This is a genomic window from Xenococcus sp. PCC 7305 (genome assembly GCF_000332055.1).
GTDB lineage: Bacteria > Cyanobacteriota > Cyanobacteriia > Cyanobacteriales > Xenococcaceae > Xenococcus.
Genome location: NZ_ALVZ01000192.1, coordinates 1 through 47,900 on the forward strand (window position 1 = coordinate 1; position 47,900 = coordinate 47,900).

General features: G+C 39.4%; 42 protein-coding genes. 22 read left to right on the forward strand and 20 right to left on the reverse strand.

Going from position 1 to position 47,900, the window contains the following annotated elements; genetic code table 11:
- From XEN7305_RS15295 to surE, 4 genes are all read left to right on the forward strand, one after another.
- A partial coding sequence (locus XEN7305_RS15295) for a transposase (RefSeq protein WP_006508142.1) occupies positions 1–187 on the forward strand: 187 nt, incomplete at its 5' end.
- A 47-nt stretch (positions 188–234) separates the two neighbouring features.
- Positions 235–1,386, forward strand: a complete 1,152-nt coding sequence (locus XEN7305_RS15300; RefSeq protein WP_006510365.1) for a tryptophan 7-halogenase — start codon at positions 235–237, stop codon at positions 1,384–1,386.
- Positions 1,387–1,534: 148 nt separating this feature from the next.
- Positions 1,535–1,846 (forward strand): hypothetical protein, encoded by a 312-nt coding sequence (locus tag XEN7305_RS15305; RefSeq protein ID WP_006510366.1) that lies wholly within the window; start codon positions 1,535–1,537, stop codon positions 1,844–1,846.
- 154 nt (positions 1,847–2,000) lie between these two features.
- Entirely contained in the window at positions 2,001–2,813 is an 813-nt protein-coding gene (gene surE / locus XEN7305_RS15310) for a 5'/3'-nucleotidase SurE (protein ID WP_040898116.1), read from the forward strand.
- A gap of 152 nt (positions 2,814–2,965) precedes the next feature.
- On the opposite strand, the gene XEN7305_RS15315 is transcribed toward surE, so the two are convergent.
- The gene (locus XEN7305_RS15315; RefSeq protein WP_006510368.1) at positions 2,966–3,292 is read right to left on the reverse strand and encodes a low molecular weight protein tyrosine phosphatase family protein; all 327 of its coding nucleotides are present in this window, start codon (positions 3,290–3,292) and stop codon (positions 2,966–2,968) included.
- A 127-nt stretch (positions 3,293–3,419) separates the two neighbouring features.
- On the opposite strand from XEN7305_RS15315, the gene XEN7305_RS15320 reads away from it, so the two are divergent.
- The 5 genes from XEN7305_RS15320 to trmB all read left to right on the forward strand — a co-directional run bounded on the left by XEN7305_RS15320 (position 3,420) and on the right by trmB (position 7,367).
- Positions 3,420–3,671, forward strand: coding sequence for an AbrB/MazE/SpoVT family DNA-binding domain-containing protein (locus XEN7305_RS15320; RefSeq protein ID WP_006510369.1), 252 nt, complete (start codon positions 3,420–3,422; stop codon positions 3,669–3,671).
- Positions 3,661–4,101 (forward strand): type II toxin-antitoxin system VapC family toxin, encoded by a 441-nt coding sequence (locus XEN7305_RS15325; RefSeq protein ID WP_006510370.1) that lies wholly within the window; start codon positions 3,661–3,663, stop codon positions 4,099–4,101. The genes XEN7305_RS15320 and XEN7305_RS15325 overlap by 11 nt, the downstream gene beginning before the upstream one ends.
- A gap of 416 nt (positions 4,102–4,517) precedes the next feature.
- Positions 4,518–5,846 (forward strand): TIGR03279 family radical SAM protein, encoded by a 1,329-nt coding sequence (locus XEN7305_RS15330; protein WP_006510371.1) that lies wholly within the window; start codon positions 4,518–4,520, stop codon positions 5,844–5,846.
- Positions 5,847–5,996: 150 nt separating this feature from the next.
- The gene (locus XEN7305_RS15335) at positions 5,997–6,599 is read left to right on the forward strand and encodes a TerD family protein (RefSeq protein ID WP_006510372.1); all 603 of its coding nucleotides are present in this window, start codon (positions 5,997–5,999) and stop codon (positions 6,597–6,599) included.
- Between the two features lie 129 nt (positions 6,600–6,728).
- Entirely contained in the window at positions 6,729–7,367 is a 639-nt protein-coding gene (gene trmB, locus XEN7305_RS15340) for a tRNA (guanosine(46)-N7)-methyltransferase TrmB (RefSeq protein ID WP_006510373.1), read from the forward strand.
- 200 nt (positions 7,368–7,567) lie between these two features.
- Here trmB and XEN7305_RS15345 read toward each other — a convergent pair whose 3' ends face one another.
- The 3 genes from XEN7305_RS15345 to XEN7305_RS15355 are packed head-to-tail and all read right to left on the reverse strand — an operon-like array spanning position 7,568 to position 9,954.
- Positions 7,568–7,918: a hypothetical protein gene (locus XEN7305_RS15345; RefSeq protein ID WP_006510374.1), complete on the reverse strand. Its 351-nt coding sequence runs from the start codon at positions 7,916–7,918 to the stop codon at positions 7,568–7,570.
- 57 nt (positions 7,919–7,975) lie between these two features.
- On the reverse strand, positions 7,976–9,583 hold the full coding sequence (locus XEN7305_RS15350; protein ID WP_006510375.1) for a glycosyltransferase family 39 protein: 1,608 nt from the start codon (positions 9,581–9,583) through the stop codon (positions 7,976–7,978).
- Positions 9,584–9,585: 2 nt separating this feature from the next.
- Entirely contained in the window at positions 9,586–9,954 is a 369-nt protein-coding gene (locus XEN7305_RS15355) for a single-stranded DNA-binding protein (RefSeq protein WP_006510376.1), read from the reverse strand.
- Positions 9,955–10,138: 184 nt separating this feature from the next.
- Between XEN7305_RS15355 and XEN7305_RS15360 the strand changes: the two genes are divergently transcribed.
- Both XEN7305_RS15360 and XEN7305_RS15365 read left to right on the forward strand, forming a co-directional pair.
- On the forward strand, positions 10,139–10,459 hold the full coding sequence (locus XEN7305_RS15360; RefSeq protein ID WP_006510377.1) for a 2Fe-2S iron-sulfur cluster-binding protein: 321 nt from the start codon (positions 10,139–10,141) through the stop codon (positions 10,457–10,459).
- A gap of 250 nt (positions 10,460–10,709) precedes the next feature.
- Positions 10,710–11,015 (forward strand): TMEM14 family protein, encoded by a 306-nt coding sequence (locus XEN7305_RS15365; RefSeq protein ID WP_052035182.1) that lies wholly within the window; start codon positions 10,710–10,712, stop codon positions 11,013–11,015.
- A 25-nt stretch (positions 11,016–11,040) separates the two neighbouring features.
- Here XEN7305_RS15365 and XEN7305_RS15370 read toward each other — a convergent pair whose 3' ends face one another.
- Both XEN7305_RS15370 and XEN7305_RS15375 read right to left on the reverse strand, forming a co-directional pair.
- Positions 11,041–11,649, reverse strand: a complete 609-nt coding sequence (locus tag XEN7305_RS15370) for a hypothetical protein (RefSeq protein ID WP_006510379.1) — start codon at positions 11,647–11,649, stop codon at positions 11,041–11,043.
- Between the two features lie 151 nt (positions 11,650–11,800).
- Complete coding sequence (locus tag XEN7305_RS15375; RefSeq protein WP_006510380.1) at positions 11,801–15,838, reverse strand: filamentous hemagglutinin N-terminal domain-containing protein; 4,038 nt, start codon at positions 15,836–15,838, stop codon at positions 11,801–11,803.
- Between the two features lie 322 nt (positions 15,839–16,160).
- On the opposite strand from XEN7305_RS15375, the gene XEN7305_RS15380 reads away from it, so the two are divergent.
- From XEN7305_RS15380 to XEN7305_RS15390, 3 genes are all read left to right on the forward strand, one after another.
- Positions 16,161–17,687, forward strand: a complete 1,527-nt coding sequence (locus tag XEN7305_RS15380) for a Gldg family protein (protein ID WP_006510381.1) — start codon at positions 16,161–16,163, stop codon at positions 17,685–17,687.
- 284 nt (positions 17,688–17,971) lie between these two features.
- Positions 17,972–18,421, forward strand: a complete 450-nt coding sequence (locus XEN7305_RS15385; RefSeq protein ID WP_006510382.1) for a YlqD family protein — start codon at positions 17,972–17,974, stop codon at positions 18,419–18,421.
- A 146-nt stretch (positions 18,422–18,567) separates the two neighbouring features.
- On the forward strand, positions 18,568–19,563 hold the full coding sequence (locus XEN7305_RS15390; protein WP_006510383.1) for a carbohydrate kinase: 996 nt from the start codon (positions 18,568–18,570) through the stop codon (positions 19,561–19,563).
- A 75-nt stretch (positions 19,564–19,638) separates the two neighbouring features.
- Here XEN7305_RS15390 and XEN7305_RS15395 read toward each other — a convergent pair whose 3' ends face one another.
- Positions 19,639–20,376 carry an amino acid ABC transporter ATP-binding protein gene (locus tag XEN7305_RS15395; RefSeq protein WP_006510384.1) on the reverse strand — a complete coding sequence of 246 codons (738 nt, stop codon included), beginning with the start codon at positions 20,374–20,376 and terminating at the stop codon, positions 19,639–19,641.
- 177 nt (positions 20,377–20,553) lie between these two features.
- Between XEN7305_RS15395 and XEN7305_RS15400 the strand changes: the two genes are divergently transcribed.
- From XEN7305_RS15400 to rph, 3 genes are all read left to right on the forward strand, one after another.
- Positions 20,554–22,032 carry a hypothetical protein gene (locus XEN7305_RS15400; protein WP_006510385.1) on the forward strand — a complete coding sequence of 493 codons (1,479 nt, stop codon included), beginning with the start codon at positions 20,554–20,556 and terminating at the stop codon, positions 22,030–22,032.
- A gap of 518 nt (positions 22,033–22,550) precedes the next feature.
- Positions 22,551–25,247 (forward strand): CHAT domain-containing protein, encoded by a 2,697-nt coding sequence (locus XEN7305_RS15405; RefSeq protein WP_006510386.1) that lies wholly within the window; start codon positions 22,551–22,553, stop codon positions 25,245–25,247.
- 147 nt (positions 25,248–25,394) lie between these two features.
- On the forward strand, positions 25,395–26,111 hold the full coding sequence (gene rph, locus XEN7305_RS15410) for a ribonuclease PH (RefSeq protein ID WP_006510387.1): 717 nt from the start codon (positions 25,395–25,397) through the stop codon (positions 26,109–26,111).
- A gap of 286 nt (positions 26,112–26,397) precedes the next feature.
- On the opposite strand, the gene XEN7305_RS15415 is transcribed toward rph, so the two are convergent.
- Complete coding sequence (locus XEN7305_RS15415; RefSeq protein WP_040898135.1) at positions 26,398–27,585, reverse strand: esterase-like activity of phytase family protein; 1,188 nt, start codon at positions 27,583–27,585, stop codon at positions 26,398–26,400.
- Positions 27,586–27,803: 218 nt separating this feature from the next.
- Positions 27,804–29,417, reverse strand: coding sequence for a DUF1565 domain-containing protein (locus tag XEN7305_RS15420; RefSeq protein ID WP_006510389.1), 1,614 nt, complete (start codon positions 29,415–29,417; stop codon positions 27,804–27,806).
- Positions 29,418–29,553: 136 nt separating this feature from the next.
- Between XEN7305_RS15420 and XEN7305_RS15425 the strand changes: the two genes are divergently transcribed.
- Positions 29,554–30,288 (forward strand): 2-phosphosulfolactate phosphatase family protein, encoded by a 735-nt coding sequence (locus XEN7305_RS15425; RefSeq protein WP_006510390.1) that lies wholly within the window; start codon positions 29,554–29,556, stop codon positions 30,286–30,288.
- Positions 30,289–30,431: 143 nt separating this feature from the next.
- On the opposite strand, the gene XEN7305_RS15430 is transcribed toward XEN7305_RS15425, so the two are convergent.
- The 4 genes from XEN7305_RS15430 to XEN7305_RS15445 form a co-directional block, all read right to left on the reverse strand.
- Complete coding sequence (locus tag XEN7305_RS15430) at positions 30,432–32,795, reverse strand: ATP-dependent Clp protease ATP-binding subunit (protein WP_006510391.1); 2,364 nt, start codon at positions 32,793–32,795, stop codon at positions 30,432–30,434.
- Between the two features lie 107 nt (positions 32,796–32,902).
- Positions 32,903–33,172, reverse strand: coding sequence for a DUF3143 domain-containing protein (locus XEN7305_RS15435; protein ID WP_006510392.1), 270 nt, complete (start codon positions 33,170–33,172; stop codon positions 32,903–32,905).
- Between the two features lie 94 nt (positions 33,173–33,266).
- Positions 33,267–34,058, reverse strand: coding sequence for a DUF2993 domain-containing protein (locus XEN7305_RS15440; protein ID WP_006510393.1), 792 nt, complete (start codon positions 34,056–34,058; stop codon positions 33,267–33,269).
- 109 nt (positions 34,059–34,167) lie between these two features.
- The gene (locus XEN7305_RS15445) at positions 34,168–35,028 is read right to left on the reverse strand and encodes a fructosamine kinase family protein (RefSeq protein WP_006510394.1); all 861 of its coding nucleotides are present in this window, start codon (positions 35,026–35,028) and stop codon (positions 34,168–34,170) included.
- A gap of 144 nt (positions 35,029–35,172) precedes the next feature.
- Between XEN7305_RS15445 and XEN7305_RS27725 the strand changes: the two genes are divergently transcribed.
- Positions 35,173–35,409, forward strand: a complete 237-nt coding sequence (locus XEN7305_RS27725; RefSeq protein WP_255325065.1) for a DUF1778 domain-containing protein — start codon at positions 35,173–35,175, stop codon at positions 35,407–35,409.
- A 383-nt stretch (positions 35,410–35,792) separates the two neighbouring features.
- Here the strand turns inward: XEN7305_RS27725 and XEN7305_RS15455 are convergent, their stop codons facing one another.
- Entirely contained in the window at positions 35,793–36,932 is a 1,140-nt protein-coding gene (locus XEN7305_RS15455; RefSeq protein ID WP_006510396.1) for a nucleotidyltransferase family protein, read from the reverse strand.
- 33 nt (positions 36,933–36,965) lie between these two features.
- Positions 36,966–37,403 (reverse strand): lasso peptide biosynthesis B2 protein, encoded by a 438-nt coding sequence (locus XEN7305_RS15460; protein WP_006510397.1) that lies wholly within the window; start codon positions 37,401–37,403, stop codon positions 36,966–36,968.
- Between the two features lie 261 nt (positions 37,404–37,664).
- On the opposite strand from XEN7305_RS15460, the gene XEN7305_RS15465 reads away from it, so the two are divergent.
- Positions 37,665–37,925 (forward strand): acyl carrier protein, encoded by a 261-nt coding sequence (locus tag XEN7305_RS15465; RefSeq protein WP_006510398.1) that lies wholly within the window; start codon positions 37,665–37,667, stop codon positions 37,923–37,925.
- 33 nt (positions 37,926–37,958) lie between these two features.
- A complete protein-coding gene (locus tag XEN7305_RS15470; protein ID WP_006510399.1) occupies positions 37,959–39,536 on the forward strand; it encodes an AMP-binding protein in 1,578 nt (525 codons plus the stop codon).
- A gap of 215 nt (positions 39,537–39,751) precedes the next feature.
- Here the strand turns inward: XEN7305_RS15470 and XEN7305_RS15475 are convergent, their stop codons facing one another.
- The 4 genes from XEN7305_RS15475 to XEN7305_RS15490 form a co-directional block, all read right to left on the reverse strand.
- Positions 39,752–41,044, reverse strand: coding sequence for an oligosaccharide flippase family protein (locus XEN7305_RS15475; RefSeq protein WP_006510400.1), 1,293 nt, complete (start codon positions 41,042–41,044; stop codon positions 39,752–39,754).
- A 48-nt stretch (positions 41,045–41,092) separates the two neighbouring features.
- Positions 41,093–42,391: an O-antigen ligase gene (locus tag XEN7305_RS15480; RefSeq protein ID WP_006510401.1), complete on the reverse strand. Its 1,299-nt coding sequence runs from the start codon at positions 42,389–42,391 to the stop codon at positions 41,093–41,095.
- Between the two features lie 202 nt (positions 42,392–42,593).
- Positions 42,594–43,793, reverse strand: a complete 1,200-nt coding sequence (locus XEN7305_RS15485) for a glycosyltransferase (RefSeq protein ID WP_006510402.1) — start codon at positions 43,791–43,793, stop codon at positions 42,594–42,596.
- 15 nt (positions 43,794–43,808) lie between these two features.
- The gene (locus tag XEN7305_RS15490) at positions 43,809–44,612 is read right to left on the reverse strand and encodes a hypothetical protein (protein ID WP_006510403.1); all 804 of its coding nucleotides are present in this window, start codon (positions 44,610–44,612) and stop codon (positions 43,809–43,811) included.
- A gap of 109 nt (positions 44,613–44,721) precedes the next feature.
- Here XEN7305_RS15490 and XEN7305_RS15495 point away from each other — a divergent pair, with 109 nt between their 5' ends.
- On the forward strand, positions 44,722–45,888 hold the full coding sequence (locus XEN7305_RS15495) for an LptF/LptG family permease (protein ID WP_006510404.1): 1,167 nt from the start codon (positions 44,722–44,724) through the stop codon (positions 45,886–45,888).
- A gap of 19 nt (positions 45,889–45,907) precedes the next feature.
- Here the strand turns inward: XEN7305_RS15495 and XEN7305_RS15500 are convergent, their stop codons facing one another.
- Positions 45,908–47,536 (reverse strand): lipopolysaccharide assembly protein LapB, encoded by a 1,629-nt coding sequence (locus tag XEN7305_RS15500; protein ID WP_006510405.1) that lies wholly within the window; start codon positions 47,534–47,536, stop codon positions 45,908–45,910.
- Positions 47,537–47,900 lie beyond the last annotated feature (364 nt).

Sequence of the window (47,900 nt, forward strand, 5' to 3'; positions counted from 1 at the left end):
TTTAATTGAAACAGTCAATGACCAACTCAAAAATATTTCTCAAATAGAGCATTCAAGACACAGGAGTATCTGGAATTTTCTGGTGAATCTTCTGGCTGGATTAGTAGCTTACTCTTATTTCCCGCAGAAACCTTCTCTTGATCTAGAGCCCAAAGCTTTATCGGCTCTCCCTCCTACTGTTTTTTAACCCTGATTCAGCAGCTAGAAGATAGAGCCTAATCCATTTTAAATCTCATGACGCACAAAGCGCCAAGCTTTGCTGAGCGCAATTTATTTTTTAGCGATCGCGTATGGTCTTGGTTTCATCTTGTCGAACTCAGGTTGGTTAGTGCTAATGTTCTTGTTTTGGGAGGAGGCCCCGCAGGGGGAGCTTCTGCCCTTGAATTAGCTCAGGCTGGATGTGATGTGGTGCTGTTAGAACGGCAGACAACCCCAGGTTGGAAAGTTGGGGAAACTCTGCCCCCAGAAGCACGTGTTCATTTGCAGCGACTAAAGCATTGGGAGAGGTTTCAGAATTCTGGACATTTGCCTTGCTATGGCATTGTCTCCTGCTGGGGAAGTTCGATCCCAGTGGAAAGAGATTTCTTGATGAATCCCTACGGCCATGGATGGCAACTAGATCGGGCAAAGTTTGAAGGGACTTTGTTGCAAGCAGCGAGGGATGCTGGTTGTCAGGTCTTTTACGGAGCCGAAGTTCAGGCTATCCATCAGTCTCACGAATGGCATCTTGAGACTTCTGTAGGGGAATTTCGGGGGTCATGGTTACTTGATTGCACGGGAAGCAAGGGAATTCTCGCGAAGAAGGGTCTGGCCGGATCGTTTGAGCCATTGCAAGACTATATTTCTCTGTATTGTGTTTTGAGCTCTGCCACCAGAACAGATCGGGATGCGCGAACTTATGTGGAATCCCATCCTATGGGCTGGGTCTATTCGGCTTTGATGCCCAGTGGGTTAAGGATTATCGCATTTCTTACAGATCGAGATTTGCTTCCTCGGAGCATCAGCACCGCAGAATGGTTACAGCAAATAATTGAGGAATGCTCACAAATCCCACGGCTTTTGCAAGATCATGCTTATCCTCAAATTGAAAAAGTCCATCAGATAAGCGCAGTGTCAGGAAGATATCAGAACTTTGCTGGTTCCCATTGGATTCTGGTTGGGGATGCGGGGATGAGGTTTGATCCGCTTTCTGGCTGGGGTTCAACCAAGGCGATCGTTTCCGCAGCGGCGGCTGTGCAGATGGTGCTCAAGGGAAGTAACTATCAAGCCAATTGTGAGAAACTTTGGAACAGTTATCTTCGGCAGTATCGAGATTATTATTTAGCAGAATTACGTTGGCCCGATTCTCCTTTCTGGTATCGTCGGCATCAAATTGTGCTTACCTGAATAAATAAGACATTATTTGAGATTATTAGGTGATTGCGATCGCTGGCAAGAATATTTCCTGATTCAAGCGATCGCATTTTGGTCACGTCTATTCTAAGCAACTCGCAAGTAATACAATGAAAAAGAAAACCTCGATCTGAGCATATCGATGTCAACTACATCCAGTACGGAAATTCAACAGCTAAAGGAATTTATCAGCGATCGCTTTAATCAACTAGATCAAAAAGTTGATGAGGTCAAACAAGATCTCAAAGATCTGTCTAATAAAGTGGAATCGATAGATAAGAGATTGGCAATTGTAGAAACTAAAGTTGATTCTATGGAAAAGAGATTGGTTACTGTTGAAAGTAAGTTGCCTGATATTTCTGAGAAGTTTGGGGAGCTCAAGAATTGGAGACAAATAGCATTAATTATTATTGCGGCTGTTTTGGGTTGGTTTGCGAGAAGCGGCAGACTTTAACCAATGATGATTATAAATCAAATAGGACTTCTATTCCCTAACCTCGCTAAATACCTCACGTTATAGGCAAGTTAGGAGTCTAACAGTGGTAGTACCAATAGATGGTGTAATTTGTTACTTTGATAGCATTATTTCAGTTGAGACAATTAACCCCATGAGCGATCGCAAACCGCTAAATATTTTAATTAGTAACGATGATGGTATTTTTGCTCTAGGGGTGCGAACTCTAGCCGATACTTTAGCCCAAGCAGGGCACCAAATTACCGTCGTCTGCCCCGATCGCCAGCGATCGGCAACGGGACATGGTCTGACAATTCATCATCCTTTGCGCGTTGAGCAAGTCTCCTCAATGTTCCATCCCCAGGTTCAAGCCTGGTCTTGTTCGGGAACCCCTGCCGATTGCGTTAAATTTGCCCTGAGTGCTGTCATGGAGAAAAGACCAGATTTTGTGCTTTCTGGCATTAACCATGGCCCCAATTTGGGTACAGATGTTTTATATTCTGGAACAGTCTCGGCGGCAATGGAAGGAACCCTCGATGGCATTCCTAGTATTGCTTTTAGTTTGGCAAATTTCACTTCTGATGAATTTCAGGTCGCAGCTGAATTTGCCTTGAAGTTAGTTGAGAAGTTCAGAGTTGAACCTTTTCCCCAAGCTCCTTTGCTTAGTGTCAATGTCCCTGCGGTATCAGAATCGGAGATTGCTGGAGTGGTGGTTACCCGCCAAGGTTTACGTCGTTATATTGAAAACTTTGAAAAACGTTACGATCCTCATGGCAAAAGCTATTACTGGTTAGTCGGCGAAATTATTGAAGATATTCCCCAACCAGAAGACTCTAATTTACCAGCTCATATTCTCACTGATGTTCAAGCGATTCGCGATCGCTATATTACGATTACACCTTTGCAATATAATCTTACCGATGCAATCACGGCAAAATACCTATATAGTCAGGACTTTTTTCAGTAAGATAAATAGAGTTTATTCCAATCCCGTTCGGTTAAGCCCCCCGACCCCCAAATTTGGGGGAGAAAGATAACTGAAAGTCCCCCAATATTGGGGGATTTAGGGGGCGAATGAAATAACTTGAGAGACTAACCGAACAGTATTAGGGTTTATTCTTAATCCAAGCGTACATATTTAGGAACTTTCGCTTTCAGCAGTGATATTAGCTCTGGTTGCATGTACTTATAATTGTCAGGTATTTCCAGGACGGCTAGTTTCTTATCTTTGAGTTGTTTTCTAAACTTCTTAGCAATTTTAGTGCGATGACTTTGTTCCATGACAAGAATAATATCAGCCCATTCGATAAGATCACCAGAAATTGGTGTAAATGCATCTTTGTTTGTCCCCGCAGCAATTGCTTCGACATTATCATATTCAGAAAATACTGTTTCTGCGGTGGGGCTTCGTAGTTTATTTTCACTACAAACAAATAACAATTTCATGAATAGCTTATTTATGTAGTTTTTAATTTGGGATATATGCGATCGCTCAATAACTTTAAAATAATAGTCTTTTTGTCTTCTATCAAGCTTGATATCATAAGAGCAAAACTATTATTAAAAATTACAAATGAAAGTTAAAGTCACAGAACAAGGTATTGTGATTCCGAAAGAGTTGTTGGCCGGTTTAGAAGAGGTTGAAATCTTTCAAGAAGAGAATCAGATAATAGTCAAACCTTCTTTAAAGAATCAAAACCCTTTAGAGCAACAAAATAAAAAAGATAAAGCTGAGTTGCATTATGATCCTTTGAATAACTTTATTGGTTCTGTTTCTGATGGAAGTTTAGCTCAAAATATTGATAGGGAACTATATGAGAGCTAAGCTGTTTGTTGATACTTGGGGATGGTTGACTTTAAACGATCAAAGAGAATCTCAGCATCAAAAAGTTGTTGAATTGTATAAATCTTTTCGTTCTCAAGCAGGAGAAATTTACACAACCGATTATGTGTTAGACGAAACCTTTACATTATTTTTCAAGCGTCTGATTTCTAAACAAGCACAGCGTTCAATGACAATTCTAATTAATGTATTTAAAGAAGAAAATTTTAACCTAATTCGGATTACACCAGAGAGATTTGCTCAAACTCAAGCTTTACGTATCAAATACATTGACAAGCCGCAAATTTCTTTCACTGATTTGACTTCAATGGTAGTAATGAAAGAGTTTGGTATTGAAGCTGTGTTAACTGGTGATTCTCATTTCACTCAAGTAGGAATGGGATTTCAAAAAACACCTGAAACTTTTGGATGATCGTACTTGTCAATTTGTCAATCCTTTATTTACCGAAAGAAATATTAAATTTTGGATGTGATTACCCTGCTTTATTAGCTCCAATTCTTCCTCTTTCAATCGTTCCTGATACCTAGTTTTTTCTTGATATGGAACAGGGTGTTCAATTCGGTCATTTTTTTCATCAGGAAGCCTTGAAGTACTTTCATTATTTTCTTTTTCTACTTGTTCTTGCTGTTTTCTCTGCTTCTCCTTCTATTTTATTCTTGTCTGATATTTAGAAGCAAGAATTGGCTGTTCAATTCTTCTTATATCTTCAGTTTTAATACGAAGAGATTGCTATAAATTGTTTATTTGAATTTTGAGTAGAAAAATTAAAAATACGACAATCTTTTAAGAGATAAGATAAATGTTCAATGATTAATGTTTAATGTTCAATGTTAAAGCCTGCCAAAATAACTAAAATACTACCAGATTCTATTGGCTTAGAAATGGGTTTTGAACCAGGAGATGCGATCGCATCGATTAATGGCACAAAACCTCGTGATCTCATTGATTATCAATTTCTTTGTGCTGACGAATATTTGGAACTCGAAGTCATCGATGCTCAAGGTGTAACCCATAACCTAGAGCTAGAAAAAGACTATGATACCGATTTGGGTCTAGAATTTGAAACCGCATTATTTGATGGTCTGATTCAATGTAACAATCGCTGTCCTTTTTGCTTTATCGATCAGCAACCCCCAGGAAAAAGAGAAAGCCTTTACTTTAAAGATGATGATTATCGCTTAAGTTTTCTATATGGCAGTTATCTGACTCTGACAAATCTGAGCGATCGCGAATGGCAAAGAATTGAACAAATGCGGCTTTCGCCTCTCTATGTTTCGGTTCATGCGACCGAACCTGAGATTAGAACTCGGTTACTCAAAAATTCTCGGGCGGGACAAATCCTGGCTCAGTTGCAATGGTTTCAAGAGCGACGCTTACAAATTCATGCTCAAGTTGTAGTCTGTCCCGGAATCAATGATGGTTCCCATTTGACTCAAACCCTCACCGATTTAGCTAAGTTCCATACAGGAGAGATTCCAGCAGTGGCCTCGATCGCAGTTGTACCTGTTGGCCTGACCCGTTTTCGCCCTACAGAAGATGAATTAATCCCCGTCAGCAAAGAAAAGGCGATCGAAGTCATTGAGCAAGTACAAACGATGCAAGCTCAATTTCAGTCGGAATTTGGCTCTAATGTGGCCTGGCTGGCTGATGAATGGTTCCTGATTGCCGAACAAGATTTGCCCCCCGAATCTCACTATGAAGATTATCCCCAGATAGGTAATGGTGTTGGCTCAATTCGTCTATTTCTCAAAGAGTTTCAGCACACTGCCGAGAGAATGTTGCCTAGCAAGATCGAAAATCCCCGCAATCTGACTTGGATCGTAGGGAATGCTGTGGCTAAAGCTTTTCAACCATTGGTTGCCCAGTTAAATGCTGTGGAAGGATTAGCTGTTAATCTGGTGGCTTTGCGCAGTGAATATTGGGGACAAGAAATTACTGTGACAGGTTTGTTAACAGGACAAGATATTTTGGCTGGTTTGTCAGGAAAGGATTTAGGAGATGGAATTTTATTACCTTCTCTGATGTTAAAACATGGCGATACCAGATTTTTGGATGATTTAACCGTAGAAGAAATTAGCAATAAATTGAATATTCCATTTTTTCCTGTAGCTAGTGTCACGGAATTAATTAATACTTGTCTCTTAGCGGATAACTAATGTTTATTGTCTTGTCTGAAGTAAATCAGAACTGGTATTGCGATCGCCATGGTCATAGTATTCCCAAATCAAAACCGGACAACGGTTACCAATTCTAGAAACTCCATGTCAATATTAGTGACACAGCATTGAATAACCGAGGTATGATTCATGGGCATCAATTTGCAGAAAGGGCAACGCATTTCTTTATCCAAAGAAGCCCCAGGCTTGAAGCAGTTACAATGCGGTTTAGGTTGGGATGTGAGAAAAAAAACTGGCGGCGGATTTTTTGGGTCTTTCAGTGGGGCTAAAAACTTTGACCTCGATGCCTCCGTGGTCTGTCTTGATGAAAATGATAAAATGAGCAACAGCAAAGATTTAGTTTATTTTGGTAACTTAACCCATCCATCTAGAGCAATTATTCATCGAGGAGATAACTTGACAGGTGCGGGAGAAGGGGATGATGAAGTGGTGATGGTCGATTTGACGAAGATTCCTGCTAATATTGCTAAGTTAGTTTTTGTGGTGAATATTTACCATGCGGCCAAACGGAAACAAGATTTTTCCCAGGTAGCAAATGCTTTTGTGCGCCTTGTTGATTCCTCGAACAACAAAGAATTAGCTCGTTACAATCTTTCTGGTAGTGACTATTTAGGCATGACCAGTATGGTTCTGGCAGAAGTTTATCGCCGTAATGATGAGTGGAAAATGGCTGCGATCGGCGAGGGATTACAACTTGATGGCCTCAAGGAAATTACTAAGAAATATAGTTAGTAACTCTACTCGGGGGTCAAGAGTCAAGAGTCAAGAGTCAAAAGTCAAAAGTCAAAAGTTTGAACTTTTTTTTAACTAACTCGGAAAGTCATTTAACTTTAAAAGTAACTCACAAGGAGAATAATTCGATTGCCTAAAGCTCGTATCCGTCAGCATGTTAATCCCTTAAGTCGCAAATTTCAAAATCACATCAAGCTTCCTGATTGGAACGAAATATATAGTAATCTAAATCTTCCTTTTCATCTTGATATTGGTTGTGCGAGGGGAGATTTCTTGTTGAAAATGGCTCAATTACAATCGGATACAAATTTTTTAGGCATCGAGATTCGCCGTACTCTTGTTGAAATAGCTAATAATGAGAAAACAGAATTAGGGTTAACTAATCTCTATTATCTTTTTGGTAGCATGAACTATTATGCAGAAACCTTGCTACCTTCTTTGCCCAAAAATAGTCTCCAGTTTGTTTCAATTCAATTTCCTGATCCCTGGTTCAAACGAAGACATAACAAACGTCGAGTAGTGCAACCAGAATTAGTCACAATATTAGTTGATTATTTAGCAGCGGGGGGCAACATTTTTCTGCAATCTGATATCGAAGAAGTTGCTCTAGAAATGCGACAACGCTTCGCCGAAAGCTCTCTACTAACTGTTCAACATCAAGACTTTTGGTTAGCCGAAAATCCCTTGCCAGTACCCACCGAAAGAGAAGCATATGTGCTTGAGGATGACAAGCCCGTTTATCGAGTCTTATTCAAGAAAGAAAGTTAATTTCAAGTCCCAATATCCATCAAAGAAACATGGGTCAAAAACATGCAGCCCCAATAGTTCTTGTTTAAAGACTGAATTTAAAACCCTAACGAGTTGGGATTTGGGGTTTTAGGGGCTTAGGGAATAATAACAGCTAGATTTCCCTAGTTCCCTGCACCTCTATTTCCCTAAACGAAAAGCATTGCATGCCGCCCAGCATCTCATTTCAATTCTTGTTGAGGGCTATCTTCCAAGAAATCAGAAATCGGGATTTCCTTCCCAGTTTCATCAACAATTTTTAGATCGACCGTATTAAACTGAAGAATATCCGTATGAGAATAACGTTCTGGACGAGTTAAAATCTCCCTTTCTCTTTCCATATTACGCCGTCCTTCTTCAAAGAAACGATCAGCTGCTGTTGGAGTAAACAAGCCATTAATATCAGATGGTCTGAAATTCGGTAAAGAACTTTGTGCTTTGGCTGTGCTAATCGCCCCCACAATCACTAAGAAAACCGCGATCGCGAAGGAAGTACCCAAAAAAGAAACAAAATGTAGAGCATTAGTTTTCATATTGTCCTCCCGCCACTATAGGGAATGACATCTCTATAACCATTGTACCAACTATATTCACTTTGCAGAACTGACATTCACTAACTGCCATTCTTTTGTGGTGCCGACCACTCGACTATTTTTGAGATCAGAAAAATTAGGATCATTTTTAGCTAATAATAAGAAAATGGATTTGCCTTCTGTCGTTATATTTTCTGGTAGTTGTTGGTTTGCTAAAGGAATAACTATCCGATCGCTGTAGAAATTAAGAGAGGGACGATAGTAAGCATAAGAAGTATAAATAATTTGTTTTTCTGGAGTTCCTCGCCGAATCATCTCGGCAACAGGTTTAACCCCATAGCTTTCTCCTAATTCCCAATTCCAATGGGTACTATTAAACAATAGTAATAGGGCTAGATATAGAGCGATCGCGATCGCCCCTATAAAATAACGATTACCAAGCTTGATTAAGATATTGGCAATAGTCATAAATAGAGCTAGAGCCCCCAAAACCCACAATAAATCTCGGTCTTTACCAGGATCAAACCAGCCATAATAAATGCTGCCAACCCAGGCAATAATTGCAACGATAATTAGTAATGTTCTAGCTATTAATCCCACTCGGAATTTACGATGAATCTGAGCTAGATTTGCCCCGACTAATAAGGCAAAAGCCGGATAAATCGGCATAACATACCAAGGTAGCTTGGTTGCCATCATAGAAATTGCAACGAGATAAATACTAAACCAAACTAAAGCCAACTTTGCCCAAATCTCTTTTCTTTGGTGAACTGCTAGTTGGATGGCTCCTGGCAAAAACACTAACCAAGGCATCGTATATTTAGCTATTTCCAGTACATAATACCAAGGGGGACTTGAGTTATCTTCTACTGTATTTACAACTCGATTAAAAGTTTGGATTCCAAGATTAATCTCAATAAAATCTCTGCCATAATGAATAATTTGTAAAACATACCATGCGATCGCAGGGATTAATCCTAGTAAAATAAAAAACCAAAAACAAAGCTTAAATCTATAATTTGTTGGCCGAACTAAATAGTAAAAAATAAACGCGATCGCGCCTAACAAGATGCCCAATGCCAGACCTTTAGTTAAACAAATCAATCCAATGCCGAAACCAGCCCCGAATAAATAAATCCCTCTGCCCTCTGCCCTCTGCCATCTGCCCTCTTTCAACAAACACCAAACAACTAAGGAAAAAAAGCAAACAACCGCGCCATCCAACATTGCCAATCGACCATGTCTAGCTACAGGAATTAAGGTGAGATAAACTGTCGTCGCATAAATTGCCTCTAGACGATGTTCAAATATTTCTCTGCCAATGCAATAGAGTAAAGGAACAGCTAAAGAAGAGATAATTGCCGTTGGTAATCTTGTGCTCCATTCGCTAACCCCAAAATAACCATAAGATAAAGCAATTAAGCCATGAATCAGCGGCGGTTTGTTCCAATAGGGAGTCCCATCAAGATTTTGAGGGTATAACCAAGCATAGCTATCAGAATTTGCTCGCCAGATTTCCCTGGCAATAGTTGCCACAATCCCCTCGTCCCAATCTCTTAAAGGAACTCCTCCTAGATTATGAGTGTACAGAAAAAGAGCTGCGAGAAAAAATCCCCACAGCCATAAGCGATCGCTTTTGAAGCGTAAATTATAAAAACTAAACACAATTAAAATTCGCTTTCACTACCATATCCACTGACAGCATTGGGATCGACATCTCTCTTGGAGCCCAGTAAATCCAATCTGTCTACTCTAATAACTGGTGATGAACGTTGCTTTCCCGAGTTACGATCTTCCCAAGTTTCAATCACGAGAGAACCTTTAATCCCGATGAGACTTCCCTTATGCACATAGTTACCAGCTATTTCTGCGGTTTTGCCCCAGATTTTTAACTTAAACCAATCTGGCTTGTCGCTTCTGCTGGTTGGCCGATTCACTGCTAGGGGTAATTCACAAAGAACATTGCCCGAATCAAAATACCTAATTTCTGGCTCAGAGCCAGCTCTACCAACCAAATTAACTATATTAAGATCCATAATTTAGTATTCTTACACTGATTATGATAGTTTAACCAAAGGCTTTCAGCCGTAAGCTACAAGCTATAAGCCCAGAGCTAACTTACTTTAACAGATCTTAATTCCAGCCTGTACAAATTTCGAGTAATTGATGAGAAGATAAGAGACTCAGAACAATAAATCGCAATTCTACTTCTGTATCTAAATGTCTAAAACTTATAATGTTGAAATTAACCATCAGGGAACAACTCAGACAATTCAAGTTGCTGAAGACAAAAATATCTTAGAAGCTGCTGTAGAAGCAGGTATTGATTTACCCTTTTCTTGTAGTGCAGGAGTTTGTACAACTTGTGCTGCGCAAATTTCTGAGGGTGAAGTCTCCCAATCAGAAGGGATGGGACTTTCCCCTGACCTGCAAGCAGAAGGCTATGCTTTATTGTGCGTTTCCTATCCTCGTTCGGATATTAAACTAGAGTCAAATAAAGAAGAAGAAGTCTATAGTAGACAATTTGGACAACCATCTTAGAAGAAAAGGTTTTAGGTATTGGGTGTTAGGTGTTAGGTGTTAAATAAATCCCGAAACAAAGTAAATTTAGACCTTATGGTCTTACATGAATCCATAAAAAGCTTTATATGTCAAATATTCTTCGATTTAAATCAAAATATGACTCTTTTTAACCTAAAACCTACCACCTAAAACCGAGCACTTGTCCTGACCATAAATTGCCAAGTCGGGCAGTATAACCTAATTTAATGGTAGCAAAACTGGACAAAAAATGATTACACCTGAATTAGTAGCAACATTATGCTATGGCCTCCTGAGTATAGGAGGAGGCATCATGGGCTATCTCAAAAGCCGAAGCACAGTCTCGTTGGCTTCTGGCTCAATCAGTGGTTTACTGTTGCTAGTATTGGCTGGCCTGATTTATTCAGGTTTCTCTTGGGCTAAGCTAATTGCGGCAGGGATTATCTCTGTCCTGATTATTGTGTTTATTATCAGATGGTTTAAAACCAAAAAGCTAATTCCTGCATTACCAATGATTTTCTGCGGTTTTATCTCACTCGTTATTGTCTTGAGTTAATAGAAAAATATTCTTTTTGTGCTTATTATTTGATAGCTTTGTTTTTGAATATAGAAATGCCCTCTCCCAAATCAATAGTTCCAGGCAGATCAAGGGTGGCAGTTTCTTTTTCCAAGAAAGGAATTCCCGCGAATTTTAGAACCCCTCCTCCTAAAATCCCATCAAGATGCAGTTTCATAATTTTCGCATTACAAATTTCTAAAATTACTCCATTGATAATAAAACTGGCTTCTACCTGAAGTTCAATTTTTCCCATAGCCAGTCCGCCAATTGTTGGTTCAACAAAAGGATTATGCTCCGAATCTAAAGAATGTTCGAGTATTGGGACTAGGACTGTTTTGGTGGGGGGATATTCTCCTGAATCTGCATATTGTGCTAGTTCTTGTTGTTGGCTCCAGGTTTCCCCTAGGATATCTTGAAAAATATCAATATCTAGTAGTTCATCTAATTTTCCTAAGATCAAAGGAATCAACTTATCAGAGAATTTTGCCAACAAAGGAAATTTGCTGCCTTGCTCAGACATCTTCTCTTTAACTTTGTCGAAGCTCGGGCTTTTGGCGAGTTGATCTTTTTGTTGTTCTACTTCTTCTTTGGCGTTGAATAAATCGCACAAAGTAAATCTTGTTTCTGACATAATTTTAGGTTTTAGTTAACTATGAAAAATATATTTAGATTAGACTTCTTGCAGAAGTCGGGAATAGGGAACTGGGAATAGGGAACAGAGAAAATCAGAAAAATAATTTTGCGAAAAATCTATTAGTGATAGGCCAAAAAATTTATTTAAATCATTCTTGTTTGATTTCTACTTGAGAATAATTGACAAAATTGCCTTTGAGATGAATTGTCTGTTCTCCAGAATCTTGTTCCATTTCGAGAGCAATTTCACAATCTAAGATGGGAAATTCACTTAGTTGCATAATTCCTGGCTCTACAGTAGATTCCATTTCAATCTCAGGATCTTTTTGTGAGTTGTTTTGCTCGGATTTACTATTAGAATTACTTGTCGGATTACTGCCCAATGAATTGAGGATATTACCCAGCATTGCACTAAGACTATTACCTAATAATGCATTTGCTAGTGCGGCACCAATGCTTCCAGTGAGTAATAACCCTCCAGCGATCGGGATAGCCCAACGTTTGATCGGGTTGCGATCAATATTGGCTACTGATTCTTCTTCCAAAAGAGCAACTGTTGAATTGTCTTGAAGCTCAGATAACGGATCAAGATGATTTTTTGGCAAAGGTGATGTTTTATTTGCTGGCAGACTGGACGCACTGCTGGCTTCACTAGCGGCACTACTAGCTTCACTGGCTGCATTACTACTGGCTTCATTAGCGGCACTGCTGGCTTCGCTAGCTGCACTACTACTAGCTTCACTGGCTGCACTACTACTAGCTGCGTTTGCCGTATTGCTAGACTGACTAGAGGCATTGCTGTTAGCTTGAGTAGCTACATTACTGCTTGTCTGATTTGTAGAATCGCTATTGGTTTGATTCGATGTATTACTATTAACTTGACTGGACGTATTGTTGTCAGCTTGATTACCGACATTATTATTTGTCTGATTTGTAGAGCCACTGTTATCTTCACTCGAAGTATTACTGTTAGTTGAACTCTCAACGCCGCTATTGCCTGCACTTGAAGGATTACTGCTAGTTTGACCAGATACATTATCACTAGTTTGGCTTACTGAATTGTTGTTGGATTCAGCAATCTTTGAAGCAGAGGACGCAGATTCTTCTGTTGCAGATGTATTCCCTTGGGTTGCGACGTCAGAAACCGAATCTATGTCCAAAGAAATTTCCTCACTGTTTGCCGCTAATTGTTGTGGAGACTGGTCATTTGAAGAAGTACTCCTTCTGGCAATGGAACTAGAAACTACGTTAATGTCTAGCCCAGAAAGTTCGGGAATATTTTCAATCTCCAGCTCAGGTGAATTAGGAAGAATCGGAGTTTCAGGAGTTTCAGTTATGACCGGAGTTTCGGGTATGACCGGGGTTTCAGGGGTTTCAGTTATGACAGGTATTTCAGGTGTAACCGGAGTGCTAGGAGTTTCAATTATGACCGGAGTGCTAGGAGTTTCAGGAGTTGGAGTTACAGGAGCCTCAGGGATGACCGGAGTTTCAGGTGCAACAACTGGTTGGGAAGATAAAGATATTGGTTCTATTGGGATAACATCGCCTACTAATGAACCATTAGTTCTAATTCTAGAAATTTTGGCGACGGTCGCAATTCCACTTCCACTATCAGGGTCGAATTCGCCCACGGTAAAAGATGAGTCGGAAAGTAATGAAATTTCAATATTACCAGTTGCATCGGTGCTTTCGTCTCCAGCCAAGATAATCGGGTCAGGCTGTATCAGATTGGGATCATCAGGATTAAATGATAATAACAATTGCAAATTGGGTTCTGGATCAGATAAACTCCCCTCGGAAAGTTGCACTTCTCCTGCGGCATCAAATATAGGTTGACCTGTTGCATTAAGACTCTCCCCACCAAAAGACAGAGCTCCAATGGTATAGGTTTGGACTAAATTACTATCAATCCGACCAGGTTCTCCATTAGCTCCATTTCCCAGTAAAGTCGTTGTTCCCGAGCCAATAAATTTTTGAGCTGTAACACTGAGATCCGTATCAGCATTGAGAGTGATTCCTCTGAGAAGTTCGACCGAACCCAAACGAGCATTAATTGTGGCGGAACCAAGATTCGTGCGGAGCTCTCCATTTGGCTCAACACCAGATAATAGACTATCTAACCCAATAAATAAACTACCATTAGAGCCTGAATACTGAATATCTTCGCCGCTACCAGGGGATGCAGTGATTGTTGTGATGGTAGTATCACTCGTAAAGTTTATCAACTCTGGAAGCTGTGGCTCAATAATAATATCCCCATTAGTGTTTTCCAGTAACAAATCATTAGTGACGGCGAATGATCCTTTAATATCAAGTAACCCAATTTCTCCTGCTGGGGGGTCTACTGTAAGAGTAAGATTTTGAAAAACTGGAATATCTTCTGTGGGTATATTGTTAGCTGAATCAATATTTTCCGATTCTAGTAAAGAACCAATAAACTGGGGGCTACTCGTAACTTCTGCCGCATCAGATTTTGTGGAAACGGGGACTAGAGTATCACTTTCAAAAGTTAGATTGTTGCTGGCTTCAATAATTACATTATCAACCGTTGTTAAACTATCTACTGGAATGAGCGTTGTCCCACTGGGTATAGTATCTGCAGCAAGAAAGTTATTAATATTGATATCCGGATTTACATCGTCTGTTGACCCCAGATTACTATTTTTACCCACAATCTCGATAGCATTTGATTCTAATGCAATATTATCAATTGAATCAAAATTTATTATATTAGATAAATCTTCAAGATAGAAATCTAAAATATTATCATTATTAATACTAACTATATTATTTTGTGCTTGAAGTTCAACAGTTCCATTAATTCCGCTAACATCAATTGTCGGAATACTAGTAGAAAAATCGCTAGAAAAATCGGAAAATCTGGAGTCAAATGCGATCGCGCCATTACTCCTAATTGCGATCGCGCCACCAGTTCCTGGTTCGGGGAAATCTTCTACAGTTTCAAAAACTCCCAGTCCTATCGCACTAATAAAACTATTGTTATCAATTAAAATTCTGGAACTCTCAGAAAATTCGGCAATCCCGACTCCTTCAGAACTAATAACAATTGAGCCCCCATTACTTCCTGACGCATTAATATTACTTTGAATAATTCCTACTTTTTCGCCGTTAATATTGATATTTCCGCCATCGCCAATATCATTAGAAGCATCAATATTCCCAGAAGCAATAGTTGTTCCAAGCTCACTAGGAATTGTCGGTTCACTACCAGTTAATCTAATTGCCCCATCAACAATTTCGATCGCCGTTGCCTCAGCAAGACCTCCACCCGTTAATAATTCGGCCAAAGAAGGTGGCGTAAGTTCGGCAGCGTCAATTCCTGGTTGCAAGATGGTTGCGTCTTCTGTGGGCAAAACTAAGCTTAATAAACTACCTTCAGGGGTGATTCTTACCAATTGCTGCTCAGGCACAGCGACAATATTAATTGTGCCTCCTGGAGTTGTTATAGTTCCAGTATTAATGACTAGTCCCCCAGCTAAATTAATACTCTCTCCAGGATTTTGAGCGGGAGCCCCAAAAATTACATTGCCGTCTACATCTATTAATAAGCCATCAGCATTCAGACTCAGATCTTCTGAGACACCAACATTAATATTGCCTAAATTGACAATGCTTCCGATATTAGATCCCAAAAAAGCAAAGCCACTAGGATCTCCAACTAAATTTTCATAATTATTATTGCCCAAGGCATCAAACCAAAATTCCCCAATTTGAATGCCATGAGCTGTGGTCGCAGTAAAAGAAGCAGGGACATTAATACTAGAATTTTCGCCAAAGATAATCCCACTAGGATTAATAAAGAAAAGATTAGGATTGCCTCCTGTTATTTTTAGCAAGCCATTAATCACAGAAGCATCCCCTCCTGTAACACGACCAAATATGTTTTCCGTGTCTAATCCTGATAGAAAATTGACTATTTCTCCCTGGGTTAAACCAAACTGTTCAAAGCTATGAAAAATATTATTTCCGGCATTTTCTCCTCCACCAATATTATATTGGTTAAGAGTTTGCTCAATACTGGTATTCGTACTACCATCAGTCGTAATTGATTGAGCTTGAACTGTTTTGCTGCCGAGAGTTAAAAATAAACTGAAACAAGCAAAGAAACGGCATCCTTGACCTACATAATTGCCAAAATATAAGTATTTATAATTAGAAAAAAACATTATTCAGATACCTCTAGTACTGCTGCGCCGAAGCAATAAGGAATAAGATAAGCAATGGTTAATGAGTTCGATTTTCGTGGAATTGAGATAATAAGTAATAAGTAATAAATCTAAAAAAATACAAGGAGATATACGTATAAATTCTACTTTATCTTTATTTCATATTATGAGCTACCATAAAAATTAGTCAATTAGAAAATCCACTTAGTTAATTATTACGATTTGGTGATTGGTTAGGTAATAATTCTGATATAGTAATCTTGATTCTAGTTTATTGCTCTTTAATTATTTTTAGAAGTATCTAATTCTGATTAAACTTCATATGAAAAAATACATAGTATATTTATTGGCATTAGCCTTAGCAGTAGCAGGCATAATATTAGGATGGATTACTTCGGTTTGGCTATTCATTCCAATCTTGTTAATTATTTTAGGAATTGCGATCGCGGTTATTTTTTGGCTTTTAGTTAATAGAAAATACCAAAATTTTGAAGCAAGTCCTGCCACAGATGCAAGAGTAAACAGCTTGATCAGTGCTGTCGCAGTTTTGATTATTATTGGGTCACTTAATTTTATCGTTGCTGGATATAATTGGCGTTTTGACTTAACAGAAAATAGATTTTTCACCTTAGCTCCTCAGTCTCAAGAAATTGTCCAAAATCTATCTCAACCCCTAAAAGTTTGGCTCTTCGACAGTGATCTAGATTTAGCAACTATTAAATTATTGGAAAATTATCGCAGTTATAGTAAAAACTTTGAGTTTGAAGTTGTCGACCCAGAAATTGAAATTGGCTTGGCTCAGCAATTTGGGGTGCAATCTCCTAGAGGATTCTCGGAAATTTACCTAGCAAGTCAGGATCAGAAAAAATTGGTTGCAATTGTAAATAGGAGTCAGGGTCAAAGTCTTTCGGAAAGTCAATTGACCAATGCGATTGCTAACCTAAAGCGTGAAGATAATTCCTATATTTATTTTCTTCAAGGACATGGTGAACCGGAATTAGACCAAGTTGAAGGAGGATTTACCGAGGCGATTACGGAGTTAGAAAATCGAGATTATATTGTTGCGCCATTAAATTTAGCTACTAGTAAACAAATTCCTGATAATACAGATTTGATTGCGATCGCGAAACCACTACGGAATCTCTTTCCCCAAGAAGTTGCAACAGTTCAAAACTATCTTGATCAAGGAGGAGAGCTGCTGTTAATGTTATTGCCCAATAATAATGCCGGTCTAACGCCAATCCTCGATAACTATGGCATTAAATTAGACGATCGCTTAATTATTGATTTTTCCAGTCAGGAAACGGTTGTTCAATTTGGTTATGGAGTATCTGTGATTACGAATTTTGGAGATCACCCCATTACCGCCAATTTTGGCAATGGTCTAGCGATTTTTCCTGAGTCTCGACCTTTAGAAGTTGTTACGAAAGAAAATATTACCGCAGCTCCTTTTGTGATTAGCAGTGAAAATACCTGGGCAGAAAGTGATTTAGCCTCAGAAGAAATCACCTTTAATGAGCAAGAAGATCTTCCTGGCCCGTTGAATATTGCGATCGCGCTTACCCGTGAGCTATCAGAATCTGAATCTAAGCTAGTAGTTTTTGGCAATGGTACTTTTGCCACCAATGGATGGTTTCAACAACAATTGAATGGTGATATTTTCCTGAATTCTATTGATTGGTTAACAGGGGATGAATCCCAAACCCTTTCAATTCGACCCAGAGAACAAACTAATCGGCGTATTAATTTATCCCCTCTACAGGCAGGTATTATTAGTTGGCTGGCGATTAGAATTATGCCCTTGTTGAGCTTTGCGATCGCAGGGACTATTTGGTGGCGAAGGAGATAGTCTTCGGGAAAAGGTTTTAGGTATTGGGTTTTAGGTTTTAGGTGTTGGGCATTAGTGAAATCCTGAAAAACGATAAATCAAGTAATTATAGGTACAAAAATGCTTTATATCTAAAATATACTCCAATTTAAACCAAAATATGACTTTTTTTAGCCTAAAACCTAACATCAGCTTCGTTCCTAAAGAAAGTTAGTTGTTCAAGACCAATAAATGGTATTTGGTGCTACCCTTTAACCTAACGAATAAAACCAGCTAACACCCAATATTAGGAGCTATATATCTCTATGGAAGTTGTAACTTCTAGTTTAATGATGAAACGTCCGATTACTGTTAAGGCTATTGTGACTGCCCGCTGGAAAGAGGAAGTGCAACAGCAATTACAGAATCAAATCGCTCAACTGGATAAACAGATCCAACAATTGGAAATGCAGGGAACCAGAACCATTGAAGAGCTCAAGAAAAAAACCACTGATTCAAATAGTGATCAACTAACAAAGCAGGTTGAAAGTATCCAGTCCCAGGTTAACCAGAAAAAAAGTGAGTTGCTCAACAAAAAGAATCAACTACTGCAACAACTTCAACAAGTACAGTTGCTGGAATTAGATCAAGAAGTTGTCCAGGCACAGATGGAGAGCTTCTTTCGAATTGAGAAAGGCGATAACTTAGTCAAAAAACTTAATGTAGAAGTGCTGTTACGAGATGGCATTGTTGAAGAAATTCGCGGAGAAATTTAAATTATATTAGGTAATTGAAGTTTAATTATTTGACAGGGCAAAATTTTTTTTTGCCTTTTATAATTTTAAAGACCTAGCAAGCGGTAATCTGATTAGTAATTTGATTAAATGAGAAAACAAGATTTGTTCGTGTTGAGGGAACAAGATTGAAAAGCACAGAGATCTCTCCTCCCAATCGTGTTATCTGTCTAGGTGAAATTTTATTTGATTGTCTGGCTGATGATATGGGGCAATCGTTAAATCAAGTAAAATCCTGGACAGCTTATCCTGGCGGTGCGCCAGCTAATGCTGCTTGCGCTTTAGCAAAATTGGGAACTAGTTCGGCGTTTATCGGTTGTATTGGGGAAGACTCTTTAGGAGAGTCACTAATCCAAACACTCCAGACCGAAGGGGTCAATGTTTCTGGAGTACAGCGCAACTCGAAGTTCCCGACCAGGCAAGTATATGTCCTACGCCAGCCCAATGGTGGTGGCAATTTTGCAGGTTTTAGCAGCTCCCAACCTAGTGCTTTTGCTGATGCTTATCTTCAGGGGTCAGACCTGCGAGAGGATTTGTTTTTAGAAGCAGAGTATTTGGTTCTAGGCACTTTAGAATTAGCTTATAGTCAGACGAGACAGGCTATATCCCGTGCTTTAGAATTGGCAGAAAAATATCATCTCAAGATCATTCTAGATGTTAATCGGCGTCCCATGTTTTGGAATAATGAGTCGAACGCCAAGTCTTTGATTGCTCAATTATGGCAATATATTGATTTTGTGAAATTGACTAAAGAGGAAGCTAAATGGTTGTTTGACAAGACTGATGCGGGAGCGATTTCTTATCTTTTGGGTTCGGTAGAAGGAGTTTTGGTTAGTGACGGGGCAGGAGAAGTTAGTTATTGCCTGAGCGATAATGAAGGCGTAGTAAAACCTTTTCCTTTACAAGTTATTGACACTATTGGGGCCGGAGATGCTTTCTTAGCAGGTTTTATTCACCAATTATGCCACTATGGAGTCAGTAGCTTAGGCGATCGCGACTTGGCAAAACAAATGGTGACTTATGCCTGTGCGGTGGGTGGATTAACTGTGACTAAGCCTGGAGCGATCGCTGCCCAGCCAACGGCTAAGGAAGTGGAGCTATTTTTAAAGAAACAGCTGAATTAGGTTTTAGGCTTTAGGCTTTAGGTTTTAGGTTTTATTTCATACTTCTGCCCTCTGCCTTCTGCCTTCTGCCTTAACCTAAAGAATTTGGGATAAAAACTTTTTGCTTCTCTCCTCTTGAGGATGATTGAAAAAGTCGTCGGGAATCGCGACTTCGATGATCATTCCTTCGTCCATAAAAACTACTCTGTCGGCAACTTCTCTGGCAAAACCTACTTCGTGAGTGACGCAAACCATTGTCATTCCTGAGTGGGCCAGATTCCGCATCGTATCTAATACTTCTCTGACCATCTCGGGATCAAGGGCTGATGTAGGCTCATCGAATAGCATGATTTTTGGTTGCATCGCCAAGGCACGCGCGATCGCGACTCGTTGTTGTTGGCCGCCAGATAATTGTCCAGGAAACTTATTTGCTTGTTCTAAGATTCCTACTTTTTCTAACAATTGCATCGCAATTTCTTCGGCTTGTAACTTCGATTTTTTTCGTACCCAAATCGGAGCCAGAGTAATATTTTGCAAAACTGTTAGATGGGGAAATAAATTAAATTGCTGAAAGACCATGCCCACTTCACGGCGAATCGTGTCAATATTTCGCAAATCGTGAGACAATTCTATGCCATCAATGGTGATACTGCCTTTCTGGTAAGGTTCTAGGGCATTAAAAGTTCTGATAAAAGTTGATTTGCCTGAACCAGAAGGCCCCATAATAACCACTACTTCTTGTTTGTTGACCTGAAGAGTTACCCCTTTTAGAGCATGAAAGCTATTGTCGTACCATTTCTCCACATTTTGGGCAATTATTATTGGTTCTGGCATTGGTATTTTAAACTACAAAAAAGAATAACAAATAAATTATTTAGTTAACAATTAATGAGACATTGCAACATAATATTGCTAAACAATTATTTAGGTAAATTTTAAGTTAATTACCTGAAGTCGTTGTATATTATCAGACTGGTGAATTAGTAAATAGTAACAATAAAATTAAGCCCTATGATAGCAGCAGTGCCATCTGACAATAGATTAACAGAAACGAGATCGGGACTCCCCAATATTTGTGGTTACGAAGCAGAGATAACTCAAATAGTCAACCATGATAAGCCCGTATTTCTGAACCAGAGTAATCTTAATCTCGATCAGATTAAATCAGGATTTGCTTGTGCGCTCCATATGCACCAACCCACCATCCCCGCAGGTGCCAATGGTGAATTAATTTCCAACCTTCAATATATGATGGAGCATCAAGGAGAAGGCGATAACCATAATGCAGGAGTTTTTGCCTGGTGTTATGAAAGAATGGCGGATTGGATTCCTGATTTGGTAGCCAATGGTTGCAATCCTCGGATTATGCTCGACTATTCTGGCAACCTTATCTGGGGACTGGCTCAGATGGGACGCAATGATATTCTCGATAAACTGAAAAATATCACTTGTAATGCTCAATATCAACCCTATGTTGAATGGTTAGGAACCATGTGGTCTCATGCGGTTGTTCCTTCGACGCCCATTCCCGACATCAAGTTACAGATTCAAGCTTGGCAACATTATTTTGCTGCGGTTTTTGGTTACGAAGCTCTCCAAAGAGTTAAGGGTTTTTCTCCTCCAGAAATGCATCTGCCTAACAACCCTGATACTCTTTATGAATATATCAAGGCGTTAAAAGAATGCGGTTATCGCTGGCTATTGGTTCAGGAGAATTCCGTCGAACGACTCGATGGTTCTGAGTTGTGGCATGATGACAAATTTCTTCCCAATCGTTTAATTGCGACTAATAGTAAAGGAGAAACTATCAGTATTACGGCTTTGATTAAAACTCAAGGTTCTGATACTAAACTAGTGGCACAGATGCAGCCCTACCATGAAGCGAAAGGTAGAGGTCAACAGCAACTTGGTAAATTATCCGTTCCTTCCTGTGTTTCCCAGATCGCTGATGGGGAAAATGGCGGCGTGATGATGAATGAGTTTGCTCGCGATTATCAACCTGTATGGTCTGAGATTAAGAATGATTCTGGGGTTGTTGGTTTTAATGGCACAGAATACATTGAATTATTGGAGGCTGCTGGAGTGAGCGAGGAGGATTACCCGACTTGTCAGGCTGTGGGACAACATAAGATTTGGCATAAGGTTGAACCTAAAACGGCAACTCCTGAAAAAGTAGCTCAGGCGATCGCGGAATTAAAAGAAACTGACCATCAATTTCATATGGATGGGGCTTCTTGGACTAATGATTTAAGTTGGGTCAAAGGATATGAAAATGTCTTAGAGCCCATGAATCAACTTAGTGCTATGTTCCACAAGAAGTATGATCTTTTGGTGGCTAAAGATCCTGATGTGACTAAAACTCCTGAGTATCAAGAAGCTTTGTTATATGTTCTGTTGGTGGAAACTAGCTGCTTCCGTTATTGGGGACAGGGTACTTGGACTGATTATGCGAGAGAGCTTTATCGCAGAGGCGAAGCTTTGGTTAAGTAATAAGTAATAAGTAATAAGTAATAAGTAATAAGTTTTTTATTATCGCTAATGACTAGCTTATTTACATTTTAGTGAATAGAAGAGATTTGTAATTTTTTACGGGTCTTTTCTATTTTTTTTATTGCTTTCGCGCAGCAGCGCCGCTAGTTCTCACGACTTGGTAATTTTACGGGCTAGTCAGGACTGGTGTTAGGTTTTAGGTAGTAGGTTTTAGGTAAAAAAAAGTCATATTTTGATTTAGATCGAAGAATATTTTTAGATCTCAAGAATTTTTATGTCTATCATTGCTGGATTCATCGTTTTTCGGGATTTTCCTAACACCTAACACCCAACACCTAAAACCTTTTACTCGTAATTAACTTAATTTTGCCAAGTCGTGTGGTTCTTGTTCTGCAATCATGAGTGATCGCAAATTGTGAAAATTAGAGAGCTGTATCAAAATCACACTGATCTGGGCAATCTAGGTTAACCTGGCCCACACCTGTTCGCCTTTGCGGTTTCATTAAGACACAACCAAGATGATTAAACTGACTCGCTCTCTAGATTCTGCCCTTTGTTTAGGATTACTAGCTCTGGCCTTGCCGATCACAACCCCAGCCTTGGCTCATGCATCTGGTCCTGTAGCCTCTGTAGCGCAATCATCAACCAAAAACAGTTCCAAGCTAGTTGATCAAGGTCTCATTGCCTATGAAGCGGGTAGATATGTTGAAGCAGTTACCGCTTGGCAAAAAGCAGAACAAGGATTTCACAAAAATGGCGATCGCCTAAACCGGGTATCAACCCTCAATTATCTTGCTTTGGCTTATCAGGAGTTGGGGCAATGGCAGCAGGCCAAACAAGAGACTAATCAAAGTTTGTCGCTCTTACAAGAACAGTCAGAACTCAGTCATGACTATTGGGCAGTTCTCGCTCAGGCATTGAATGCCCAAGGAAGTTTGCAACTAGCTACAGGTTCGGCCGAGATAGCCTTGGAAACTTGGCAACAAGCTGCTGCTAATTACGAACAAGCTCAGGATGACATGGGGGTGATTGGGAGTCAGATCAATCAAGCTCAAGCATTACAAAGTTTAGGATTGTATCGGCGATCGCAAAAGCTCCTAGAAGAAGTAGCACAAAAGCTAGAACAACAAAACGATCCACAACTCAAAGCTTTGGGCTTCCGTAGTTTGGGAACCACTTTGCAAACTATCGGAAATTTGGGGCAATCTCAGGAAATGCTCCAAAAAAGTTTGGCTTTAACCCAAGAGCTAAATTTGGCAGAAGAAACCAGTGCTACTTTATTAAGCCTGGGCAATACCGCAAGACTCCTAGAAAATCATCAAGAGGCGATCACTTTTTTTCAACAAGCAACTGCAAAGACAGCCCATCCTCTAACAAAACTGGAATCGCAAATAAACTTGATGGGTCTACTCGTCATCACCGAGCAATGGCAAGCAACAGAAGCCCTATTGCCACAAATTCAAACTGACTTGGCACAATTAGGCGTTGCCAACCTGGCCTTAGGAAAAGATAGTCGAGAGATTTCGCTCAACGAAAATATTCAACCCACAATTCAACGTCGTGATTCCTCTAGCTCAATAGAACGCTATGCTCTCACTAATATCTCTACCAGCCGGCCTCTGATCTATGCCCAGGTTAATTTAGCCAAAAACCTCATCAACTTACAAGCAAGTAACTCTTCTAACTACGAATTCGCCGACCCAATTCAAAATTTACTCCAGCAAACATTACAACAAAGCCAAGAGCTAGGAGATCAAAGAGCCCAATCCTATGTCTTAGGTACTCTTGGGCATTACTACGAACAACAGCAACAATGGCAAACTGCTCAGAAATACACCGAACAAGCTCTGAACTTGGGAGAAATCCTTAATGCCACCGATATTGCCTATCAATGGCAATGGCAGCTCGGGAGATTGCTCCAAGCACAAGGTGATAATCAAGGCGCGATCGCACCCTACACGGAAGCCGTTAAGCATCTACAATCTTTGCGAGGTTCTCTGGTAGCGGCCAATACCGATGCCCAATATTCTTTCCGCGAAAGTGTCGAACCGGTTTATCGTGAATTAGTTGGTTTGTTACTAGATGCTGACCCCAACCAAGCACAACTAGAGCAAGCCAGAGAAGTTATCGAATCGTTGCAATTAGCAGAATTAGAAAACTTTTTCCAAGAAGCCTGCCTAGATGCCACACCCAAGCAAATAGACGAAATCGATGCTTCGGCTGCGGTCATGTATCCAATGATTCTTCGCGATCGCCTAGCCGTGATTTTATCTTTACCCGACGGCAACTTAAGCTATTACTCAACAGAGCTCCCGGAAGCCACAATCGAAGATGCGATCGCCAACCTTTATCAATCTCTAAATCCGATTTTTTCTAATCAACAACGCTTAAAACTATCAGAGCAACTATACGATTGGTTAATTAGACCTGCCGAAGCAGAATTAGCCCAACAGGAAATTCAAACCCTCGCTTTTGTCCTCGATGGTAGTTTAAGAAATATTCCCATGGCGGCACTTTATGATGGCCAGCAATATGCGATCGAAAAATATAATATTGCCCTCACTCCAGGATTACAACTATTACCCTCTCAAAACCTAGAAGCCGAAAAGCTTCAGGCGGTGGTTGCTGGGGTAAGCGAATCCAATCAAGGATTTTCGGCCTTGCCTGGGGTCAAAGAAGAAGTGACCAATATTTCTGAACAATTGTCCTCTGAGTTACTTCTCGATCAAGATTTCACCGATGCTAATCTGCAACAACAATTGCAACAAACCGATGCACCTATTGTGCATTTAGCCACTCATGGTCAATTTAGCTCAGATCCTGAAGATACTTTTATTGTCACCTGGAATGATCGCATTCAAGTTAATGACTTTGCTAATCTGTTGCGCAATCGCGAAGCGGGAAAAATCAATCCTATTGAACTAATGGTTCTGAGTGCTTGCCAGACTGCTACGGGAGACAGTCGAGCTGCTTTGGGAATGGCCGGAATTGCGGTACGCTCTGGGGCTAGAAGCACGTTGGCTACTTTATGGTCGGTCAAAGATCAATCTACTACTTTTTTGATGGATGAATTTTATCGAGATTTAATCCAATCCGAATCTAGTGTCAATAAAGCTGGCTCTTTGCGTCAAGCTCAGTTGGCTTTAATTAATTCCGAGGATTTTAGTCATCCTTTTTATTGGTCTCCTTTTGTTTTGGTCGGCAATTGGCAATAATGTATACCCTCTGCCTTCTGCCCTCTGCCCTCTGCCCTCTGCCCTCATTCCAATTCAATTGCGAAATAGTTTCAATAGATTTGCCCTTTGAGGCTTATAATCTAAACGCAACAAACTCAGCTAACCTAAATATTTGAGAGTATCAATATGTCTTGGCAACGTTCTGATAATCGTCAACCCGATAGTCTGCGGGAGCATAGTTTCCAACTTGACTTTACCTCGACGCCTCTAGCATCAGTTTTATCAACCAGTGGCAAAACCAAAGTATTATGCACTGCGAGTATCGAGCCTGGAGTTCCTCGTTTTTTACTCGATAGTGATCAGGGATGGTTAACAGCAGAATATCGTATGTTGCCCAGTGCCACCGTACCCCGCCATCGCAGGGAATATATGAAGTTATCAGGACGTACCCAAGAGATTCAACGATTAATTGGGCGTAGTCTCAGAGCGGCGATCGATTTAAAATTACTGGGGCAAAGAACTATCACGATTGATGCTGATGTTTTACAAGCTGATGCCGGAACTCGTACCGCAGCCATTACTGGTGGTTATCTGACCTTGGCCTATGCAGTGAAAAAATTGTTAGAACAAAATGAGTTGGAGCAATCTCCCCTGCTGGAGCCTGTAGCTGCTATATCAGTGGGGTTAATAGAAGGTTCTCCGATTCTGGATCTCGATTATCCAGAAGATGTGGCGGCGGATGTAGATTTTAATGTGGTCATGAATGGCAAATTGGATCTGATTGAGGTTCAGGGGACAGCCGAAGCCGGGAGTTTTTCCCGTAAACAAATGAACCAAATGTTGGATTTTGCAGAAAAGGGGATTAAAGAATTGATTGCTGCCCAAAAAGCAGTTCTCAACTAATGGGTAATAAGTAATAAGTAATGGGTAATGGGTAATAAGTATTTATTTACACGAGTTGGCAATTTTATGGTCTAGTCAGGACTGGTGTTAGGTTTTAAGTAGTAGGTTTTAGGTAAAAAAAGTCATATTTTGATTTAGATCGGAGAATATTTTAGATATAAAGAATTTTTATCTCTATCATTGCTAGATTCATCGTTTTTCGGGGCTTCCCTAACACCTAACACCTAACACCCAACACCTAAAACCTTTTACTCGCAATTAACTTAATTTTGCCAAGTCGTGTTATTTACTTACTTCCCAGCCTCGGGTCTAAGTTTAAGGGCTCTTCCAAGGTAATCAAGACAGCTTCGCTGTTATCGATATCGTCTTCCCTTCCCTGGGAGAAAGGATAGTTATTGTCGTTAGCAACTAGAATAGTATTTTTATCGATGACAAGGAGGTTTTCGATAGTCACAAAAGGCATGCTATAGGTCTGATTGCCATCACTATTGAGATCATCGGGATCTTGAATATTGAGCAGATCTACTAGTTCAATTTTCTCAACAAAACCATCATGGTCGATATTATCGAGGTTAATTTGGAAAATTTTCTTGAATTCAGCCGACTTTCCCTGTTCCCCATCTCTTTCGATGACCAAGAACTCATTATCGTTGATGGGGGTGAAATCACCAATCAGATGACCATCAACTGTCGGGTAAAACCCTACTAAGCCTTGGAAGGAACCAGTTGCCACCTCAAATTTATAAATGCGTAAAGCATTTTTGGGATCGCCGTCTACTACTCCTTCCAATAGAGGATACAATATTTGGCGATCAGGGCTAAAGGCCATCCCCTCAAACCCGCGAGAGCGAGACAGGTTAGCAAGACTATTTCCTAAATTGGGGTTATCAGGAGACCGAACAAACTCACCAATGGTAATATTTGGCGTGGCGATCGGCGCATTGAGTAATGTCCCTGTGGCATCGAAATGCAGGATATAGGGTCCAAATTCTTCGCCTATCCAGATATCACCATGACTATCGACGGCAAAAGACTCAATGTCAAAGTCCCCTCCAGTCAGCTTACGGTCTTCTGAATTTTCATTGACAATGTCAAAAGGTATTAAATGATTGGGGTCGGATAATTGTATGAAATCTTGAATTGCGATACTTCCGTCCCCATTTTCTACTCCTACAAAATTGGGAACGGTTTGATAAAGGCGCAGTAAATAGTCTTTACTATTGTCTTGGGAGCCAAAACCATTATCCGATAGAAACCAGAATGTACCATTATAGCTGGGCGCAAACTGTACGCTACTAAATCCCTGGACAGGCTGACCAGCAAAAGGGCCCTTTCTACCGTTGGCATTTATGGGCGTGCCGTCCCCACTGTCTCCTCCAGATGCTGGCCCCTCGGCAAAGGTATCAGCAGGAAGAACCGCAAATCCCCTAAGTTCGTTTTTTGCCCTTGCTGGGTTTTTGTCTTGATTGTTCAAGAATTGACTAGAAAGCACATATATTGAGGTGAGGACGACGAACGCTAACCAATAGCAACGTGAGTTCGATGAGTACAAAATTTACTAGTTCTGAATAGGGACTTAGGGATTTGGGGATTTAGGGAAAAGCCTATTACTTCGTTGTTCAACTTGGGAAATGTAATCAAAAGGAAAATTCGTCGAACTGACGTAGTAGCAGTAACGATTAAAGAGCAACTTCATTCTAAGATATACGGATTTAATCCCATATTAACTAAAGAACGGGAAGCAGTTTCTGCTTTGCTCCGTTGACTGAAAGCTCCGACTTGTAACATCGTTTTTCCTTGATAGACTGTGCGAAAAGCATCTGGGTAGAGCGATCGCACTTGTGATTGCTGACTGCTATTAGCGGTTTCGACTAAAACCCGATATTTTATCGTTGCCACAGGGCTGACAAAAGAGATCACATTCGCCGTCGCATTATTCTCGATAACATCGCTAGTTGGTGCCGAAAAGACCAATTCCTTGGTGCCATTATCTAGTGGGCGAGGAGTAACATTTGCGATCGCATTACCGTTATCATTCCTTGCTAAGTTATTCTCATTAGCTAAACTGTTCGGATTAGTGATTGATGGTGGCAAGGGTAAGGTTTCACTGCTAGTAATGGCAGAAGACGATGCAGTTCTCCGTTGCGGAAGATCATTATTAGTGGGCCTTGCTGGTAAAGGAGTTAAGGGCTGGTCCCGCAAGCTGCTATTCTCAGGTTCCGGTTCTCGGGTCACAGTTGAGTTTATGGCAACTAGAGAATTGGTGTTACCCTCAAAATCTATGGTTCCTGAGGTTGCCCCGTACACTTCTGTGCCAACGGCAACTATGGAATTTTTAGTAATATTTTGAATATCAAATTTACCACTACCCCGAAAAACATTCCCCCCTGACTGCTCATTGGTTCCTAGATCAACGCGGGAATTGGCGATCGCAACCAAGCCATATTCCTGAGAGCCCAAAATTTTGTTATCACGCAAAACACCTTGGGAATTCCCTTCAAAAATCACGCCGATACGGTTGCCTTTAAAACTATTACCTTGCAGAGTGACCGCCGCATTTTTGACAATCCCCACACCAAATCCAGTTCTTTCAAAAAGATTATTCTTTACTTGAGGATGGGAAGAACCATAAACTAATAAGCCATTGCCCAAATTATTAAAGAAATAGTTATCTTCAATTGTTGGCTGGCTCTTGCCATTTACCGAAATCCCAGTATTGCCATTCCCAATTAGACTACTAGAGGTAATAGTCGGGTTAGCCGATTCGATCCAAATGCCATGTCCTCTTCTATTTGGATTAGTCACAGTAATCCCTGTGATAGTTCCTGCGTCCCTAATTAATGCGATCGCAACATTTTGTCCGGCACCAGTCGGGCTGATAAAATCGCCACCACCTTTAACTAGAATATTGCTGCCTTGTGATTCTACTGTTCCTTGAAGAGTAATATTTTTTCTCATAATTAAGGGAAAAGTTTCTCCAGTCTCCTCACTATAAGTCCCAGAAACTAGGGAAATAACTGTATTAGTTGGTGCGATTCTTAATGCTTGGGTAATAGTCTTTAACGGTGAATTTCGATTGCCAACTGCATCATCATTTCCCTGGTGAGGATTGACATAAATAATATTTTTAGCGACATCAGCAACTTCTTGTTTAAGATAATTTGAGTTACCAGTTTCTTGGGCCAAGGCAACATTGGGACAACTAAATAAACTCCAAGATAACGGCATAATTGTCCCGAATATAAGAGCTAGTTTTTGCGTATTAAAACTACTGATATCTTTTGACTGAATACTTAACCTAAGCATAATTCTCTAAAAACAAAGATGTGTGAGGGAAATGATTTTTAAGACGAGTCAAACTAGTTGAAAGTTGCGTAGCAATGGTTACGAAATAACGTATAATTGCGAGAGTTTAGATTTTATTACTATTAGATCAATTTAAGTGAAATTATTTATCTACCATACCCCTGAAGCTACTCCTAGCAATAGTCTTCCCGATTGTGCTGTTGTAATCGATGTTTTACGAGCGACTACGACGATCGCTACCGCTCTAAACGCTGGAGCCGAGGCAGTACAAGCTTTTAGTGATATTGATTTACTCATGGCCAAATCTGACCAATGGCCACCGGAAAAACGGCTGCGAGCAGGAGAAAGAGGGGGCAAAAAGGTAGAAGGTTTTGATCTGGGTAATTCTCCTCTCAATTGCACTACCGATGTCGTGAACCAAAAAAGATTATTTTTGACGACAACTAACGGTACTCGTGCATTACAAAGAGTTCAACAAGCTGATACAGTTATCACTGCTGCTCAGATAAATCGTCAAGCTGTGGTTAATTATTTGTTAGAAAAACAACCAGAGATAATTTGGTTGGTGGGCTCTGGTTGGCAAGGAACTTATTCTGTAGAAGATACTGCTTGTGCTGGTGCGATTGTTGATTCGCTTTTACAACAAGCTAGTGTTTCGCTATTGGAAATTGCGGGAAATGATGAAGTGATTGGTGCGCTTTCTCTGTATCACCAATGGCAAGATAATCTATTGTCAGTCTTCCGCCAATGTAGTCATGGACAAAGACTTTTAAACTTAGATTGCGACGCAGACATCGAGTACTGTTCCAGAACCGACATTATGGATATTGTCCCAATTCAAAAAGAACCAGGAGTCTTAGTTAAGGGATGAGGGATGAGGGATGAAGGATGAGGGATGAGGAACGTTTAACTCTTCTTCTGCCCTCTGCCCTCTGCCCTCTGCCTTCTCTCTTGGTGCGCGTTCCCTAGCGCCTGACGGCGGCGCGGGGTCGCACCGCTGCCCTCTGCCTTCATTTATCCTACTGCTTCAACTAATGCAGGTTGAGTGGTTGCCGAGACGATTACCTTGTCGTTTTCTGCTACATCAACCAAAGCGCGATCGCTATCGTTGACTTGGCCAGAAAGAATCGCTTCAGCTAGAGAATCTTCCAACAATCTCATAATGGCACGACGTAAAGGTCTAGCTCCATAGGCGGGATCGAAACCTTCGGTAATTACTTTTTCTCTGAAGGCATCACTTATTTCTAAAGTAATTTCTCTTTGTGCTTGGAGACGTTGGCTAATCTCTGTCAGTAAAATATCCGCAATTTGGCTTACTTCTGGTTTGGTAAGTTGACGGAACACGATCACTTCATCAAGACGGTTGAGAAATTCGGGACGGAAATAGTTTTTCAACTCATCATTAACGCGACTGCGTATCTTTTGATATGCTGCCTCAGCTTGATCGTCTATCAAGTCGAAACCAAGCCCTGTGCCCCCTTTCTCGATCGCCTTGGCTCCAATATTAGAAGTCATGATAATAATGGTATTTTTGAAATTAACCACTCTCCCTTGGGCATCAGTCAGACGACCATCATCCAATAACTGCAAAAAGATATTGAACACATCAGGATGAGCTTTTTCAATTTCATCAAACAGAATTACGGAATAAGGTTTGCGACGAATGGCCTCGGTTAATTGACCTCCTTCGTCATAGCCGACAAATCCTGGGGGAGATCCAATTAGCTTCGATACGGTATGGGATTCCATAAATTCCGACATATCGACCCGTACCATCGCATCTTCCGAGCCAAACATGGTGATTGCCAAGGATTTTGCTAGTTCGGTTTTGCCGACTCCTGTGGGGCCAGAAAAGATAAAGCTTGCGATCGGACGATTGGGATCACCAATTCCGGAACGAGAACGACGCAACGCCCGTGAAACTGCTTTGACTGCCTCGTCTTGGCCAATTACTTTTCGATGTAAATCAGCTTCGAGATTAATTAGTTTTTCTCCCTCAGTATCATCGGTTTTGGTAACAGGAACTCCTGTCCAAGAACCGACAATCTCGGCAATCTCTTCTTGATCAACTATCGGAGTTAAGGCTTCTGGATTAATTGGCTCAATTTCGGGTTCTGCTAATTTTTTCTTGAGGGAATATCTCAAATGAACTTTAGAACCGGCCTCGTCGATTAAATCAATTGCTTTATCGGGTAAAAAGCGATCGCTGATGTAACGATCCGATAGAGTGACCGCAGCTTTAATTGCTTGGTCAGTATATTTAACTTGGTGGTAATTTTCATAGGTGCTTTGTAAGCCTTGAATAATCGCGATCGCATCTTCTACGGAAGGTTCTCCCACCATCACTTTTTGGAAACGACGTTCGAGAGCGGCATCTTTTTCAATATGCTGACGATATTCATTCAAAGTTGTACTGCCAAGACATTGTAGCTCGCCTCTAGCTAGAGCAGGCTTGAGCAAATTTGCCGCATCCATCGCTCCGCCCATGGCCCCCGCACCCATAAGAGTGTGAAGCTCGTCGATTACCAGAATAATATTCCCTGCGGCTTTCACTTCTTCGACAATAGCTTTGAGTCTTTCTTCAAAATCACCCCGAAATTTGGTTCCTGCGAGCAAAGAACCCATGTCAAGACTAATAACTTCTTTATCCCGAATTAGATCAGGAACTTCGCCTTTAACGATGCGTTGTGCTAAACCTTCTGCGATCGCGGTTTTGCCAACTCCTGGCTCCCCAACTAAGACAGGGTTATTTTTGGTACGACGACCGAGAATCTGCACCGTTCTCTCAATTTCTGGATATCTGCCAATGATTGGGTCAATTTTGCCTTCCCTTGCTAGTTCAGTTAGGTTGATGCTAAATTCAGCCAATTTTGTTTTTGAACCAGACTTATCTCCTAAGCCAAAAGGATTAAACTGCTTGTTACTCGATGCGGCAACTGCTTCTTTCTCTCCTAGGCTTTTAAGAATCTCAGTTCGTAAGGTCTTGAGATTTATGCCTTGATCTCTCAGCAGTCTGGAGGCCAGAGTATCGGTTAAGCTTGTGATCGCCAGTAAAATATGCTCTGGCCCAATGTAATTAATACTAAGATTTCGTGCCTCAGTAAAAGCTTGCTCAAAAATACTTTTAACTTTGGGGGTAAAAGGAATATTCTGTGGACTGAAGCCGCCCCCTTTTCCGACTGTTTCCGCGATTACTTGTCTAATTTTTTGAATAGTAAGGCCCTGGTTCGCTAGAATTTTTGCGGCAACAGAAGACCCTTCTCCGATAAGCCCTAATAATAAATGTTCACTTCCTACTAAATTGTACCCAGCGTTCCTGGCTTCTTCTTGAGCCAAAACGACAGTTTTAATAGCTTTTTCATTAAAATGTTCAAACATAGGTCAGAGTTTTTATTAATATTTCTTTACCTTCTGACATTAATGTATCTTCTTTATCTATCTTTATGCAGTGACAATAACCGTAACGTTTGGTGACAATTGCCTGCCTAAGGGCCAGAAAACACTGCTGCTTCTACATCCTGGCGACTCAAAGAATATTTAAAAGATCTCATTAAATCTTCTCCTGAGGTTGCCGCGAGATAGTTTACGGTTAATTCCTCAATTTCTAAGCAAATTTCTGCCTTCCAAGTTGGCTTTTCTATATACCAACAGTGAAGATCTTTTTCATTTTGCTGACAGCCCAGATTAACAAGCCATTTTTCTATTTTCGGTAAGGGATGATTATATAAAGGTGTATCCCCAGTTGGTAGTTCCATAAGTCAGATTCGAATGTTTCCCTTGTTTATCTAAAATTATCACGTAGACATTGCCCATTACCCATTACCCATTACTTATTACTTATTACTTAATTTACCCTTGATTGGGCACATGTTGAATTTGGGCATAACCACTAAACAAAAGGCTTTTACCCCTAGTTTCTAGTCGATTGAGACGTAATTTTACGCCATCGAGATCAAAACGATCCAAATCTACCATTTCATTAAGAATCTGACCCAAGGCCCCAGTCAACTGCTGAGACAATTTACGCTCTGATGCAGGAATATCTTCTGGGGCAAACTGAATCTCTTCAAATTTGATTTTGCGTCTTTTGGCTACTGCAATAGAACAAGAAAGACTTACAGGAACACTGCGATCGCCCCAATTTGCTGTTGCTGATAGTTTAATCCGATTGTTTTGCAATAATGTCAACCGAATATCGGCAAAGGAAACAGGCTTTCCCTGGGATATTTTGACTAATTCTGGCAAGGATAGGTTCTCTAAACGTTTTCTAACGAGTTCAGCGCCAAAAGAACGATTCAGATCAGCTTCTGTTAATTTTACTTTTGCGATCGCCTGAGTCGGTTGTTTGAGGGCAATTTTTCCTTTGAGCACTGAGCTAAAATCAAGAGACACTGGATCAGTCTCAAAAGACATCTCTTCCGTCCGAAAATCTTTACGAATTACTAGCCCCCGACCACTCATCCCGAAGCTATCAATAGTACCTTGCAAGAGCTTACTGGAAGGATTACAGCTCACCTCCACTTCTACCGACTCACTATGGGTAAATAGATGGCGAATGGTACTACTAGCAACTTTGTTGAGGAGATTTATTCCCCAATCTTTGCCTTGACTCTGATTGAAACCAACGAAACCACCAAACATAAAGCTATGTCCCAAGCGACAGTCCACCTCAATTTGTAACAAAATATTAAGATTATTGCAATCAACACAAGAGGTGTTACGAGTCAACCCAAGACTTTTATCGACGCATTTACAAAATATTTCGGATCATCTGATTTGCCTGAGAGCCGTAACCACCACCAAAAAGATTGAAGTGATTGAGAATGTGATAAAGATTGTAGAGCTTTTTCCGTTGTTTGTAACCTGGGTCTAATTGCCATTGTTGATTGTAGCCTTGGTAGAAAGCACCAGGAAATCCGCCAAATAATTCTGTCATGGCAATATCAGTTTCGCGATCGCCATAGTAAGTTGCGGGGTCATAAATCACAGGTTCGCCTGCTGTGGTAATGTCCGCATTGCCTGACCAGAGGTCACCATGAAGAATCGAGGCTTCAGGTTTGCGATCGGCTAATCTAGCTCTGACTGCGGCAATGACTTTATTGGTATCGGGAAAACTGCCACCTTTACGTTTGGCGAGTCTTAGCTGATAACCAATGCGCTGCTCGGCGAAAAAATCCGCCCAATTATCCATCCAGCTATTTATCTGAGGAGTGGAACCGATTGTATTATTGGTATCCCAACCAAATTTATTTTCATTGCGATGTTGATGCATCTGAGCAAGTTGCTTACCCATTTCGCTCCAACCCTGGTTATTTCTACCTCCAAAGTCCAGCCATTCTAAAACTAAGTAGCAAGCATTATCGGCAACACCCCAGCAGATCGGTTTGGGGATGGTAATAGTTTCGGTCGCGGCCATTTGTTGAAGTCCTAGGGCTTCGGCGCTAAACATTTCTATTTGGTTGGCTTGGTTGATCTTTACGAAATAGCTTTGATTATTGCCACTGATTTTATAACCTTGATTAATACAACCTCCACCAACGGAGCGAGTATCGGTGATGCTAAAGGAAGTTTTGGTTGCTTGGGTAATTTCTTTTGCAATAGTTTGCCACATGGACTTTGAGCGATAGATTCAGAAGTTGATACATATTAGAACATATCGCATCATAGATATACACGACTTGGCAATTTTATGGTCTAGTCAGGACTGGTGTTAGGTTTTAGGTAGTAGGTTTTAGGTAAAAAAAGTCGCATTGAAATAAGAGTCAATAGCGAAGAAAAAAAATTATTAGAACAAGCTGCGTCGATCAAGGGTTTAGGTTTAAGTGCTTATATGTTATCTCTAACCTTGACTAGTGCTAGAGAAGATATTGCAGCATATCAGAAACTAACTTTATCAAACAAAGAGTGGGATATATTTGTATCTGCTCTAGAAAATCCTGATGAGCCAAATACTTCATTAACCAAAGCTGCAATTAGAAGAATTACTTATTGATGCATTACACAAAGCAATACGTTTAGCAGGTGAGGTTAGAATCTATGCTGTTAGGGTTGATGTAATTAATAATCGCGCCAAAAGTTTCTATCTTAAATATGGTTTTATTTCTCTAGAAGATAATGAGTTTGCTTTGTTTTTACCAATGAAAACAATTATAAAAATCTTTGTCTAATAACTTTGCGATCGCTTTCAGTCTGTGTCAAGAAATTGAATTCTTTCGTGCGATAGATTTTATTAAATTTCAAGGAAACACTTTTCTAATCCTATGTCCTTTAGCTTATTCTCGATCGGGATAATAGTCTCGCAAAATCTCATCAAGATATAATCCCTTATTAAGTAGCTTTAATGATTTGCGCGGTAATTCGTTTAGCTTTCTTTATCTATTTAAAAAGTTTATGGCGATCGCGAGAAAATAAACGTTCTCTCATCGTGCCTCGCCATTGACGACTTATGCCGTTACTAGCACTAGCACTAGATAACCATTCTTCTGTCACTCTACCTTCGAAGTCTAAATCAGACACAATATTTGTCTGTAAAGTACGATCCAAATGTTCTAATACCCAAAGTACTGGCTTTTCAATTGACCATTGCTCAAGAATGGCAACAAATTCTTGAGTTTGTAGTTGCTCTTTATATGTTCTCCAGATACGCACAACATCACTAAATTTACTGAGACTAACATCTTTACCTTTCATCTCTAAAGTAATTTCAATCCATGCCTCTTTAAACAAATGAAGAATAGTGAAAATAAATTGAAATTGAGGAGAGAAAATCGGCAACTGAACATCATCTCTCCCCAGAAGCGATTGATAAATAATATTTTCCAAGGCAAGTTCTACAGAAATTTGAAAAGGGCATGAAGTCCAGGTCAAACTATTAGCTATATCGACTTCGATAAAAGGAATAATAATATTATCTGTTAATAAAACATGGGATGGGAGATGATCAGGACTTAACCTATACTTGATCATTAATTCTCGACTATGAGGCTTAATCTTTCCTGTTGTATAGTCAAAAGTACCCATAGAATATCCCAAATCGGATAAAGTTTTACCGACAATTTCACGATCTTGAGGTGATATCATAAAATCCATATCACTCATAGTTCGGATACCCTGACTCGGGTAAACTGTTGACTCTAAGGCAATACCTTTAGTGGCGACAAAACGCACATTTTTACGCTCAAATGTGGTAATTATCCTTGCTGCTTCCTGACGATAGAGGGCTATTTTATGTTTATTAATAGACAGTATTTTAGGGAGTTCAACTTGAGACAATATGTTCTGAGGAATTATCTTAACAAACTTTTCTGATAAACAATAATATACCAAGATACTGAGTATTTTATGCCTTTTTGCTTGAGCTAACAATTGTTGCCAATTTAAATTTGAAGAATTAATTAAATCAGCAAACATTTCCTGTTCAGCAGCCTCATATAATCCCAAAGTAACTAACTCTAAGATGGCCCATTCTTTCCCTAAAGCTAGATCAGGTAATTTGATTGATTCTACTTTATACATGATATAAATTGTCTAACTTTTATCTAAACTAGACTAAAAATCTTCAATTGACATTACTTGATATTTGTTAATACTATTACCAACGCCTCCGATTACTACTCTTCCTTTACATTCAACCCAGGCATGGGCGATAAATGTTTGTTGTTGATCTTTGGCTACCCCAATACAGATTGTTGCAGAATAACCTTGTTGTTCAAGGAGGGTCTTGGCAGCTAAAGCTCTGGCTAAGCATTTTACTTGTGGCATATAGGAGCTAGCTGTTGTAACTGACCAAATTATTTTATAGATAGAAATGCTCTCCCTGTTTGGTTTCTGAGATGATTGGGAAATCTTGTTAAGACACTTGCGCAAGGTTTTTAGATGTAAGAATTTTAATCCTAGGCGAATTAAGCCCAGTAAAATTGTTGCTTTGATAACTAATATCCGGTCTTGCCAACAAAAATTAAGAAATTGAGATAATGACTGTTGCATATTTGAGTAAGAGATCACAGGAAAAATAACAATATGAAACTATTTTGTCGTTTATGTCAACATTGTGCGACCAAGCATAACTTTGAGTAAAAGCTCTAAAATCAACATTTTATTGTGATTGTATTCCGGCTATATATTCAGGCAAAAGCTCTATAAACGAGTAAATTAGGCATGATGACATTCTGATAAATAATCACTTATAGTTTGAGGAGAATATTTTTCAACTATAGCGATCATTCTTTATTAAGAGAATAAAGTCCCATGAATCAAATAGAGAATATTAAGGAAAAAATTAACCAAATTATTCTAGAAAATATGCCTGGTATTTCAGTTAAAGAACTAACAGATAATGTCGAATTATTTAGTCTGGGGCTGAATTCTCTCAATGCCGTATCTTTAGTTTTAGGATTGGAAGAAATCTTTGGCTTTGAATTTGATATGAATGAAATCAGCTATGAGAGTTTTAGAACAATTGCTGATATTGTAGGATTAGTAAGAAATAAATTGGACGTTACTTTTTGAGAGATATTTGTTACAAAAATAATTAATTAAGCGGTGAAAGAGCTAAAACTCCATCCAGGAAATTATCCTGACGATTGGCAACCGGTCTTGCTCCATCAGTTTTTACTCCAATATGCTCAGATTTCTCCAGACGCTATTGCTATTATCTCTGCCAAAGGTCAATGGAGTTATCAAGACTTATCTCATTACTCCTATCTTTATGCAGATATTTTAGATAATTGTGGTTTAGCTCATGGAGACAGAGTAGTTTTAGAATTAGAGCCATCGCCCCAGGCTGTAGCCCTTTTTGCCGCCTGTTCTCTATTAGGACTCGTTTTTGTTCCTGTTAGTCCAGAAAATCCACCTGAACGAGGGGAAAAGATTCTAGAAATTACAGAAGCTAAATTACATATCAGAGCAATATCTCAAGAAAAAAATATTGATAAGTTGCACCAAAGACTTCAAGGATTTTTAGAAGGGAATGTTTTAAATATTAAAGGTAGATTACCCAAAGAAGTTCGTTCTCGTAAAAGTTCCGTTATTGAATCAGATTTGGCTTATATTATTTTCACTTCGGGGACAACAGGTATTCCTAAAGGGATTATGATGACTCATCGTGCCGCACTGGTATTTTTTAGAGCTTTAGTAAACTATTGCAAATTAAATTCATCTGCTAGATTAGGAACGATCGCACCGTTACAATTTGATTTTTCTCTATTAGATATTAGTTTGACTTTAGGAAGTGGTGCGACTTTAGTAAAAATTCCGCGTCAGCTTTCCTTAATGCCTCAAAAATTTTTACGTTATTTAGATCGATATCAAGTCACTCAGCTAAACTGTGTTCCTTCAATTTGGAAAGTATTACTAAGTTATGCAGCTAAAGATATAGCTAAACTACAACATTTACACTCAACTTTATTTGCGGGGGAACCATTTGCGATCGCAGATATCCTAACATTGCAATCACTATTACCTCAATTAAGAATGATCAACTGTTTTGGGCAATCAGAATCGATTGCTTGTTCTTTTTCTGAAGTTCCCAATCCCCTATCTCCCGACACGAAAAATCTTTCTATTGGCTTTGCCCATCCTGGTGCAGAAATGCTTCTGTTAGACGAACAAAAGCAAGAAATTAAACAACCAGATCAAGTAGGAGAGATTTATCTGCGGGGAGCCAATCTTTTTTCTGGATATTGGCGCAACCCAGAAGCCACCAAGAAAGCACTAATCCCGAATCCTCTAAATTCCCTTTCAGGAGAAAAAGTCTTTCGCACAGGAGATCTTGCCTATAAAGGGTCGCAAGGAGAACTTTACCTAGTTGGCCGTCGTGATCTACAAGTAAAAATTATGGGAAATCGAGTGGAATTAGCGGAAATAGAAGGTAAATTACGGGCATATCCAGATATTAATCAAGTGTGTGCGATCGCAATCAATCGTCAAGGAAATATCAGGCTAGCGGCTTTTTTGTCAGTCGAGAAAAACAAAACCGTTCCTTCAGCTCAGGAAGTGCGATTTTTCTGCAAAGATCTACCCCATTACATGATTCCTAGTGAAATCTATTTTGTAGATAACTTACCTCAGACTATTAACGGTAAAATTGATCGCAAAGCCTTAGCTGATAGTTCTGAATAAGGATTTGGGGATTTGGGGATTTAGGGATTTAGGGATTTAGGGAAAATCCTATTACTTTCGTTGTTCAACTTGGGAAATTTAATCAAAAAGAAAATTCGTCGAACTGACGCTGAAAAGGTTTGTCTGTCATAAAAAATTCTCGGTATCTCTAGTCCGGTAAGGATTCATTGTCTTCATTACTTTGAGAATCGCTATGTTATGAAAAAAGAATGTTTTCATTTTTTAGTTTTAGCTAAAGGCATTTTTCCGGCCAGCCAGAAGACAACGACCCACAAACAAATCATCCGCAAAGCATCAGAAATAACGGTTGCCCAAGCAGCTCCTTTCCAAGAATAAAGAGGAATTAACCAAATATTTAAACCAACATTTAAAACCGCAGCACCTGTTTGGATAATACTACGAGACCTCTGATATCCGGCACCGGTAAGAGTATCAGCAGCTAGCAGTTGAAAAGCAAAAATTGGCGGTAAGGGAGAAAGCCACAAGAGAGCTCCGATCGCATTTTGATATTCCGCACCCAATATATAGGGAATTGCTGGAGCAAAAACATGGTAACCAATAAAACAAACAATGCTATAGCCTAATAAATAAGGCAGTAACTTGCGGGCAAACTTCAAAGTACCTCGGATTCCCGATTCCCCTCCATATTTAAAAAATCTGGTATAGGATGCACCAAATAAAGAATTAATCGGAACATTCCCCACATCAATAAAGCGATAGGCTGAACCATAAATCCCCGTTGCTTGCAAACCAGCCATACTTGCCAACATTGTTTTGTCTAAGTTGGCATTAATATTATGGGCAGATGTGCCAATAGAAAAGAAAAAACCTTGTTTTACCGTTGCAACGATTGAAGAAAGCTTTGGCTTGGGATTGCCTACAAGACGATTAACAATTGCGATCGACAAAATACTGATTACGACATAACTCCCAGCATATAAAATCGCCCAGGTTTCAATCGAAGGATTCTCAAAAAATGCGGCTAAACATAAAGCAGCGAGTAATTTTCCAGAAGTGCTAAAAACGATTAATTGTGAGGTTTTTTTAGCCAAATAAACTGACATCAAAGCTTTAGAGCTAAAGTCCACCACAGCAACACAAATCAAATCAGATATGATAATTAGGACAATTGTAAGTAAAGATATTTTGTTGCCAAAAAATAGGGGAGAAATGATTAAACAAATTAGGGAAAGAACTGCTCCATTAGCAAAGAGAATCAATAAGGTATTTCCCCAATGGAGAGGAAAAGAATTTGGCTTTGTCGCTACCTTTTGCAACAAAACATGTTCTGCTCCCATAGCGACAAAAGGAAAAACAATTGAAGCTAAAGCTGTTACGCCAATAAAAGAACCATAATTTTCTGGGCCCAAAACCCGAGCCACAATAATAAAGTAAGCAGCCTGGACAAAAACATTGAACAACTTGGCAATTAAGAGCCAACTAGCTTCTTTAACAAGACCTTGACGAGCAAAATTTATGATTTTTTCTTTAATCGCAGCTAATTTCATAAAGTTGGTTTAATATTATTTATTCAGGCTAAGCTGATAGTTATCAGATTAATATTGTTTTTTTTCAAGCTCTAATTGAGTATCAAAAAATTTATTTTTATTAGCAGCTATCAAGGAAAAAGTAATTGTCGAATAAAGAACCCAAAATATATTATCTAATGCGGCCAATGTTCCTTCTGTGAGATTAGTAAGGATAATATAATTCAAAAACAGAATCGGCCAAAACCCTTCTACAGAATTAGTTTTACGCAGGAAAAGCAAAGATTTAATCACATTGCTGAAAAAACTAATTAAAAATAAACTCATACCAATAAAACCAATACCCAAAAGAATATCTAAAAATCCATTATGAGCATAGGCAACTTTGGCTCTTACTGCCAATTCTACATATTTAGAAGGGCCTTCCAAACCATCCCAAAACGCAGCCGAACCATAACCTAACCAGGGTTTGAGTTGAATTGCTTCCCATACTTGTGCCCAAATTTCAGTTCTCGTCGATAAAGTCGGATCTTTCCCAATAGCTTCGAAAAAGGCATCGGTTCCAATGAAATTAAAAAAGAACAGCAAACCAGAAACCCCCAGAATCAAGATTCCCAAAATTGTCGAAACTAAAACTTCATAGTTCCAACGAAAGATGCGATAAGACATGCATAAAGTAAGCATGATCAACATATTGCCCAGAGAAGTGGTGGATTTGCAGAGGATAGTTACAACAACAGAACTCATAAATAAAAGCCAAAAGATCCAACTTCTATGTTTGGTATCAATTGCTTTAAGGAAGAAAATGACGGTGGCAAAAGCACTCATCATTCCCATTAAGTTCTTGTGGGTATAAATCCCCCGTATCGCATCTGGATAGATTCCCGACAACATATATCCATACTTCGGTGCTCCCACAGCAAATAGTACGCTGAGAATAATGATCGTGGCAAAAGTCCAGGTGAGGATATTTATCTGTTCTTTGATCGTATACCTAGTTGCCAAATATAAACCAACCATCGTACTACCAATGCCATAGACCCCAAATCTAAAAGTTTTGTCAGGAGCTATTGACCAAAAACAAGAGATAAAGACAAAGCAGACAAATAAGCCAATAAATTTGCCTTCAGTTACTACATTGATAACTTTTTTCCATCGCAATGCGAGAAGCACAAAAGCACAAAAATAGATCAGAAGAGATACCTTAGCAATTAACGAGAGGTCAAATGCAGTAATATCAATTCCATCTCCTTCACTGGCACCTTGAGTGAGGATTACGGGTAGAATTCCACTTGATAAGTGAATCAGGGAAAATACAGAAAATACTACTTCAAAACGATTTAATATTTTAGGGCTTGGGTGGGACATTTAAAATCATTAAATAAATTTTATTAATTTTAATTCACATCAATTATAGCCATAAACAATGATTATGGTAACTTTGATGTCCTATCTCAACAAATTTACTTAAAGAAATTTACCCAAAATAAAAAATAATTATTCGGGGATTTTTTACGCTTACCAAATACAGAAAAACTTATCATTTTCAATTATTAATTAATCCTATCTACTATAATATTGATTCAAAATCTTCTAGAATATTTTTAATTGCCTGAGGGCCAAAAAATGAGTTAAGGATTTCTGGTTCAATATTATTTGTCTGGGAATCAGTTGAGAGACAGTTGATAATTGCTTCGGCGAAAGATTGCTCGTCATTGGCAATGATAAAATATTTTTTGAGCTCTTGAGGTAGGCCAGAGACTCCTTGATTTCGAGAAACAATTGGTCTTTGGGAAACTAGCATCTCGATAGACTTGATGTTTACGCCACTACCTGCGGAAACTGGATTAATTAAAACACGACCTGAGCGATAAAGATGTTCGGTTTCCGATGGATTGACCCGAAGCTCAACACAGTCGATTTTGCTACATAATTGTTTAATTATGGGAAAAGGGGCAAAGCCTGCAATAAGTATGGTAACAGTGGCTATTTTTTGTTGGATTAAGGGAACAACATTCGTGAGAAACCAGACAATTCCTTCTACATTATTGTCAGACCCTAAGCCTCCAAAATAGACGATATCATAGTCGAAATTGCTATCTGTAATTTTATTTTCTGGTTCTGGAATATTATTCTTAGTCCAATCCATTAAAGGTGGTAAATAACGACCATTATTGAGGCCTCTTTCCTGCCAAAACTTGAGATCATCAACGGATATATCGTAGAAAAAAGCACTATTTCTTAAGGCATTTTCTTCGTACTGTTCCAGATTTGTTAGATATAGTTGTTTTTTGAGTTTTCTCCAACCTGTCGCAGCTTGTAATAATTGCTGCTGATATAAATGTTCTATATTATGCGATCGCGTCACGATAGGCAGATTCAAATTTTTGCTCAACTCATTGGCAGCAGTACTACCTTGAATGCCATCTAAAAATATCAGATCGGGATTAAATTCTTTAACCTGAGATAACAAAGAAGTTAATTCCTGGCCCCGAGGAATCCTCGTGGTCATTTCATAGGGATAGGAAAATAAATCAATAATTCTTCTGGCGATCTTTAATGGCGTGCGTTTAAAAGGAATTAAATATACTTGTTCTATATATTTTTCCATTTCTGCCAATTCCTGGGGCTCGGGAGAATTATGGCTCCAATAAATCAGTTGTAATTTGACTCCAAAGCTGGCAAAAGCTTTAATTCTTCGCCATATATCGATTCTGCCACCATGAACAGGTGGATATGGTATGGCATGGGAGATCAGAGTTATTCTCATAAAATACTTATTTATTTAGGTTTTAAGGTTGGAGGCTACTTCATAGTAATTCCGCAACTGTTCTTTTGTGATTGCGGCCAAGGGAAGAATCTTGGTTGTTGCTAAACTCAGAGATAAATCTTGGTATTGAGCAAAAGCCAGGCTATTTGAATCAATAGAGAGCTTGACGGTTGATTCTTGAGTGAGAATTTGTTGAATATGATGTTCGACAGTTATGCGCTTTTCCTTTGTCAATAAACCTTTAATAGTCCCCAATCTTAGATAAAAATCATTATCAATGCTATCAGCTTCCCTATGGTATTTATGCAAAAATCCAAATTTTTGGGCCCCTCGACGGAAGTTGTCTAAATCTGGAGTGATGAGATTTTTTTTTTGCGGCCAACCAATCAATATTGGAATATGGGTCGCGTCTTCCGCCTTTTGTATTTGAAAGGAACGATCATAGAGATGCTGCCCCCGACTCAGGAAATGGTAATTGAGATCGCGTTGATAGCCACCTACATAAACAAAAAAAGGGTCAATCCCACCATCACGTTGCAAGCATTTTAGCCAACCGTCATAATCTAGATAACGAATTTCCTTTCTTGTGAGATAAAACCATTTATTCACTAGGCCCTCAGATGTTTGCCAACCTTCACAGCCGAGAATCGTCCCGTGAATTTGTTCGATTTGATAGGGAATAAATCCTGGTAATTGCCCTAGGCAATTTTGGATCTTGATGATTAATTTGCTGAGTGGAGATGGTTTCTTCCCATAAAAGGCTACTAGACTAATATTAGCGATTTCCTGTGCAATAGGAACATGTTTTTGTGAAATCATCAATTATTTAAAAAGCTAAAAGCCCTTGGGTTATCTGAACCACGAGCAGATTTTAACACTGAGACATTTTTTTGTCACAATGGTTTCAATCCTCAGAACATAAATTTCTATGAAAACTTGGAGCTTCAAACAACTTAACTGGTTTAGTGATGGTTTATCCGTCATGGACTCCTACATAATCAAAGAGTTAATCCTCCCTTTTCTTTTCGGAATCGGCATCTTCACTTCTTTGGGAGTAGCAATTGGGACAGGGTTTGAATTGGTGCGTAGGGTTTCAGAATCGGGGCTACCTATTGGTATCGCATTACAGGTTTTGTTTTTAAGATTGCCAGAATTTATCGTTTTTGCCTTTCCGATGGCAATCTTATTGTCCACCCTGATGACCTATAGTCGTTTTTCTAGTGATAGTGAAATAATCGCTCTGCGTAGTATTGGGATTCATATCTATCGGCTGATTGTTCCCGCTGTTATTTTTAGTTTTTTGATCGTTAATCTAACTTTTGTGGTTAATAATTTTGTGGCTCCGGCAGCTAACTATCAAGCAACTATTATTCTGCGACAAGCTTTGAAACAAACTAAAAAGGCTTTCAACGATCGCAATATTCTCTACCCCGAATATGTCAAGAAAGAATTGCCCAACGGGGATAAATTAACAGTGCTTGCTCGTCTTTTTTATGCTGAAGAGTTTGATGGCGAGAAAATGCTCAAGGTGACTATCTTGGATCGTTCACAAGGAGCTGTCAATCAGATCGTGACGGCGAATTATGCTACTTGGAATTTAGAAGAAAATATTTGGGACTTTTATGCTGGAACAATTTACTTATTAGGAGCAGATGGTTCCTATCAAAATTTGGTTCGTTTTCAACATCAGCAATTGGCCTTGCCCCGCGCACCTTTGGATCTAACTAAAAAATCTAGAGATTCTAAGGAAATGACTTTATTTCAGGCTCAAGAATCTCTTGAACTTGCCAAACTAAGTGGCAAAGACAAGAAAATTCGCAAGCTTCAAGTACGAATCCAGGAAAAAATTTCGCTGCCGTTTGTCTGTTTGGTTTTTGCTTTAATTGGGGCGGCGATCGGGGTTAAACCCCAGAACTCGACTAAGGGTACTAGTTTTGGTATTTGTGTGGGCTTGATTTTTGCCTACTACCTCTTGTCTTTTATTTCTAGTTCCATGGGAGTTCGTGGTGTGCTACCTCCTTATTTAGCAGCTTGGTTGCCTAATATTTTAGGTCTTGGCGCGGCAGGATTATTGCTTATGAATACAGAAAATTAAGAATTACTCTTAAATTAATTCAGCTGTAATTTTGGCAGCCCATTTGATAAAAAATAATTGCTACTTCCCATTCTTGTTTTCTGATATGAGCCTCTGCCAGAAGAAAAAACAGTTCTGAATTGTCGGGTTTGAGCTCAAGAGCTTGATAATATAAGGGCAAATAATCTGGACTAAGTTGAATTCCTTTTTGATAACATTGCCATGCTTCTTCTAAGATTGATGAGCTTTTGGCAATTTGCTGATTTTTAGCTTGCTGAGCTAAAAGATTTCCTAATCTTTCATAGCCATAAATATTATCCTCTAAGCTTAAAAATATACGATAGTTTTTGGCTGCTTCTGCTAGATAATTCTGCTGTTCTAAGGCAGTAGCTAAATGGTAATAAGACCAAGAGAAGTCCGAATTGAGGATAATAGCTTTTCGTAAAATTGTGATTGCCCATTCCCATTGCTGAAGTTGACATAGGGCCATGCCTAAATGATGATGTGCCCAAAAATCATTAGCATTATGTCTGATACTAATCTCTAAATATTTAGCAGCTAACAGCCATTGTTTTTGGTTGAGAAAGACTTCCCCTATTTGGGTATATAAAATATCTTTTTCTGATTCAATCTTCGCTAGCTGCTGGTAACATAATTCGGCTTCGGAAAATTTTTCTAGGGCAACTAATGCTTTCCCTAAATGATAGTAAGTTTCTGGATGATTGGGATTGAGTTTTAAAACATTATAGTAGGCTGCGATCGCCTCGGAAGCTTGGGCATCTTCCAGCAAAGCTATTCCCAAATAGAGATAGGCTTGCCAGGAATCGGGTTGAAGCTTGATTGCCTGGCGAGAATATTTAATCGTTGCGGGCCATTTTTCCCTAGAGCAAAAGGCTTGTGCCAAATTAAGACAGGACAATGTATGGTTAGGATTTAACTTAATAGCTCTCTGGAGTAAAGCGATCGCATCTTGCCATTTTTCTTGTTGTAGAGCAATATTCCCTAGATAATAATAGGCCTGCCAATTATCAGATTGTAATTGAATAATTTTGCCACAATAGTTAGTCGCCTCATCAAATCGCAAATCATTGATTAATAATTTGACCAACTCAAGTAATGGTTCGGGAGAATTAGGTTGTAGTTTAATTGCTCTTTGATAACAATCAATCGCCTCAGAATACTTCTGTTGTTGGAAAAATATCTTGCCCAGTTTGCAATGTTCTTGGGCTGTGGCAATCTCTGGCTTTAACTTTAATGCCAGTCCCCAATGCTTTAGCATTAGTTTTTCTTGGCCTAGTTTTTTATAGATTCGGGATAGATTGCGATAAGCGATCGCTAATTCAGGGGTAATGGCGATCGCTTTTTCGTAGTAGCGAATTGCTAATTCCCATTCTTGTTGCTTAAAGAATATTCCCCCTAAATTCACATAAACGCCTGCTGAATTAGGGTTAATAGTTAGAGCCTGAGCATAATAACCGATCGCCTCTTCCAGCTCATTCATTTGTTGCAGACTGTCACCCCAAATCTTATAAGCTTCTGCTATTTGAGGATTCAGCTTCAAAGCCGATTGACAAGCAGCAATTGCTTGAGTGTATGCACCTTTTTTTTTGAACAATTCTGCTTGATGAAGACAAAGTTGCTCAGCTTCAGAATAGTCACATTCGATCATTCTTATTTGAGAATCCTAACTCATTACTTATTACTTATTACTTATTACTTATTATTCCATTACATCATGATTTTGCTTGTCAATAAAAAAGGAAAGTTATGAAAAACTTTCCCATATAAATAAATCATCAAAAATCAGCTATTTAAAAACTAAATTTAACGGGGCTTCGCCCTTGAAGGCAGAGGGCAGAGGGCAGAGGGCAGCAAGGATAAATCTACTTCTAACTTATCCCTTTAGGTTAAATTCCTCCACTTCTTTAAGTGGAACAGGGCATAGTGGTGAGTCTAATTCTCCCACTATGCCAGTTACCTTCTGCCTTCTGCCTTCATTCTTCTGCCTTCGTTTTAAATTACAGCGCCAAAAG

Coding starts and splice junctions, on each gene's coding strand:
- XEN7305_RS15300 (WP_006510365.1), top strand. CDS start 235: ATGACGCACAAAGCGCCAAGCTTTGCTGAGCGCAATTTATTTTTTAGC.
- XEN7305_RS15305 (WP_006510366.1), top strand. CDS start 1,535: ATGTCAACTACATCCAGTACGGAAATTCAACAGCTAAAGGAATTTATC.
- surE (WP_040898116.1), top strand. CDS start 2,001: ATGAGCGATCGCAAACCGCTAAATATTTTAATTAGTAACGATGATGGT.
- XEN7305_RS15315 (WP_006510368.1), bottom strand. CDS start 3,292: ATGAAATTGTTATTTGTTTGTAGTGAAAATAAACTACGAAGCCCCACC.
- XEN7305_RS15320 (WP_006510369.1), top strand. CDS start 3,420: ATGAAAGTTAAAGTCACAGAACAAGGTATTGTGATTCCGAAAGAGTTG.
- XEN7305_RS15325 (WP_006510370.1), top strand. CDS start 3,661: ATGAGAGCTAAGCTGTTTGTTGATACTTGGGGATGGTTGACTTTAAAC.
- XEN7305_RS15330 (WP_006510371.1), top strand. CDS start 4,518: ATGTTAAAGCCTGCCAAAATAACTAAAATACTACCAGATTCTATTGGC.
- XEN7305_RS15335 (WP_006510372.1), top strand. CDS start 5,997: ATGGGCATCAATTTGCAGAAAGGGCAACGCATTTCTTTATCCAAAGAA.
- XEN7305_RS15345 (WP_006510374.1), bottom strand. CDS start 7,918: ATGAAAACTAATGCTCTACATTTTGTTTCTTTTTTGGGTACTTCCTTC.
- XEN7305_RS15355 (WP_006510376.1), bottom strand. CDS start 9,954: ATGGATCTTAATATAGTTAATTTGGTTGGTAGAGCTGGCTCTGAGCCA.
- XEN7305_RS15360 (WP_006510377.1), top strand. CDS start 10,139: ATGTCTAAAACTTATAATGTTGAAATTAACCATCAGGGAACAACTCAG.
- XEN7305_RS15365 (WP_052035182.1), top strand. CDS start 10,710: ATGATTACACCTGAATTAGTAGCAACATTATGCTATGGCCTCCTGAGT.
- XEN7305_RS15370 (WP_006510379.1), bottom strand. CDS start 11,649: ATGTCAGAAACAAGATTTACTTTGTGCGATTTATTCAACGCCAAAGAA.
- XEN7305_RS15375 (WP_006510380.1), bottom strand. CDS start 15,838: ATGTTTTTTTCTAATTATAAATACTTATATTTTGGCAATTATGTAGGT.
- XEN7305_RS15380 (WP_006510381.1), top strand. CDS start 16,161: ATGAAAAAATACATAGTATATTTATTGGCATTAGCCTTAGCAGTAGCA.
- XEN7305_RS15385 (WP_006510382.1), top strand. CDS start 17,972: ATGGAAGTTGTAACTTCTAGTTTAATGATGAAACGTCCGATTACTGTT.
- XEN7305_RS15395 (WP_006510384.1), bottom strand. CDS start 20,376: ATGCCAGAACCAATAATAATTGCCCAAAATGTGGAGAAATGGTACGAC.
- XEN7305_RS15400 (WP_006510385.1), top strand. CDS start 20,554: ATGATAGCAGCAGTGCCATCTGACAATAGATTAACAGAAACGAGATCG.
- XEN7305_RS15405 (WP_006510386.1), top strand. CDS start 22,551: ATGATTAAACTGACTCGCTCTCTAGATTCTGCCCTTTGTTTAGGATTA.
- rph (WP_006510387.1), top strand. CDS start 25,395: ATGTCTTGGCAACGTTCTGATAATCGTCAACCCGATAGTCTGCGGGAG.
- XEN7305_RS15420 (WP_006510389.1), bottom strand. CDS start 29,417: ATGCTTAGGTTAAGTATTCAGTCAAAAGATATCAGTAGTTTTAATACG.
- XEN7305_RS15430 (WP_006510391.1), bottom strand. CDS start 32,795: ATGTTTGAACATTTTAATGAAAAAGCTATTAAAACTGTCGTTTTGGCT.
- XEN7305_RS15435 (WP_006510392.1), bottom strand. CDS start 33,172: ATGGAACTACCAACTGGGGATACACCTTTATATAATCATCCCTTACCG.
- XEN7305_RS15440 (WP_006510393.1), bottom strand. CDS start 34,058: ATGTTTGGTGGTTTCGTTGGTTTCAATCAGAGTCAAGGCAAAGATTGG.
- XEN7305_RS15445 (WP_006510394.1), bottom strand. CDS start 35,028: ATGTGGCAAACTATTGCAAAAGAAATTACCCAAGCAACCAAAACTTCC.
- XEN7305_RS15455 (WP_006510396.1), bottom strand. CDS start 36,932: ATGTATAAAGTAGAATCAATCAAATTACCTGATCTAGCTTTAGGGAAA.
- XEN7305_RS15460 (WP_006510397.1), bottom strand. CDS start 37,403: ATGCAACAGTCATTATCTCAATTTCTTAATTTTTGTTGGCAAGACCGG.
- XEN7305_RS15465 (WP_006510398.1), top strand. CDS start 37,665: ATGAATCAAATAGAGAATATTAAGGAAAAAATTAACCAAATTATTCTA.
- XEN7305_RS15475 (WP_006510400.1), bottom strand. CDS start 41,044: ATGAAATTAGCTGCGATTAAAGAAAAAATCATAAATTTTGCTCGTCAA.
- XEN7305_RS15480 (WP_006510401.1), bottom strand. CDS start 42,391: ATGTCCCACCCAAGCCCTAAAATATTAAATCGTTTTGAAGTAGTATTT.
- XEN7305_RS15485 (WP_006510402.1), bottom strand. CDS start 43,793: ATGAGAATAACTCTGATCTCCCATGCCATACCATATCCACCTGTTCAT.
- XEN7305_RS15490 (WP_006510403.1), bottom strand. CDS start 44,612: ATGATTTCACAAAAACATGTTCCTATTGCACAGGAAATCGCTAATATT.
- XEN7305_RS15495 (WP_006510404.1), top strand. CDS start 44,722: ATGAAAACTTGGAGCTTCAAACAACTTAACTGGTTTAGTGATGGTTTA.
- XEN7305_RS15500 (WP_006510405.1), bottom strand. CDS start 47,536: ATGATCGAATGTGACTATTCTGAAGCTGAGCAACTTTGTCTTCATCAA.